Here is a 57,671-nt window from a genome sequence, read left to right on the forward strand (position 1 = left end):
TACAGGGCGCGGCACGGCGTACTCAATACGCACTTGAACGGTGAGGCGATGCTGCGCCATGGCCCGGATGCCGCACAGTTGTTCGGTGATCTCATGGCCTCGTCGCCCCCGCTCTGGCAGGCTAGCTACCACACCTTGACCGGCACTCTGGAAGGCGGGCTGCGTCTCTCGCCCTTGCGAATCACCCAGCAGGATCGCGAACTGGTGTTCGATGGCGGCCGGCTCCATGTCAGCGGTGAGCAGGGCGACTGGCGTCTCCGAGCGCATCTCGATGCCTGGCGGTTGACCGACGGGGTCGCCAGCCTGTCCATCGGTCCCTCCACGCTGAACAGCCATTACGCCTATACCGAAGATGCCCATGCCTTCACCCAGGAGGACCGGCTTCAGGTCGAATCGATGGCCTGGCGCCAGCCTGAGTTGAGCCTGGATGCCAGCAATCTCAGGGTCACCAATCGCACGGCCCTGGATGAGCGGGAGCTGAGGATGCAGCTCGATATCGACCTGGGCGAGGTACAGACGGCCGGCCAGGTGCTGCTCACCGGCGAGCTGGCACTCGAGCTGTCGCGCCTGAATGCCGATGCCCTCCGGGCCAGCATGTCGCGGCTACGAGAGCTGGCGGCCAGTGGTCATCATCAACTCGATCGTCGCGAGCTGTTGGCACAGCTCGAGCCGCACATGCTTCAGGTCCTGCAGGATTCGCCACGCCTCGACCTGCTGAACCTCCAGTTGGATAGCCCCATGATGGGGCTGTCGGCACACGTCGATGGCTCGCTGTTCTTCGACGGGCGCCGTCTCGACGAGCTGAGACTGGTCGACATCGACGACCCCGACATGCGGGAGCGTTGGCGGCGTCGGCTCGACGGCGATTTCACCTGGTACGACCTGCCTACCGTGGCGGCCCTGTGGCTTGGCTTGCCACTGGACACCCGCACCCTGGAAGTCGACGTGGGGCGAGGACAGGTGCGCGTCAACAGCCGCTCCTTGCCTCAGCTGTGGCGCTGAACCAGTTCGGCCTATTGTGCTTGCCCGTTTCGCTTCCCTGCCTGTCTTTGCTCCCGTCACGATTTCACGCCACCTTGAACACGACACATTCAACACGCCACCTGGAAATAGTGGGTCAATGACTTGAAGTTGCCCGGTTGCGCCCGCATTCCTCAGGTCAGACTCCGGCACCCAGCTTCAGGAAGAGGTTTCGATGAGCGACTACGATCAGGATGAGCAGAATTGGCAACAATCGATGCGTGACGACTCGGACGAAGCGTGGACGGGCTCCGATGGTGAAGCGGAAGAGACCCTGAACAATGCCATGGTCCCGGCAAGCGAATACCTGCCCGAGCGTATCTACTTGCTGCCGATTCACAACCGGCCCTTCTTTCCTGCGCAGGTTCAGCCGCTGGTGATCAACCGCGAGCGCTGGGAGGACACGATGCGTCGGGTGGGCAATACGCCCCACCACACCCTGGGGGTTGCCTTCGTCGGCGATACCGGCATCGACGACCTGAGCCATGAGACGTTTCCCGAGTACGGCACGGCGGTCAAGGTTCACAAACTGCAGGGAGAGGACCAGCAGCTCCAGTTCATTGCCCAGGGCCTCAGGCGCTTTCATATCCAGCGCTGGCTATCGAAGAAGCCGCCCTACCTGGTCGAGGTGAGCTACCCGCGGGAACCTGTCGACTCCGATGAGGACGAGACCCGCGCCTATGCCATGGCGATCATCAACGGCATCAAGGAACTGCTGCCGATCAACCCGCTCTACGGCGAGGAGCTCAAGCACTACCTCAACCGCTTCAGCCCCCACGAGCCCGGGCCGCTGACCGACTTCGCCGCGGCCATCACTTCGGCACGGGGAAGCGAGCTGCAGAAGGTGCTGGAAACCCTGCCGGTTCAAGCGCGCATGGAGAAGGTGCTGCCGCTGCTGCGCAAGGAGATCGACGTTGCCCAGCTGCAGACGGAGATCAGCGAGCAGGTCAACGCCCAGATGCAGGAGCGGCAGCGGGAGTTCTTCCTGCGCGAGCAGCTCAAGGTCATCCAGCGCGAGCTGGGTATCTCCAAGGACGATCGCGAGAACGACGTCGATACCTTCCGTGACCGCCTCGAGAGCCTGGTGGTGCCGCCCAAGGTGCTGACCCGCATCGAGGAGGAACTCGACAAGCTCTCGGTGCTGGAGACCGGCTCGCCGGAATACGGCACCACGCGCAACTATCTCGACTGGCTGACATCGATGCCCTGGGGAGTGCGCAGCGCCGACCAGATGGACCTCGCTCACGCCCGCGGGATACTGGATCGTGATCATGACGGGCTCAAGGACGTCAAGGAACGCATCATCGAGTTTCTCGCCGAGGGTACCTTCAAGGGCGATGTGGGTGGGTCGATCCTGCTGCTGGTGGGCCCCCCGGGGGTAGGCAAGACCTCGGTCGGGCGCTCCATCGCCGAGGCCCTGGGGCGTCAGTTCTATCGTTTCTCGGTGGGCGGCATGCGTGATGAAGCCGAGATCAAGGGCCACCGGCGCACCTACATCGGCGCCATGCCGGGCAAGCTGGTGCAGGCGCTCAAGGAGGTCGAGGTCGAAAACCCGGTGATCATGCTCGACGAAATCGACAAGATGGGGCAGTCATTCCAGGGCGACCCGGCGTCGGCGCTGCTCGAGGTGCTCGACCCCGAACAGAATGTCGACTTCCTTGACCACTATCTGGACGTGCGGCTCGATCTCTCCAAGGTGCTCTTCGTCTGTACCGCCAACACCCTGGATTCGATACCGGGGCCGCTGCTCGACCGCATGGAACAGATTCGGCTGTCGGGCTACATCGCCGAAGAGAAGGTGGCCATCGCCAGGAACCACCTCTGGCCCAAGCTGCTCAAGCGCGACCGGATCCCGAAGAAGCGTATCAACCTGACGGATGCCGCGCTGAAGCAGGTGATCGAGGGCTACGCCCGGGAAGCCGGTGTACGCCAGCTGGAGAAACAGCTGCACAGCATTGTGCGCAAGGCCGCAGTCAGGCTGCTGGAGGGCGACCAGGCGTCAGTGAAGGTGTCGGTCAAGAACCTGGAGGAGTACCTCGGCGCGCCGCTGTTCCGCCAGGAGCAGGTGCTCAAGGGGGAGGGCGTGGTCACCGGCCTGGCCTGGACCTCCATGGGCGGGGCGACTCTGCCGATCGAGGCGGGCAAGGTCCACTCCCTGACCCGGGGCTTCAAGCTTACCGGCAAGCTGGGCGAAGTGATGCAGGAGTCGGCCAATATCGCCTACAGCTATGCTCTTGGACACCTGGCGGAGTATGGCGCCGACGCGGACTTCTTCGACTCCGCCTTCGTCCACCTGCATGTGCCCGAGGGCGCGACGCCCAAGGATGGTCCCTCGGCCGGGGTGACCATGACCACGGCACTGCTCTCTCTCGCTCGTCACCAGTCCATCGACCGGCCCCTGGCGATGACCGGCGAACTGACCCTGACCGGGCAGGTACTGCCGGTGGGTGGTATCCGCGAGAAGATCATCGCGGCTCGCCGCAGCAAGATCTTCGAAGTGATCCTGCCAGAGGCCAATCGCCGTGACTATGCCGAGTTGCCTGACTATCTCAAGGAGGGGGTCACGGTGCATTTCGCCAGGCGTTACCAGGACGTGGCCAAGGCCGCCTTCGGCTAGCCGGCTAGCCTCTCGTGGGCGAACCTCTCGTTGGCGAACCCAGGGAAACGCTGGCGCCGCCATCGATGATCAGGGTGTCGCCGGTGATGAAGGTGTTGGCCGGCGAGGCGAGGAAGGCGGCGGCGTGCGCGACCTCCTCGGCCACGGCAACGCGGCCGAGCGGGGTGCTGGCCTGCCACAGGCGGCGGGATTCCGAGTCGGCGCTCTGCATGCCGGTGGCGACGGGGCCCGGCGCCACCGCGTTGACCAGTATGCCGTGGGAGCCCAGCTCCACCGCCAGTGCCCGAGTCAGCGCAAGGATCGCACCCTTGCTCATGGCATAGGTGGAGCGTTCGGCGGTGGTGCGCAGGCCATGGGCCGAGGCGACGTTGACGATACGCCCACCCCCGCTGGCCATCATCAGCCGGCTAGCCGCCTGGAGTGCCTGGAAGGCGCCGGTGACGTTGACCGCCATCATCGTGTTCAGATCCTCACCCGAGACCTCGACAAAGCGGCCGCGGCGAATCACGCCAGCCGCGTTGATGCAGGCATCGAGCCCCTTGCCATGTCGCTCGATCTCCGCAAAGGCCTGGGCGATGCTGCCGGGGTCGGCCAGGTCGCAGGCCACGAATGACGCACGCTCGCCCCAGGTTGCCAGGGTGTTCACGACTCTCTCCTGGCGCTCATCCCTATCGAGCAGGAAGACACGGTCCCCAGCCTCGAGCATTGCCTTACAGATGGCAGCGCCGATTCCACCGGCTGCGCCGATTACCGCCACAATACGCATACTCTTTTCCTCGATGGCCAGATTCGGGTGGTCAGGGCTGAAAAAATCGGCATTATAGTTCTTTGCGGGACGTTCTTTGATAACAACCGACATCGCTCAGCGATGCTGGACACCTCCAAGGGAGACATACATGCGTCAGTTCACTCCTTCTTTCACTCGCACCCTGTTGGCTTCCGCCACTGCCGTCCTGATGGGCGCCGCGGCCTTCTCCGCCCAGGCCGAAACCCGAGTGACCTATAAATCCGCTTCAGCCGGCACCGCCTACTACCAGATGGGGGTGGAGCTCTCGGAAGCGATTCGCAAGGGTACCGACGGCGACATCCAGCTCACGCTGGAAGAGAGCCAGGGCTCGGTGCAGAACGTGATGGAAGTGATGGCCCGCCAGGGCAACTACGTCTTTACCACGCCTCCCGGCCTCGTGGAGAGCGCCATGGCCGGTGAGGGGCCCTTCGCCGAGCGACAGAGTCCTCGTTTCCAGGAGATTCGTGGCCTGTTCCCGATCCCGGCGATCACCATGCACTTCGTTGCGGCCGGTGGCGAGGGTGTCATCGGGCTCGAGGATCTGGAAGACAAGCATATCCTGATCGGGCGCGGCACTTTCGGTGCCCGGGAGGCCGAGCGTTATCTCGAGCTGTTCGACATGATGGACAAGGTGCGCGTGGCCAGCGCCGAGATCGGCAGCGGCCCCGATGCGCTGAAGAACGGGCAGATCGATGCCTTCGTCACGGCGAGTTCCTTTCCCACTCCCAACGTGATCGAAACCGCCGCGAGCATGTCGATCAGCCTGGTCAGCCTGACCGACGAGCAGATCGAGCAGACCGGCGCGGCACGCCAGACCATTCCGGCCGGCACCTACACCGGCGTGGATCAGGACGTCGAGACCACCTCGCTGCCCGTCATTGCCTATACCACCACCGGTATGGACGACGACACCGCCTACACCCTGACCAAGACCTTCTGGGAGCGTCGGGATGCCATGGCGGAAGAGACGGCCTGGTGGGGCAGTATCACCCACGACATGGTCGGTAACATCGCCGGGTCGCTTCACCCGGGCGCGGTGCGCTACTACGATGAGGCTGGCATCGAAATTCCCGACGAACTGCGCTAGGCCCTGTCCGAAAACTGGCTGCACTTGGCCATACGGCGTTAAAAATCGGCTCAAAGTACTCATTTACACCCCGTAAACTCCGTCTTTTCGCCGATTTTTGCCTTGCGACCCACAGGGATGTGGGAAGTGCGTTGGCCCGTAGGGAACGGGCCTAGCCCTGGCCTTCGTTCGCCGACTTTTCAGACAATGCCTAACTCCCTGTTGGGGCCAGTGCTCCTGGCCTGGCCCTGATTGAAAGGCACCATCTCTATGTCGACATTTTCCTCTTCTCCGGCGGCCGGCGAGGCCGCCGGGGGTATTCGGTGGGGGGTTCACCCGGCCTGGGTATTTCTGGGCGGCCTCACGGTGGTCTTTCACCTGGGCCTGATCTTCTACGGCCTCACACCGGCACTCGTCAGCCGGCCGATTCACATGGCGCTGGCGTTGCCGTGGGTTTTGATCTTCGCCGCTCGTACACCGCTCCAGCGCTGGAGCGGCTGGGCCCTGACCCTGCTGGGTATCGCCGCCTGCGGCTATATCGCCTTCAGCGAGGAGGCGCTATCGCAGCAGTACGGCTTCATCGATACCCACCTGCAGATGGTCATCGGCGTCTTTCTCATCGGGCTGGCACTGGAGGCAGCCCGTCGCGCAATCGGCTGGCCGCTACCCCTGGTGGCGGTGGCGGCGCTGCTATATGCGATATTCGGTACCCACATCCCCGGGCAGTTTGGGCATCAGGGGCTGCCGATGCAGAGCTTGGTCGGCACCCTGACCATCGCCGAAGGCGGTCTCTGGGGCTCGCTCACGGGGATCAGCGTCGGGGTGGTGGCGATCTTCGTCATCTTCGGCGCGGTGCTCAATGCCGGTGAGGCGGGGCAGGGCTTCATGAACATGGCCAGTGCCTTCGCCGGTCGGTTGACCGGCGGGGCTGCCAAGGTATCGGTGATCTCCTCTGCCCTGATGGGGTCGATCTCCGGCTCCGCCTCGGCCAACGTCGCCTCTACCGGGGCGATCACCATTCCCACCATGGTGCGCCTGGGATATCCGCGTGCCCTGGCCGGTGGCGTGGAGGCGGTGGCCTCGTCGGGCGGACAGATCATGCCGCCATTGATGGGGGCGGGGGCCTTCGTCATGGTCGAACTCACCGGTACCCCCTATACCCAGATCATGGCTGCGGCGATGCTGCCGGCGATTCTCTATTTCGCTACCGTCTGGGTGGGCATCAACGCCTATGCCACGCGGCATGACCTGAGCCCCATGGCCGAAAGCGACAGGCCCAGCGGCAAGGAGGTGCTGATCACCTCACTGTTCTTCGCCGTGCCCTTCGTCATACTGCTCGAGCGCATCTTCCTCGGCGGCTTTACGCCCCAGTATGCGGCGAGCCTGGCCATCTTTGCCGGCATGCTGCTGCTGTTCTTCGACGTGACGCTCAGCTTCTCGCTGCGCGGCTTCGCCTCGCGAATGGCCGATGCCATGGTCACCGCGGGGCGTCAGGTCGCGGTTATCGGCTCGATCATCATCTGTGCCTCGCTGGTGATCGGCGTGCTGTCCATGACCGGGCTGGGTGTGAAGATCACCTCGGGTATTCTCTCCCTTTCCAACGAGATGCTGTGGCCGGCGCTGCTGCTCACCGCGCTCGCCTGCCTGGTGCTGGGCATGGAGGTGCCGACCACGGCCGCCTACGTGATCTGCGTTTCGGTGGCCGGGCCGGCGCTGACCGCCCTGGGGCTCGAGCCGTTGCTGGCGCACCTGTTCGTGTTCTGGTTCGCGCTGCTCTCGACCATTACGCCGCCGGTCTGCGGCGGGGTCTTCATCGCCGCCGGCATGGTGGGGGAGAATTGGCTCAAGGTAGCGATGAAGGCCATGGCGCTGGGCATCGGGCTCTATATCATCCCCCTGGCCATGGTCGCCAATCCGGATATCATCCGCCTCGCCTTCGACCCCTTCGCGGCGGTATTCGACGCGGTGAAGATCGCCATCGGCCTGGGCGGCATCTCCTATGGCGTCATCGCCCGCCGCGCCCTCTGGCTGCGGGTGCTGCTGGTCGTGGTGGGGGCGCTGGTGATCTTTGCGGTTTAGGCGACACCCCGGCATGGCAGGACAAGTCAGCTGTTGGAGCGCTCGGTTCGGCGCTCCGACTCTGCATCGCGACTGGCACCGCAGGCGCCCTGGCGAATCGCGGCGGTGGAAAAAACAGCTGTTGGAGCGCTGCTTTGCATCGCGACTGGCGCCGGCAGGCGCCTCGGCGGAGGCCGCAACGGCAGTAGTTATCGCCGGCATTGGCAACACCGCGGTCGCGAACTAAAGCTGCTCCTACAATTGTGTGGTTTGCGCCGGTGGGCGCCGCAGGCGCCCTGGCGGAGGCTGGAACGTCAGTGGTTATCGGAGAGTATGGAGGAGGAGACAGATGATCTTTGCCACGCTGGGGCCTGAGGGCAATAACCACGTACTGGTTTTGCGCCGCTATCTCGATGCGCGCGGTCCCGCCGATGCCGAGGTGAGGCTGTTCGATGATTTTCCGGCGGCGTTCGCCGCACTGGTGGCGGGTGAGGTGGACCTGGTATTGCAGTGCACGGCGCACTTCAGCCACGCCGATTGCGTCGGCCGTTACATGCATCGCGCCTTTCCAGTGGACGTCTTCGTCGCTGGAAGTCACCCACTGGCACTGCTGGCACGGTGTGATATTGCCGAGCCTCGCCGAGTGGCACGCCAGCCGGCTACCCGCTACTACACCGACCTCTCTTCCTTTGACGAAGAGATCGATGCGCCCACCACCGTGGCGGTGGCCGAGGGGCTGGTGGAGGGGCGTTTCGAGGCGGGCATCTGTGCCCGGCGGGCCCTGGAACAGCATCCCGACAAGCTGCGCCTGATCGAGGAGTTGGGCCCGGCGCTGGACGTCTGGGTACTCTACGGCACCCAACCGCTTCCCGACGGCAGCTCGCTGTCAGTCTAGCCGCCACGCCCCGTGCGTGACAGAATCTGGGCTGACCCGAAAACCGAGACCGTCAACCGCCGCCATGGCGACCCAAGACGGCACGAACGATATAGCGCCTCCGGCGCTTAAAGAGGACACCATGCCCGAATACCGCTCCCGTACCACCACCGCCGGTCGCAACATGGCCGGCGCCCGCGCCCTGTGGCGTGCCACCGGCATGAAGGACGAGGATTTCCACAAGCCGATCATCGCCGTGGCCAACTCCTTCACCCAGTTCGTGCCGGGGCACGTGCATCTGAAGGACATGGGCCAGCTGGTGGCCCGGGAGATCGAGAAGGCGGGTGGCGTCGCCAAGGAGTTCAATACCATCGCGGTGGACGACGGCATCGCCATGGGCCACGACGGCATGCTCTATTCGCTGCCGAGCCGCGACATCATCGCCGACAGCGTCGAGTACATGGTCAACGCCCACTGCGCCGACGCCCTGGTGTGCATTTCCAACTGCGACAAGATCACTCCCGGCATGCTGATGGCCGCCATGCGCCTCAATATTCCGGTGATCTTCGTATCCGGCGGCCCCATGGAGGCGGGCAAGACCAAGCTGCTCGACCATGGCATCGACCTGATCGATGCGATGATCTATGCCGCCGACGACAGCTACAGCGACGAGGATATCGCCGAGATCGAGCGTAGCGCCTGTCCCACCTGCGGCAGCTGCTCCGGCATGTTCACCGCCAACTCCATGAACTGCCTGATGGAAGCGTTGGGCCTGGCGCTGCCGGGCAACGGTACGGTGCTGGCGACCCACAGCGACCGGCGTCGCCTTTTCGAGGAGGCGGGGCACCGCATCGTCGACCTGGCCAAGCGCTACTACGAGGGCAACGAGTCGCACTTGTTGCCCCGGGCCATCGGCTCCAAGGCGGCCTTCAGGAATGCCATGACCCTGGATATCGCCATGGGCGGTTCCACCAACACCATCCTGCACCTGCTGGCCGCCGCCCAGGAGGGCGAGATCGACTTCACCATGGCCGACATCGACCGGCTGTCGCGGGAGGTGCCGCAGCTGTGCAAGCTGGCACCCAACACCCAGCAATACCATATCGAGGACTGCCATCGCGCCGGTGGCATCATGGCGATCCTCGGTGAGCTGGAGCGTGCCGGGGTGCTGGATACCCGGGTGCCCACCGTCTACGGCGATACCCTCAGGGACGCTCTGGACGAGTGGGACATCATGCGCTCGCCGAGCCCTGAGGTGGTCGAATTCTACAAGGCAGGCCCCGGTGGCATCCCCACCCAGACCGCCTTCTCCCAGAGCGCCCGTTGGCCGAGTCTGGATGGCGATCGCGCCACCGGCTGTATCCGCGACCTGGAGCACGCCTTTTCCCGGGAGGGCGGCCTGGCCGTGCTGTTCGGCAACATCGCCGTGGATGGCTGCGTGGTGAAGACCGCCGGTGTCGACGACTCGATCCTGGTGTTCGAGGGTCCGGCCCACGTGGTCGAGTCCCAGGATCAGGCGGTGGAGCATGTCCTCGAGGGCAAGGTGAAAGCGGGGGAGGTGGTGGTGATCCGCTACGAGGGCCCCAAGGGTGGCCCCGGTATGCAGGAGATGCTCTATCCGACCTCCTACCTGAAGTCCAAGGGGCTGGGCAAGGCGTGTGCGTTGCTCACCGACGGCCGCTTCTCCGGCGGTACCTCGGGGCTTTCCATCGGCCACGCTTCTCCCGAAGCCGCGGCTGGCGGTGCCATCGGCCTGGTGCGTTCCGGCGACATCATTCGCATCGATATTCCCAATCGTTCGATCGACGTCAAGCTCTCCGACGCTGAATTGGCGGTACGGCGTGAAGCGGAAGAGGCGCGCGGCAGTCAGGCCTGGAAGCCGAGCATCCAGCGCACCCGCAAGGTTTCGGCGGCGCTCAAGGCGTACGCGCTGCTGGCCACGTCTGCCGACAAGGGTGCGGTGCGGGACCTTGCCAAGCTCGACTGATTCTCGACCGTTCCGTGCGCCGGGGCCATTCCCGGCGTACCGATGCCATCAAGCGAGACGTTCATGATGAAGCAGACCTACGGTGTTGGCCTCATCGGTTTCGGCACCGCCGGCCGTGTCTTTCATGCACCGCTGATACAGGCCGCGCCCGGGCTCGAGCTGTTGGCTGTGGTCAGCAGTGCGCCGGAGCGGGTGCGTGAAACCCTGCCCGAGGTGGAAGTGCTGCCCAAGTCGGCGGCGCTCTTTGCACGTGGCGATATCGACCTGGTGGTGATTGCCACCCCCAACGAAACCCACTATCCGCTGGGCAAGGCGGCGCTGGTGGCCGGCAAGCACCTGGTCATCGACAAGCCCTTCACCGTATCGGTGCCGGAGGCGCGGCTGCTGAAGGTCGAAGCCGACAAGCAAGAGCGGATGGTCAGCGTCTTCCACAACCGTCGCTGGGATAGCGACTTCCTCACCCTTCAGGCGCTGCTGGCATCGGGTCGACTGGGACGTCCGGTGTCGCTGGAGCTACGTTTCGACCGCTACCGTCCCCTGGTCGCCGATCGCTGGCGCGAGCAGCAAAAGCCCGGCAGCGGTATCTGGTTCGACCTCGGCGCCCATCTGCTCGATCAGGCCAACATGCTGTTCGGCATGCCGCGAGCCATTCTGCTGGACCTCAAGGCTGCAAGGGATGGCGCCGAGGTGGACGACGATTTCCTGGCACTGCTCGACTACGGTGACCTGCGGGTGACGCTGAAGGCCAGCTCACTGGTGGCCGAGTCGACGCCGCAGCTGGCCTTGCACGGCACCCAGGGCAGCTTCGTCAAGTACGGCCGCGACCCGCAGGAGAACTGGCTGCGTGCGGGCCATGTGCCGACGCCCTTCTGGGGTATCGACGAGCGACCGGGTCGCCTGACCCTGAACGAGGGGGAGGGTGAAGACGTTTCGCTGGTGGGCCAGGAGCATCCCGGAATGCCTGGCAACTACCCGGCCTACTATGCCGCCGTTGCCGATGCGCTCGCTGAGCGAGTGCCGCCGCCGGTAACGGTGGATGAGGCACTGGACGTCATGTACCTGTTGGAGGCCGGAATGGATAGCCATCGCCAGGAGCGCTGGATACGCCTCAAGGAGGGCAACGGTATTCCGCGCTATCTGAACGGATAGGCCGAACGGCTAGAGCGAACGGACCGCGCATCGGCGCCGGCCGCCAGCTCAGCGTCACCAGGTCAGTGAGGTGTCTTCCCGACGGCGCTGGCGGAGGGTGTCGCGGGCGATGAAAAGGGCCGCGATGGCCCGCGCCTCATGGAAATCCTCGCGTAACAACAGGGCGGGTAGTTCCTCCAGGGCATGGGTCTCGACCACGAGCTGTTCCGGCTCGTCACCGGGCAGCCGTTTCGGGTAGAGCTCGGTGGCCAGCATCACCTGCATGCGGTGGCGCATGTAGTTAGGCGCCAGCGACAGCTCCACCAGCGGCTCGATATGCTGGGCCCCGAAGCCGCATTCCTCCATCAGCTCGCGGTTGGCGGCGGTGACGAGATCCTCCCCCGGATCGACCAGGCCCTTCGGCAGGGTGAGCACATAGTCCTCGAAGCCGGCCGCATACTCGCGGATCAGCAGCACATGATCGGGGTCGGGCATGGCGATGATCATGACCGCGCCGTGATCGCTGCCGGTCAGCCGCTCAAAGGTGCGCTCGGCCCCGTTGGCAAAACGAAGTTCCAGCGACTCGATGTGAAACAGACGGCTTCTGGCCACCGACTGGCGTGACAGGACCTGGGGTTTCTGCAGATAGAATGTCTCGGACATGAGAGCTCCGTTGCGAACAGGTGAGCCGACGGCGGACTGTCCTTGCAGGCCAGGCATGCGCCGAGGGGATCGATTGAGTACAATATCACGCCTTCCACCGTACCGACGCCACCGGGAGTCGCCATGATCGACTGGCGCGCCATCGATACCGTTCTGCTGGATATGGACGGCACCCTGCTAGACCTCCATTTCGACAGCCACTTCTGGCTGGAGCATCTGCCCAGGCGCTATGTGGAGCTGCACCGGCTGGATGAAGCGACCCAGGAAGTCCTGCGGGCGCGCATCATTCGTGAAAAGGGCACGCTCAACTGGTATAGCCTGGCCTACTGGAGTCGCGAGCTGGGGGTGGACATCGTCGCGCTCAAGCGCGAGATCCAGCACCTCATCGGCCTGCGCAGCGATGCCCTGGATTTCCTCGAGTGGCTCAAGCAGGCTCACCCCCGCGTCGTGCTGGCGACCAATGCCGACCGCGAGAGCCTGGAACTGAAGTTGCCGATCACTGGTCTCGAGAACTACCTGGACGCCATCGTCTCCTCGGCGGACCTGGGCGTGCCCAAGGAAGCCCAGGAATTCTGGTTCGCGCTGCAGGAGGTCGAGCCCTTCGATCCCGCCCGAACCCTGTTTATCGATGACAATCCGGAGGTGCTGGAGAGCGCGCGGGAGTATGGCATTCGCCACCTGCTGGGGATCAAGCAGCCCGACAGCACCCGGCCGGAGAAGGAGCTGGAGGAGTTTATCGCCCTGGATCGCTTCGCCGCCATCCTGCCGGAAACGCTGCCGCCCGAAGTCCGTGCTGACAAGTCCCCGGAAGGAAAGGAAGGATAGGGAGGAAGGAATGGAGACTGTACGACTCGACAAGTGGCTGTGGGCCGCGCGCTTCTTCAAGACCCGTGCCCTGGCCAAGAAGGCCATCGAAGGTGGCAAGGTCCACTACAACGGTGCCCGGGCCAAGACCAGCAAGAGCGTCGAGGTCGGGGCGCTGGTTCGCGTGCCCCAGGGGTGGGATTACTGGGAAGTGGAGGTCGTGGCGCTTTCGGATCAGCGTCGAGGCGCTTCCGAGGCACGTGAGCTCTATCGCGAAACGCCCGAGAGCGAAGCACGACGCCTGCGCGAAGCCGAGGGCCGACGCCTCACCAACCAGGCCATGCAGCATCCTCTGCGCCGGCCCGACAAGAAGCAGCGTCGGGACATCCACCGCTTTCAGCGTCAGCACGACGACTAACCGAACCCCTTTACGAGACCGTACGCCATGAGCGATCAGATTCAGCGTTTTCTCTTCGAGCGCACCAATGTGCGCGGTGAGATCGTCACCCTCGAGCGCGCCTATGGGGATGTGCTCGACCGACACGGCTACCCGCCGGCGATCAACCGGCTGCTGGGTGAGTTGCTGTCAGCCGTTGCCCTGCTCACCGATACCGTCAAGCTCGACGGTATCCTCAGCGTCGAGGTGCGTGGCCAGGGAGCGCTGTCGTTGCTGATGGCCGAGTCCAACCCCGGCGGCGAGCTGCGCGCCATTGCGCGCCTGGCCGAGGGCACCGACCTGCCCGATGACGACCAGAGCTTTCGCGACCTGGTGGGCGATGGCCATATCGTGATCACCCTGGACCCGAAGGAGGGCAATCGTTACCAGGGTATCGTGGCGCTGGAGCACGACAGCCTGGCCGAATGCCTGGAAGCCTATTTCTCCCAGTCCGAACAGCTGCCCACCTTCCTCCGGCTGACGTCGGACGGAACACGTACCGGTGGGCTGCTGCTGCAACGCCTGCCCGACGATTCAATGAACCAGGATGACGATGCCTGGGAGCGAAGCGTGCATCTGGCGCGGACCCTGCGCAGCGACGAGCTTCTGGAGCTCGATCAGCGGGAGGTGCTGTATCGCCTCTACCATGAAGAGACAGTACGCGTCTTCGAACCCAAGCCGTTGCGCTTCGGCTGTACCTGCTCCCGCGCGCGGATTGGCGAGGCGCTGCTGAGCCTCGGCGAGAAGGAGCTGCGCGAGGTATTGGCTGAGCAGGGCGAGATCGAGACTCAGTGTCACTTCTGCCATACCCACTACCGCTTCGGCGAAGCCGAGGTGGAAGCGCTGTTGGCGGCGCCGGATGGGGATGCGCGCACGCTGCACTGAACCCCTTCACAGAAGCTCTTTACAGGAAGACTGCACCGAGAGGGTCGTTGTCGTGTCTTCTGTCTGCCTGCCGTCGACTACAAGGCAGTCTTGTGGCTCATGCTGCATGGCACAAATGCGATGTGGTTCAACCTGCTGCGATATGGCATTGATGTAGTAGTAAAACTACAAGAACTTCGGCCAACGGCAGCGTTTCCCGGCGGCTTCCTTTTTGCCATAATAGCGCCCGCCTTAAGGCCGATCGGCTCGACACAAGACGGGATACATCCGCACGGACGATCGGAAACCTCATTGCAGAGGGCGTTATGGACGCCTGGCCCACGAGAGAGAACCGGCCGCAAGGCCCAGGAAATGACATGACCACATCCCAAGCCGCTCCTCAAGCACACGTCAATCTCAGCAGCGCCGAACTCATCGAACGGTCAGTGGCGCGTGGTGAAGGCCGACTGTCTGCCAACGGTGCCCTGGTGGTGAACACCGGTGAGCGCACCGGCCGTTCCCCCAAGGACCGCTTCATCGTCGATGAGCCTTCGACCAGTTCCCAGATCGACTGGGGCAGCGTCAACCGTCCCTTCCCGGTCGAGCAGTTCGATGCGCTTTGGGAGCGCGTCGAGGCGTACCTGAGCAGTGGCGAGCGCTTCGTGTCCGAGCTGCATGTGGGCAGTGATCCGACCCATTACCTGCCGGTGCGCGTGACCACCGAAACGGCCTGGCACAATCTCTTCGGTCGTACCATGTTCGTGCGTCCGGAAGTCTACAACCCGTCCATCAAGGACGAGTGGACCATCCTCAACGCGCCGTATTTCGAGTGTGACCCCAATCGTGATGGCACCAACTCCGATGGCTGCGTGATCCTCAACTTCGCCCAGAAGAAGGTACTGATCGCCGGCATGCGCTATGCCGGCGAGATGAAGAAGGCGATGTTCTCGGTTCAGAACTTCCTGCTGCCGGCTTCCGATGTACTGCCTATGCACTGCTCGGCCAACGTCGGCGAGGATGGCGAGACCACCCTGTTCTTCGGCCTCTCGGGTACCGGCAAGACCACGCTCTCGGCGGACCCGGCACGCTACCTGATCGGCGACGACGAGCATGGCTGGGGCCCGGGCACGGTGTTTAACATCGAAGGCGGCTGCTATGCCAAGTGCATCGACCTCTCCGAGAAGAACGAGCCGGTCATCTGGGATGCCATCAAGTTCGGCACCGTGCTGGAGAACGTCGTGCTCGACGATCGGCGCGAGCCCGACTACACCGACGACAGCCTGACCCAGAACTCCCGCGCCGCCTATCCGCTGGAGCATGTGGACAAGCGCGTGCCGGAGAACCGTGCCGGCGAGCCCAACGCCATCATCTTCCTGACCTGTGATATGAGCGGCGTTCTGCCCCCGGTGTCGGTGCTCTCCAAGGAAGCCGCGGCCTATCATTTCCTCTCCGGCTATACCGCCAAGGTTGGCTCCACCGAGATGGGCTCCTCCGCCGGTCTCGAGGCCACCTTCTCCACCTGCTTCGGTGCGCCTTTCTTCCCGCGTCCGGCGCGAAAATACGCGGATCTGCTGATCAAGCGCGTCGAGGCCAAGGATGCTCAGGTCTATCTGGTCAACACTGGCTGGACCGGCGGTGCCTATGGCGAAGGCGGTTCGCGTTTCTCGATTCCGACAACCCGTGCCATCATCAGCGCGATCCAGTCCGGCGTGCTGCGCGAGATCGAGACCAAGCGCATCGAAGGGCTCAACCTGGACGTGCCGGTGTCGGTGCCGGGCGTCGACTCGCGTCTGCTCGACCCGCGCGAGACCTGGGAAGACTCAGCCGCCTATGATCGCAACCTGCGCGACCTGGCAGCCAAGTTCGTCGACAACTTCAAGAAGTTCGACGGCGTCAGCGAAGCCATCGTCAAGGCCGGACCCAGCCTGACCTGAGGCGAACCCGCCGAGGTTACAGTGGTCTGAACGGGGAAGGACAATCGTCCTTCCCCGTTTCGTTGTGCGTTCCGCCTGGTGGCAAGTGCCATGCAGTCAGGGCAATGCAGTAACGAGCGATATCAACGAGGAGAGAGGTCATGAAACGACGTCATTTTCTGGGTCTGGTCGGTGCCACCGGGGCCGTGGGGCTGCTGCCGGGAGTCGCCTGGGGCTTTCCTCGCCTGAATCTCGAACCCGCATCGGGGCTCGAGCGGTTGGAGCTCTCCAGCGACGAGTGGCGCGAGCGCCTCACGCCCGAGCAGTACGACATCCTGCGTGACCATGGCACCGAGCCCCCCTGGTCAAGCCCGCTGGACGAAGAGTGGCGCGAAGGGGAGTATCACTGCGCCGGCTGCGACCTGCTGCTGTTCACCAGCGCCATGAAATACGACTCCGGCACCGGCTGGCCGAGCTTCTTCGAGCACGTCGAAGGCCACCTGCTGAGCCAGCTCGACTTCAGCATGATCTGGCCGCGGACCGAATATCACTGCGCCCGCTGCCATGGCCACCAGGGCCACGTCTTCAGCGACGGACCCGAGCCCACCGGCCTGCGCTGGTGCAACAACGGCCTGGCGTTGACGTTTGTCCCCGCTACAGCCTGAACCCTTCGATGATGTACTGGGCCAGGCCCTCCACCACCGGAGAGCCGGTATCCGATGATCGCAGCAGCACGATGGAGGCGTCGGGCAGGGAGGGAAAGCCGTCCGCTTCGTCGAGGATGCGCAAGTTCGGCGTAACCAGGCTCTTCATCCACGCCGACACGGCAAGACCCGCCCCGACAACCGCCTGAAGCGTGGCCAGGCTTGGGCTGCTGTAGGCGATACGATAGGAGAGGCCGGCCCGGGTCAGGGCGTTGCAGGCGTGACGCCGGCAGAAACAGGGCTCTTCGAACAGCGCCAATGGCAGGGGTGACTGCCGGTGCGTTGCATGCGACTCGGCCACCACCCATACCGTTTCATCCTGCAGCAGGATCTCGCCGATCTCATGCCCCACCTCGCGGGTCACGATACTCAGGTCGAGCTGGCCCTTCTGGCGATTGATCAGTTCGGAGGAAGGGGCGCACTGCACCTCGACATCCACCAGTGGCCAGGTATGGGAGAAGGACTTCAGGATACCCGGCAGGAAACGCATCACATAGTCGTCGGGCACGCCGAGCCTCACCTTCCCGACCATATCCGGCTGGCGCAGCATGGTGAGCGCTTCGCCATGCAGGTCGAGAATGCGTCGCGCATACCCGAGCAGCGTCGCTCCCTCGCTGGTCAGCAGCATCTGGCGCCCCTGCCGTTCGAACAGCTGGCGCTGTAACACGTCCTCCTCAAGCCGCTTGATCTGCATGCTCACGGCGGATTGCGTTCGATTCACCGCCTGGGCGGCGCGGGTGAAGCCACCGTGGTCGACGATGGCGACAAAGGTGCGCAGTAGTTCATGATCGATGGTCTGGAGCATACGGATTACTCATCGCTTTTTTATCAATGTATTTGATGTCATGCATCAGAAGTATTCGTTGGATTGATTTTAGCTGCTCCTCGACACTTCCTCCACACCCAGGCTTCACACACCAGGAGGAGGTCGCCATGTCCACGCAATCGATCTGCGCGTCGCCTGCACCCAGCAACAACTGCACAAACCGTCCGGTCGAGCAGGCTATCGCTACGACCCACCAACGGTTGCGGTTTATCGTACGACTGTGGCACTGGGCGCGCCGCATAGACCGGCTCGCCCAGCTTCGTCGTGAGCGCAATCAGCTGCATGAGCTCAGCGATGAACTGCTGCGGGATATCGGCCTGACGCGCCACGAGGCCAACCGTGAGAGTCGTCGCCACTTCTGGGACGATATCGGCTGGCGGCGCTGACGTTGGCTGCGGCGAGCGCGTGGCGTTTATGGTAACTTGGCGCGATCTTTTGCTGTTGCTACATCAAGGATGTCATGGACGCCACGACCCGAATCATTTCACGCCTCGCCGAAGAGCTCGCCGTTCGACCGCAGCAGGTATCAGCCACGGTTGAGCTGCTCGACGGCGGGGCCACCGTGCCCTTCATTTCGCGCTATCGCAAGGAGGTCACCGGTGGCCTCGATGACACCCAGCTGCGCCAGCTCGACGAGCGCCTGCGCTACCTGCGCGAACTCGAGGAGCGACGCGGCACCGTGCTCGCCGCCATCGAGGAACAGGGCAAGCTGACCGATGCACTGTCGGCGCAGATCCAGGCGGCCGACACCAAGCAGCGCCTGGAAGACCTCTACCTGCCGTACAAGAAGAAGCGCCGGACCAAGGCGCAGATCGCCCGTGAGGCGGGCCTCGAGCCGCTGGCCGATGCCCTGTTCACCGACCCGACCCTGGATCCGGAGACCGAAGCCGGCCGCTATCTGCGTCCTGCCGAGGGCGATACCCCCGCCGTGGAGGATGCCAAGGCGGCACTGGATGGGGCCAGGCAGATCCTGATGGAGCGCTTCGCCGAGGACCCCGAACTGGTCGGGCTACTGCGCGAGCGCCTGTGGAGCGAGGGCGAGCTCAGCGCCAGGGTGCTGGAGGGAAAGGAGCGCGAGGGCGCCAAGTTTTCCGACTACTTCGAGCATGACGAGAAGCTGGCCAAGGTGCCGTCGCATCGGGCGCTGGCGATGTTCCGTGGCCGTAACGAAGGGGTGCTGACCCTGGCGATTCGACTGCCCGGTGAAGACGAGGCGCCGATTCACCCCGCCCAGGTCGCCATCGCTCGCCACTTCAAGATTCGTGACGAGGGCCGTGCCGCCGACAAATGGCTCGCCGACGTGGTTCGCTGGACCTGGCGGGTCAAGCTCTATACCCACCTGGAGACCGAGCTGATGGGGCGGCTGCGCGAGAGCGCCGAGCTCGCCGCCATCGGTGTCTTTGCCGCCAATCTCAAGGACCTGTTGCTGGCCGCGCCGGCCGGGCAGAAGGCAACGCTCGCCATCGACCCCGGCCTGCGCACCGGCTGCAAGGTGGCCGTGGTGGACGCCACGGGCCAGTTCCTCGAGCACGCCACCATCTATCCCCATGCGCCCCGCAACGCCTGGGACGCCTCCCTGGCCGAGCTGGCCAGGTTGGTGGAACGCCACGATGTGGCGCTGATTGCGGTGGGCAACGGCACCGCCAGTCGCGAGACCGACCGGCTCGCCGCCGACCTGGTCAAGCTGTGCGCGTCACGCCAGGGGCCGGGCAAGCGTGCGCTGGCCAAGGTGATGGTCAGTGAGGCCGGTGCCTCGGTCTACTCTGCTTCGGAGTACGCGTCCCGGGAACTGCCTGACCTCGACGTCACCATCCGCGGCGCGGTCTCCATTGCCCGGCGCCTGCAGGACCCGCTGGCCGAGCTGGTCAAGATCGAGCCCAAGGCGATCGGCGTGGGGCAATACCAGCACGATGTCTCCCAGCTGCAGCTCTCCCGCAGCCTGGAAACCGTGATCGAGGACTGCGTGAATGCCGTCGGGGTCGACCTCAATACGGCATCGAGTGCGCTGTTGTCCCGTGTCGCCGGCCTCAACCCGGCTCTGGCCGAGAATATCGTCGCCCAACGCAACGCCGAGGGCGCCTTCGTCAGCCGCAGACAGCTGCTCGACGTGGGCAGGCTGGGCCCCAAGACCTTCGAGCAGTGCGCGGGTTTCCTGCGCATCATGAACGGCGACAATCCGCTCGATGCCAGTGCGGTCCACCCCGAGGCCTACCCGCTCGTGGAGCGCATCGCCAAGCGCAGTGGCCGGGAGCTGTCCAGCCTGATCGGCGACAGCGCCACCCTCAAGGCGGTCAAGCCCGCCGAATTCGCCGACGAGCGTTTCGGTGTGCCTACCATCAGCGATATCCTCAAGGAACTCGACAAGCCCGGCCGTGATCCGCGGCCCGAGTTCAAGGCCGCCGAGTTCCGCGAAGGGGTGGAAACGCTCAAGGACCTGGAGCCGAGCATGATCCTGGAGGGTACCGTGACCAACGTGACCCACTTCGGCGCCTTCGTCGATATCGGCGTGCATCAAGACGGGCTGGTGCACATCTCGGCCCTGTCGAACACGTTCGTCGATGACCCGCGCACCGTGGTCAAGGCCGGGGATATCGTCAAGGTCAAGGTGATGAGCGTGGACCTTGAGCGTGCCCGCATCGCCCTTACCATGCGCCTGGATGACCAGCCGGGTGAGGAGGCCGGTGGCAAGCCGAGGCGCGGTGGTGGTCGCGAGCGCCAGGGGCAGGATCAGGGCAAGCCGGCGCGCAGGAATGGCGGCGCCGGGCAGAGCCAGCCGGCCACCCCGGTGGGGGCCCTGGGTGCTGCGCTGCTCAAGGCAAAGAAGGGCAAGTCTTGAACCCTGCCCCCCTGACGCCATACTGTCGTCAACAACTGTTAGCCCATTGTCGGCCGCTTTCGGCGGCCGGTACGCTTCGACCGGGGAACCTGCATCAGGCTTCCGAGACATGGGGTCAATGCCTTGTCTGATTCATACACTGCCATCGTTTCACACCTTTCCGCTCTCGCTGCCCAGGGTCGCTTCGGTCGCCTGCTTCGGGGCATCGAGAAGGAGGGATTGCGCGTCGATGCCCAGGGCGGCATCGCCGACACACCGCATCCCCGGGCGCTGGGCTCCAAGTTGACCCACCCCTATATCACCACCGACTACTCCGAAGCGCTGCTGGAGTACATTACCCCGGTGTACTGCCGCCCGGGCGATGCCATGGCCTTCCTGGCCGACCTGCACCGCTTCAGCTATCGCCACCTGGGCGATGAGCTGATCTGGCCGGCCAGCATGCCGTCGCGCCTCGATGGCAACGACAGCGTGACCATCGCCGATTATGGCAGCTCCAATGTGGGCACCATGAAGCACGTCTACCGCAAGGGGCTGGATGTGCGCTACGGCCGGATCATGCAGTCGATAGCCGGCATTCACTACAATGTGTCGTTGCCCAACGAGCTGTGGGAGGTGCTGCGTGAGCGGGATGGTGCAGCCGACACCCCCATGAACGACTATCGTTCCAGTCGCTATTTCGGCCTGATTCGCAATTTCCGTCGTCACAGCTGGCTGCTGCTCTACCTGTTCGGTGCCTCGCCGGCACTGGATCGCAGCTTCCTCCCCGACGGCAGGATTCCCGACAAGCTGCAGGCCCACGGCCGCGACACCCTGATCTCGCCCCATGCCACCAGCCTGCGCATGTCGGACCTGGGCTACCAGAACAAGGTACAGGCGCAGCTGAAGATCTGCTTCAACTCGCTGTCGAACTATGTCGGCACCCTGCGCCACGCCATTTCCACGCCCTGGCCCGCCTATGCGGCCATGGGCGTAGAGGAAAACGGCAACTGGCAACAGCTCAATGCCAATATCCTGCAGATCGAGAACGAGTACTACAGCGACATTCGCCCCAAGCGGGTGACTCGCCAGAACGAGACCCCCAGCCAGGCGCTGGAGGCGCGCGGCGTGGAGTACATCGAGGTGCGCTGTCTCGATCTCGACCCTTCGCTTGCCCTGGGCATCGACGAACCCCGGCTACGCTTCCTCGACACATTCCTGATGTGGTGCCTGCTCTCCGAGAGTCCCTGGATTCCCGACGAGGAGTGCGACCGGCTCGACGACAACCGCCAGCGTGTGGTGGAGCGCGGGCGTGACCCCGAGCTGCGCCTGGAGCACGATGGCCAGCTTCGCTCGGTGGCCGACTGGGGCGGGGAGATCTGCTCGGAGATGGAGCAGGTGGCCGAGCTGCTCGACCAGCTCGAGGAGGGCTCGCCTCACCGCGACGCCCTGGCATCGCAGGTTCCGAGCCTCGCCGACCCCTCCCGGACACCCTCCGGCAAGCTGTTGAGCCGGCTTGAGGAGAGCGGCGGGGAGTTCATCGAGCTTGTTCTCGCCATGGCCCAGGAGCAGGCCGCACAGCTACGGGCCGAGCCCATGGATCCGGCCCGCGAGGCGCTGTTCGATCAGCTGGTGGAGACTTCCCATCAACAGCAGGGCGAGATCGAGGCCGCCGATGTCGAGGACTTCGATGCGTTTCTCGGCCACTACTTCGACAATGCGCGGGAGCCCCGCGCCGCTGTGGCAGAAAGCCGGGGAGAAACCTCATGACCTCCACATTGCATCGGCTGAGCGTGCGCCACTGGAGCCTGGCCGGCCTGGCCTTCTGCGCCTTGATGATGCTGGTAGCGCTGGGGCTCGAGCACATCGCCGGCCTGGAGCCCTGTCCGCTCTGTATCTTCCAGCGTGTGGCGGTGTTGGCGGCGGCGGCGGTCTTCCTTGTCGCTGCCATTCACAACCCCCGTGGCCGGGTGGGCGCCGTCCTGTATAGCGGGCTGTCGTTGGCCGCGGTGATCGGCGGCATCGTGGTGGCCTGGCGCCATCTCTGGCTGCAATCGCTGCCGCCGGACCAGGTGCCGAGCTGCGGCCCCGGGCTCGACTACATGATGGATGTCCTGCCGCTACGCGATGTGATGGCCAGGGTCTTCTCGGGCTCCGGCGAGTGCGCCGAGATCGACTTCCTGCTCATGGGGATCTCGCTGCCCGGCTGGACGCTGATCGGTTTCGTGGTGCTGGCGCTGGCTCCGCTGGGCATGGTGCTGTCGGCGTTCCGGGAGCGGCACGCCGCCCTGGCATGAAGCAGATCCACCAAGGGAAGCGCAGACATTTGTGCAGCGTTTCCCAAGAACAACGATAAATACAGGAGCCGTACATGCTCTATCGGGCGTTTTCCACCCAGGAGGAGATCGACCGCGAGTATGACCCCTCGCGGGGCCGTGACCCGCTGGCGATGCCGACGCTGCTGGAAGCGTGGCGCGAGAGAAGCGAGGCCTCCCGTGCGCGCTACCGAGTGTCACAGGACGTGGCCTTCGGCCCGACCCTTGCCGAGCGCATGGATGTCTTCCATGCCCATGGCGATTCTCAGGCTGACAGTCCCCCACCGGTGCACCTCTTCATTCACGGTGGCTACTGGCGCTCGCTGAGCCACAAGGAGTTCGGCTTTATCGTCGACGGCCTGGTGGAGGCCGGCATCACCGTGGCAGTGGTCAACTATGCGCTCTGTCCCGCCGTGCCGTTCAGCGAACTGGTGCGTCAGAGCCGGGCGGCTGTGGCCTGGATACATCGTTGCGGCGAATCGCTGGGCGTCGACCCGCACCAGCTGAGCGTTTCCGGCCACTCCGCCGGCGGCCACCTCTGCGCCATGTTGCTGGCCACCGACTGGGAAGGTGACTACGGCCTGCCCAATGACCTGATCCGTGGCGTGCTGGCGATCAGCGGTCTCTATGACCTGCGCCCCTTCCCCTGGTCATGGCTGCAGCCCAAGCTCCAGCTCACCGGGCGCGACGTCGCCGACTACAGCCCGCTGTTCCAGCCCTGCCGGGCGCCGGCCAGGGTCTCCCTGGTGGCCGGTGGCAAGGAGTCCGGCGAGTTCGAGCGGCAGATGCTGGCCCATGCCGAGCATCTGCGTGACCAGGGCATCGAGGTGAGTGCCGATACCCTGGAAACTGACGACCACTTCTCCATTCTCGATCACTACCGCCCCGGTGGGCACTTCGTCGAGTGGATCACAAGCTGCCATCGCTGATTTCAGGGGCCGAGCCCAGTGAGGGAGAGCCCGCGCAGGAGCAAAGTGGCATGAGGGAGTCATCTCCAAGACTAAGAAAAGGCATTCAGCGGTCATGGCCAAAGGGGACAACCGGAGTAAGCCCGTCGGTGCGCATCTGTTCGCGTACTTCCACAGGGGAAGGAGGGGGGAATACGACGCCACGCTCGGTCATCATATTTCGAAGGTTAGTAAAGCTGTCACGCATAGGGCCTGGCTTTAGCTCATTAACGCGATTATGGACCCGCCAGGCTGTAGTCACTCCGCTTTCAGAGCGGAAGTTGGGGTCAGCCCCCTGTTCCAGTAAATATATTGCGATTTCTGGCTTTGTTCCTAATGTGCTTTCATCAAAAGCGCTTGATTTTTTCCCTCTTTGGCTTGTCGCATCAATATGGGCGCCATGTTTGATTAATAGTTTAACATGGTTCAGAGTGCCGCTTATTACAGACTTTCCTAGTAAGGGGATGCCATCCTCTTCCCCATCATTGGGTGAGAGTCCACCATCCAGCATGGCTTCCAGATAAAACGTATCTTCACTCATTAGCGCGGCCCCCAGTGGAGTGCGTGCCGGCATGCCGTTCATTTCATCGTCGCTGGGGTGGACGCCCAGCTCCACCAGGGTGCGAATGGCATCGGTATTCTTCTGCATCATGGCAAACCACATCAGCGTCATCTGCTGCCTGCCCTGGGCATTGAGATCGACGTCCTCGGCGCCCCGGCGTAGCGCCGCCATGTCGTTATTTTCGATGGCCCGAGCCAGCTCGAGTTGCGGGCCGGTAAAGATATCCACGGCGGAATAGTTGCGTGACATGCTGAGCCCCTTGGATGGTTGGCAGCCGCTGACAAGCAGGGCCGCCAGCAACAGGATGATAATGGCGAAGTTGACTTGAGCGTATCGTGGCCTGGTGGTGTGCATGGTGATGGTGGCTCCTGGCTATTGACCCTTGGTTAGCGGCAGTGCCGGTCGGTGGCATCGGCAATGATGCGCTGGTCCATCGCCTTCTGAGCTTCCAGCCCCTCGATGACCTGGACCATGCTGTGCCGCTCGATGGGATTCGTCCCTCGCCCGGGTAGCCGGTAGGGAGCTCCCACCGCATCCGGCATCAGCATGGCCAGCGCGTTGCTGCCCAGCGCGCCGAAGGCCGCGCCTTTCCATCCGCCCAACAATGAGCCGATGCCGGCCCCGGCCAGGGTCGAGCCCCAGTCATGCTCCTGCAGGCTGGTCAGGAGTTCGCCATTGATACGGAAGGCCTGGATATTCTCGGTAGCGGGCCTATGCAGCGTGCCGCCATAGCGTTCCACCGTCTTGGGATGCAGCCCGGAGGCATTGAAGGTCGTGGCAGGCAGGCCACTGGTGCGAGAGGCAGCTGAAGCCAGGCCACCACCTAGTGAATGCCCTGTGAAATGTATATCAGCGCCAGAATCCTTGATTCTCCTGCCAATATTTACGGCTCTTTCATAAAAATCTGAGTGTGTATTTAGGCCTTGGGCTAAGTTGTTTTGGATATCTTCGAGATCAGAAAAATTGGTTCCTTTGAAGCTGAGCGTAGGTGTGAAATTTCCACCAAAAATTTTCGGTTCCGATATGTAAATCCCTGCGCCAAAATTGCTCTCATCGGGTGTTAATAACTCCGCTGATTTTATTCCCGCTCGCTGGATGAGTTCCTCATCCTGACTGATATCCGTCCACCCCGTTGGCGCAGGCCGGTCAGGATGATAGACATGCTGCGATAGGCGGGCATGCTCCACCGCCATGTTGTTGCGTTCGAATCGCTCGGTTGTCGCCAGCAAATGGGCGCGCTCGTCATTGGCCGGCATGGCTTCCGTCTTTTGCCTGGCTGCCGAAATCTGCTCCTGGCGACACCGCCAGCGGGCCGCCTTCTGCCGCGTCTCCTCCTCCGGATCGATAGCTGGCTCTTCCACTTGCGCTTCCATGGCGTCGTCATCCATGGCATCGGGCTCCGGCATGATGCTGGTAGCGGCCACGGTGGCAAAGGTGGCCGCCATGAAGTCGCCGGCGTCCGTGGGTTGGCCGCTTGCCGTGAGCGTCACGTCGTTACTTGTTTCGACAGCGGCCTGCCCCGGCAGCAACGCCGCCGTCGCGGCCTGTTCTCTTCCCGAGCCGGGGCTGCCACCGGAGTTGATCTTCACCTGGGCACCGACGATGGTGATGCCGCTGGGGTCGAGCTTGATAAAGCTGCCGCCGGCCTTGAGGGTGATTTCGGCGCCGGACTCGATAACCGCCTTGCTGCCTGCCTTGTAGTGGATCTCCTGGCCCGCTTCCATGAGCCGGGCACGACCGATCTTCTCGTGGCGGTTGGCGCCGACGATCAGGTGGTCGTCGCCGTGGACCTGGACGTGGCGTTGGCCGCGCACGGTCAGATGGTCGTCGTGGTGGATCTCACTGATTCGGTTATGGTTCACCGTGAGGAAGCTGTCGTTGCCGATCTCCTCGGTGCGGTCGTGGTTGGTCAGCAGCTCCAGGTCCTTCTGGGCGTGCAGCCAGATCTGTTCCCGCTCGGCTTCGTCCTCGAAGCGCAGTTCGTTGAAGCCGTCGCCCTTGTGGCTCTGGGTGCGCAGCACGGTGCGGGTCTTGTGCTCGGGCAGGGCGTAGGGCGGGGTGTTCACCGCATGGTAGGTGCGCCCGGTGATCAGCGGCTGATCCGGATCGCCTTCGAGGAAGGAGACGATCACCTCGTGCCCGATCCTGGGTATGGCGATGCTGCCGTAGCCGCCACCGGCCCAGCCCTGGCTCACTCTCAGCCAGGCACTCGCCGTTTCATCAGGGGCCGCGTAGCGGTCCCAGGGGAACTGCACCTTGACCCGGCCGTGCTCGTCGCAGTGGATCTCCTCGCCCTCGGGGCCAACCACGAAGGCGACCTGGGGGCCGTCGACGCGGGGCTTGGGGTCGGGCTCGGGGCGCCAGGCGGTGTCGGCGGGGGTGAGCAGCAGTTCGTTGTGGTAGCGGGTGCTGTCGTTGCCGCCGATGCCCTGGCGGTCGCTGGCGGTCACGCCCACGGCGTCCTCCTGCAGCGCCTGGGGCTGCCTGCCATGATGCACCACCGAGACCACCTGCCAGTCGCGGTTGAGGCGCTCGGCGTCGTGGTCGGTGAGGGTAAAGCGGTTGCCGGGGGCGAGCTCGGGCAGGTCGCTCTCGGCCTCGGCGGTCAGCGCATCGTGGCGCAGGTGTTCCAGGCGGATGCGGGTGAAGGCCTCGCCGGAGGCGTCGGCCTTGTAGCGGCCGGGGTAGTCGTAATGTTCGGCCTCCAGGCCATCCGCGACCTGTTCATGCAGCTGCGCCTGATGTAACTGTGAATAGGCTGGCCGCTTGAACGAGTAGTCCTTCAAGGTCGCCGAGGCGGGGCGGACCCGGGACACCTGCTTGAGCTTGCGCACATGGCGCAGCGGCGGCGTGCCGCCGGCGCGGCCGTGATAGGTGCGGCTGCCCAGGCTGGCCAGCACCTGGGGGGCGTCGGCGAAGACCAGGCGGTGGACGCCGCCAGGACTGTCTTCGCCTGTTTCGAAGAACTCGTGAAAGTAGAACAACCCCTCCTCGGCGGCCAGGCGCTGGATAAAGGCCAGGTCGGTCTCGCGGTACTGCACGCAGTATTCGCGCTCCGCGGGTTCGCGGGTGGCGGCGAAGGCCACGTCGGTGATGCCGCGCTCGTCGCACAGGGTGTTGATGATGGTCAGCGGCGAGACGTTCTGGAAGATGCGCGAGTTGTGGCGCAGCGACAGACGCCACAGTGCCGGCTGGAGGGTCAGCGAATAGAAGGTGCGGCGGTGCCCGCGGTCGCCGCGGCCGAAGGTGGTGACGATGCCGTGGACCCGGCGCAGGACCTCGCCGTCCTGCCAGATCGTCAGGGTTGCGTCGCGATCGAGATGGTCGGCGGGATCAAGCTCGGGGTCGCGGCTGACGAGGTTGACCGCCAGATGGAAGGGCCGGGAGAGCGCCTCGGTCAGCGTGAAGTCGACCACGGTGACATCGTTGGCCCCGGGTAGGGTGAGGGTAAATTGCAGACCGGTCGCGTTAGCCATGTGCCGTTCCCTGACAGATAAGCGTGACGGAGAGGAATCAATGCAGATTACCGGTCGCTAGGGAATGCTCAAGGCGGGGATGGGTGGAGACGCAAATCGCCGATACAAATTTAAGAAATGTCTTACAAAAAGCGGGAATTCCGTTGCGCCCCGGCAGTGCCGGGGCGACTCGTGCTCGGGGCGGTCGCAGGTTCAATCGGCGGGCAGCACCGCAGTCGCTTCGATCTCGACCCTGGCGCGGTCCTCGATCAGATCGGCGACCTGGACCATGGTCATGGCGGGGAAGTGCTTGCCCATGACTTCACGGTAGGCCGCACCCACCTCCTTGAGCCTGGCCAGGTACTCCCGCTTGTCGGTAACGTACCAGGTGAGACGTACCACGTGCTGCGGGCCGGCTCCCGCCTCCTGCAGTACGCTGACGATATTGGCCAATGCTTGGTGGATCTGGTCAACGAAGTCGTCGCTCTCGAAGACCTGGTCGCCGTTCCATCCGATCTGGCCACCGACGAAGATGGTGTGGCCGGTCGCCACGATGCCGTTGGCATAGCCCACGGCGGCCTTCCAGTTCGTCGGGTGGAGCTGCTGGTGTACGGGGGCATCATTCATCGGATAATCCTTCTGGGCAGTCGATGACAAAGTGGCGACGCATGGCGTCTGGCCAGGGCAGGGGGCGGCCACTGTCCAGGTCGATGAGGACCAGGGTGGAGTCGCAGGTGAGTCGTGGCTGGTCGCCGCAGCGGGCGGTCATGCGCAGTGCCAGGCTGGTGCGACCGACGCTGCGCACGGTCAGCTCGAAGCGGAGGGTCTCTCCCAGCCGGCTTGGGGCGTGAAAGTCCGTCGCCAGGCTCGCGGTGGGCACACCGGTCCGTGACGCGACATGGAGCTCGCTGAAGTCGTGTCCGACCACCTCGGCGAACCAGTCCTCGACCACGGAATTGAGCAATTCGAAATAGCGCGGGTAGAAGACGATACCCGCCGGGTCGCAGTGCTGGAAACGCACCTTGCGCAGGGTGGTGAATGGCATCGGCTCGTCTCCTCAGACACCCAGGTAGCGGTCGCGGATAGCGTCATCCAGGGCATCCGGCTGGCCGGTCCAGGCGGTGCGGCCCTTCTCGAGGATGACGCAGCTGTCGGCCAGCGGCAGCAGCTCGGAGAGCGACTTGTCGACGATCACCGTCGACTGCCCTTCCTGCTTCAGCCGTCGTATGGCCGACCAGATCTCCTTGCGTATCACCGGGGCGAGCCCCTCGGTGGCTTCGTCCAGCACCAGCAGTCGCGGGTTGGTCATCAGGGCCCGGCCGATGGCCAGCATCTGCTGCTCGCCGCCCGAGAGAGTGTTGGCCATTTGATGGCGTCGCTCGGAAAGCCGTGGAAAGAGTGCTTCGACACGCTCGAGGCTCCAGTGGCCCGAACACGCCGTGACTACCAGATTCTCACGTACCGAAAGGTTGGGAAAGCAGCGGCGCCCCTCGGGGACCAGGCCCAGCCCGGCCTGGGCGATGCGGTAGGCGGGCAGCCGCCGCAGATCCCGGGACTCGAACTCGATGCTGCCGCTGCGGGCCGGGGTAAGGCCGAAGATGGAGCGGATGGTGGTGGTCTTGCCCATGCCATTGCGACCCATCAGGGCGACCAGCTCGCCGGCCTTGACGGAGAGATTGACGCCGAACAGGGCCTGGGAGGGGCCGTAGAAAGTGTGGATATCGGTGACGGTAAGCATCTCAGTCTCCCAGGTAGGCTTCGCGCACGTCAGGGTTGTGGCGGATCTCGGCGCTGTCGCCCCGGGCGATCACGCTGCCGGCGACCAGTACCGAAATACGATCGGCAAGCCGGAACACCGCGTCCATGTCGTGCTCGATCAGCAGGATCGGCACCTCCTGCTTGAGTGTCTCCAGCAGGTCGGTGAGGTGTGCGGTGCCCTCCGGCCCCAGGCCGGCCATGGGCTCGTCGAGCAGCAGGGCGCGGGGCTTGAGTGCCAGGGCGCAGGCGACTTCCACCTGGCGACGTTCGCCATGGGAAAGCTCGGAGACCGGGGTATCGGCGCGATGGCTGAGCTGCATGCGCTCCAGGGCCTCCCGTGCCGGTGCCAGCAGGCTTTCGTCGCGGTGCACCGGCTTCCAGAAACGAAAGCTGTGGCCCTGTAGCGCCTGGACCGCGATCATCACGTTGCGCAGCACCGAAAGGGGCTCGGCCAGGGACGAGACCTGGAAGCTGCGACCCAGGCCCAGGCGAGCCCGCTGGGCGACGCTCAGTGCGGTGATCTCCTGGCCCGCCAGATGGACGCTGCCGGCATCGGGTTTCAGGTTGCCGGCGATCTGTCCGATCAGGGTCGACTTGCCGGCGCCGTTGGGGCCGATCAGTGCGTGGATCTCGCCCCGTTTCAGCTCCAGGGAGACGTCACGTGTGGCCTGCAGTGCCCCGAAGTGCTTCTGCAGATGGTTGAGTGTCAGCACCACGTCAGACATGTCGTTCCCTCCCGGCCAGCCAGCCCATCACACCGTGCTTGGCAAACAGCACGACCAGCAGCAGCACCAGGCCGAGGAACAGCTTCCAGTACTCGGTCATGCCGCCCAGCAGGGTCTCCATCATCACGAACAGGATGGCGCCGGCCAGCGGACCATAGAGCCGGCCCACGCCGCCGAGTATCACGATTACCATCAGTTCGCCGGACATGTGCCAGCTCAGCATGGTCGGGCTGATGAAGCCGTTGAGATCGGCATAGAGCGCGCCGGCAAGGCCGGTGATCATCGCCGATATGACGAAGGCCACCAGGCGAATGGGATAGGGAGAGACGCCCGCGGTAGCCAGCCGGGTGTCGTTGAGGCGCGCCATGGTCAGGGCGGCACCGAAGCGCGACTTCATCATCCGCGAGGTGATCGCCATGGCCAGCAGCAGGCCGGAGAAGGCGATAAGGAAGAAGGTCCACGGCTGGCCGGTATCGACCAGGGGCAGGCTGTTGCGAATATAGATCGGCAGGCCGTCCTCGCCACCGTAGGTGGGCCAGGAGTTGGCGAAGTAGTACATCATCTGGGCGAAGGCGAGGGTGATCATGATGAAGTAGACCCCCGTGGTGCGCAGCGAGATCGCCCCGATGGCCAGTGCCAGCAGGCCACACAGCAGGATCGTGGCCAGCCAGATCACAAGCATGCTGTCGCTGCCCGGGATCGCCATGGGCCAGCTCATGACCGGGCTGAAGTCGAAGGCGTGGTAGGCGCTGATGCCGGCGATATAGCCGCCCAGGCCGAAATAGGCGGCATGGCCGAAGCTCACCATGCCACCGTAGCCGATGGCCAGGTTCAGGCCCACGGCGGCCATGGCGATCAAGGTGATCCGCGAGGCCAGGTTGACGTAGTAGATGTGGCCCAGCAGGTGAGCCGCCAGCGGTGCCAGGAACAGCAGGGCCAGCAAGCCGATCTGTACCAGCCCCTTGCGGTCGAACCATGCGTTCGGCAGGGCCGGCAGGCCGGGCAGGGCAGTGGTTTCACTCTTGAGTTTATCCATGGGCGGCAAACAACCCCTTCGGCTTGAACGCGAGAATGAGGGCCATGAGGATGTAGACCAGCATGGCGGCCACGGCGGAGCCTACCCCGGCGGCTTCGGCCGGGCTCATGAAGTGGCGGAAGAAGCCCGGCAGGAAAACGCGCCCCATGGTATCCACCACCCCGACCAGGATGGCGCCGAACAGGGCGCCCTTGATCGAGCCGATGCCACCGATGACGATCACCACGAAGGCCAGTATCAGCACCGGCTCGCCCATACCCACCTGGACTGACTGCAGGGCGCCGACCATGGCGCCGGCCAGGCCGGCCAGCGCCGCGCCCATGGCGAAGATCAGGGTGTAGAGCCGCGCGATATTGACGCCCAGCGCGCCGATCATCTCGCGGTCGCTCTCGCCGGCGCGGATACGCATCCCGAGGCGAGTGCGTGAAATCAACAGGTAGAGCCCGATGGCCACCAGTACCCCGACAGCGATGATCACCAGCCGGTAGAGCGGGTAGCGGGCGCCGCCGGGCAGGGTGACGAAGCCGGTCAGCATCTCCGGCGGGCTGAGCCATAGCGGCGATGAGCCGAACAGCCAGCGGGTGCCCTCGGAAAAGATCAGGATCAGCGCGAAGGTGGCCAATACCTGGTCGAGGTGGGGGCGGTGATAGAGACGGCGAATGACCAGCAGCTCCACGAGCGCACCGACGGCGGCGGCGGCCACTATCCCGGCACTGAGTCCCACCAGGAAGGAGCCGGTGGCAGCGGTGACCGATGCCGTGGCATAGGCACCGACCATGTAGAAGGAGCCGTGGGCCAGGTTGATCAGGCCCATGACGCCGAACACCAGGGTCAGGCCGCTGGCCATGAGAAACAGCATGGTACCCAGCTGAAGGCCGTTGAGCAGCTGCTCGAGAAACAGGGTGGCGGTCACGTCATGCATCCCGTGTCAGAAGGTGACGGAAAGCCGGGCCGCGTGGGCCCGGCGCCTGTGGCTTACATCTGGCAGTCGACGGCGTAGACGTCCTGGATGTCCTCGATGGCCAGGCCGACGAGGCGATTGGTGGGCTGGCCATTCTCGCCCTCGACCACTTCGCGCACGTAGACGTCCTGTATCGGGTGGTGGTTGTCGCCGAAGCGGAACTTGCCGCGCACCGAGGCGAAGTCGGCTTCGCGCAGGGCCTCGCGGAAGGCATCCTGGTCGCTCGGATGCGCCTTCTCGAGCGCGCTGAGGATCAGGTTGGCGCTGTCGAAGCCCTGGGAGGCGTAGAGCGTCGGGGTGCGGTCATAGGCCTCGCGGAAGCTGTCGACGAAGGCGCGGTTGGCATCATTGTCCAGGTCGTAGGCCCACTGCGACGTGTTCATGGTGCCGATGGCGGCGCTGCCCACCGCCTGGATGATGATCTCGTCGAAGGAGAAGGCGGCACCGAACAGCGGCAGCTCGACGCCGGAGTTCTCGTACTGCTTCATGAACGAGATGCCCATCCCGCCGGGCAGGAAGAAGAACAGGCTGTCGGCGTCGCTGGCGCGGATCTGGGCGATTTCGGCGGCGTAGTCGGTCTGGCCCATCTGGGTATAGATCTCGTCGACCACCTCGCCTTCGTAGCGATGCTTGAAGCCGGCCAGGGCATCGGTGCCCGCCGGGTAGTTGGGCGCCATCAGGATCGGCCGCTCGAAGCCCTCTTCCTTCATGTAGGCGCCCATGGCCTCATGCAGGTTGTCGTTCTGCCAGGCGACGTTGAAGTAGTTCTCGTGGCACTGGCGTCCGGCGAGGGCGGAGGGGCCTGCATTGGGCGAGATGTAGAAGGTGCCCTGGCGCACGGCGGCGGGTACCACCGCCATGGCCAGGTTGGACCAGATGATACCGGTCAGGATGTCGACGTTGTCGCGCTGCATGAACTCGTCGGAGAGGCTTCTGGCCAGGTCGGGGCGATTGGCGTCGTCCTGGATCAGGACCTCGATATCGTCGCGACCCGACTGCTCGATGGCGAGCATGAAGCCGTCCCGGACATCGACGCCCAGATGGGAACCGCCGCCGGACAGGGTGGTGATCATGCCGATCTTGACGTCGTCGGCCTGGGCCGCCGTCAGGGCGGAAGTCATCAGCAGGCCGAGGCCGAGGCTGGCAATTGTCTTCATGGGGATCATTCCTCTATGCGGTTATTGCTTGTTGTTGGTTCACTGCGCTCTGATTCGCTGCGTCCTTCGTTGCTCCTCGTCGAGGGGCGTGCTAGCCGTCACTCGGATAGTGCTCCTGTCGTAGCCGGAAGCGCTGTATCTTGCCGGTGGCCGTCTTGGGCAGTTCCTCGACGAAACGGATCGAACGGGGGTACTTGTAGGGTGCAATGGTCTGCTTGACGAAATCCTGCAGGCGTTGCACGCAAGTCTCGTCCGGCTCGATCTCGGAAGACAGTACCACGAAGGCTTCGACGATCTGCCCACGCTCCCCATTCGGTGCGCCGATCACGGCACACTCCTGCACGCTGTCGTGAGCCAGCAACGCCGCCTCGACTTCGGGGCCGGCGATGTTGTAGCCGGCAGAGACGATCATGTCATCGTTACGGGCCGCGAAGTGGAAATAACCCGCCTCGTCCTGATAGAAGGCATCGCCGGTAATGTTCCAGCCATCCCGAACATAACCTTGCTGACGGCTATCGGCCAGGTAGCGGCAGCCGGTGGGGCCGCGAACCGCCAGCCGGCCCACCTCACCCCGGGGCAGTTCGTTCATCGCTTCGTCGACGACCTTGGCCTGGTAGCCGGTGACCGGACGCCCGGTACAGCCGGGGCGGTGATCGTCGAGACGATTGGAAATGAAGATATGCAGCAGTTCCGTGGCGCCGATGCCGTCGAGAATCGGCGTGCCGGTCTTGTCGATCCAGTCGTGGTAGATCGGCGGTGGCAGGGTCTCGCCGGCCGATACCGCCATCCTCAGGCTCGCCAGTTCACGTCCGCTCTCCGGCGAGGCGAGCATGGTGCGGTAGGCGGTGGGCGCGGTGAACACCACCGTGGCGCGATGTTCGCGGATGATATCGAGCATGTTGGGTGGCGAGGCGCGTTCCAGCAGTACCGCCGTGGCGCCGAAGCGCAGCGGAAAGATCGCCAGGCCGCCCAGGCCGAAGGTGAAAGCCAGCGGTGGCGAGCCGACGAAGACGTCGTCCGGCGTCACCTGAAGCACTTCCCTGGCGTAGCCGTCGGCGATGATCAGCAGGTCGCGATGAAAGTGCATGGTGGCTTTGGGCTTGCCGGTGGTGCCCGAGGTGAAGCCGAGCAGCGCCACGTCGTCGGCGGCGGTGGCCACCGCCTGGAAGTCGGTGGGCTTGTCCAGCGCCAGGCGGTCGAGTTCGGCGTCGTGATTGGCGGTGCCGTCGAAGGCGACGACACGCTGGAGGAAGGCGCTCTCCGCCTCACACTGTTTCAGTTCGTCCAGCAGGCGACTGTCGCACAGGGCCAGCGACACCTGGGCCTTGTCGACGATCTGGCTCAGCTCGCCGGCACGCAGCATCGGCATGGTATTGACCACCACGGCGCCGGCCTTGGTGGCGGCCAGCCAGCAGGCCACCATGGCCGGGTTGTTGGCCGAGCGGATCAGCACCCGGTTACCCGGGCGCAGGCCGAGGTCCTCCACCAGGGCGTGTGCCAGCCGATTGGTCCACTCGGCAAGCTCGCGGTAGGTGCGCTGTCGGCCGTTGCCGATCAGGGCGACACGGTCGCCGTGCCCCTGCTCGACCAGTCGATCGCAGAGTTCCACCCCCGCATTGAGGCGGTCGGGGTAGTCGAAGCCGTCGAGCAACAGTGCCGGATACTGTTCCGCCGGCGGCAGGTTGTCCCGGGCGAAGGTATCGGCGTGGGCCGATGGTGTCAGCATGACCATTCTCCGTACATCGTGTTGTTATTGTTCGGCGCCGGTCAGTGGCGTCGACAGGGGATACGGTATTTGGCAATTCGTCGTCGTTGTTATCGTGCTTTCCGGGTGCCCTCGGTGGCGGAATGATCGGCTAGGGCGCAGCGCGCGATGATGATCTTCTGGACATCCGAGGCGCCCTCGTAGATGCGCAGGGCGCGGATCTCGCGGTAGAGGCTCTCGACGATATGGCCTTTGCGCACGCCATCGCCGCCATGCAGCTGAACCGCCTTGTCGATCACCGCCTGGGCGCGGTCGGTGGCGTAGAGCTTGGCCATGGCGGCCTCGCGGGTGACCCGCTCGGCGCCCATGTCCTTGGTCCAGGCGGCGCGATAGACCAGCAGTGCCGCCGCATCCACGTCCAGCGCCATCTCGGCCAGGTGCCCCTGCACCATCTGCAGGTCGGCCAGGCTGGCGCCGAACAGTTCGCGGTTTCCGGCGCGGGTCAGCGATTCATCCAGCGCTCGACGCGCAAAGCCCAGGGCAGCGGCGCCCACCGTGGAGCGGAACACGTCGAGTACCGCCATGGCGATGCGAAAGCCCTGGCCGGGCTGGCCGATCATGTCGCTCGCCGGCAGGCGCATGTCGTTGAAGCCGAGCCGTGCCAGCGGATGTGGCGAAATCGTCTCCAGCCGCTCGCGTATCTCGAGCCCAGGGGTGTCGGCCGGCACCAGGAAGCAGGAGAGCCCCTTGGCGCCCGGGCCTTCGCCGGTGCGGGCGAACAGGGTGTAGACGTCGGCGATGCCCCCGTTGGAGATCCAGGTCTTCTCGCCGTTGATGCGGTAGCTGTCGCCGTCACGTTCGGCCGTGGTGTCGAGCTGGGCCACGTCGGAGCCGGAGCGCGGCTCGGTCAGGGCGAAGGCGGCCAGCGCCTCGCCGCGGCGGGTCCTCTCCAGCCACTCTTTCTGTTCGTCGTTGCCGAACAGGCTGATCGCACCGGTGCCGAGCCCCTGCATGGCGAAGGCGAAGTCGGCCAGGCCGTCGTAACGGGCCAGGGTCTCGCGAATCAGGCAGAGGCTGCGCACGTCGATGGCGTCACCGGCGGTGCCCTCGAGAAAGCCGGCCTGGCCAAGGTCGCGCACCAGCTGTTTGCAGGTGGCGTCGACGTCGGCGTGGTCCCGGGGCAGCTCGTTTCGGCACCAGGCTTCCAGCCCCTCGGCCAGGTCGCGGTGGCGCGGCTCGAAGAAGGGCCAGTGAAGAAAGCTCGTGTCGCTCATCAATCCCCCTCGAAGGCCGGCTTCTGTTTGGCGGCGAAGGCGCGATAGGCGCGTTCGAAGTCGCGGGTCTGCATGCAGATCGCCTGGGCCTGGGCCTCGGATTCGATGGCCTGGTCGAGGCTCATCGACCACTCCTGGTTGAGCTGGGTCTTGGTGATGCCGTGGGCGAAGGTCGGCCCCTGGGCCAGGCGGGTGGCGTAGGCGATGGCTTGGGCCTCCAGTGCCTCAGGCTCCACCAGGCGATTGTAGAAGCCCCATTGATGGCCCTCCTCGGCGCTCATGCTCCTCCCGCTGTAGAGCAGGTCGGCGGCGCGCCCCTGGCCGATGATACGTGGCAGCATGGCGCAGGCGCCCATGTCGCAGCCGGCCAGGCCCACTCGGGTGAAGAGGAAGGCGGTACTGGCCCGGGGCGTGGCGAAGCGGATGTCCGAGGCCATGGCAATGATCGCCCCGGCACCGACGCAGATGCCATCGACGGCGGCGATGACCGGCTTGGTACAGTGAATCATCGCCTTGACCAGATCGCCGGTCATGCGGGTAAAAGCCAGCAGCTCCTTCATGTCGCTATCGACCAGCGGGGCGATGATCTCGTGCACATCGCCGCCGGAGCAGAAGTTGTCGCCGTTGGCGGCGAATACCACCGCCTTGACGTCCTCGGCATAGACCAGGTCGCGGAAGGTGTCGCGCAGCTCGGCGTAGCTGTCGAAGGTGAGCGGATTCTTGCGCTCGGGGCGATTGAGGCGAATGACGGCGACCTCGCCCTCCATGCGCCAAAGGAAGTGCTGCGGCGTCAGGTCCGCCAGTTTCATTGTCTTTCTCCCGTATCGGCCGGCAAGCTGTGCAGCAGCTCGCCGATATGGTGTGCGTCGTCTTCGGTGACGCCGTCGAGCAGGGCATTGACCCAGCCTTCATGGGCCTTGGCCATCTCGCTGAAGGTGGCACGTCCGGTTGCGGTGAGCCGCACCAGGGTGGCGCGGCGATCGCCTTCGATGGCGATACGCTCGACCAGGCCATCCTCGACCAAGCGCTCGACGATGCCGGTGACGTTGCCGTTGGAGACACGCAGCCGCTTGGAGAGCTCGTTCATCTTCAGCCCGTCCGAGTCGCGGAAGAGCGCGGCCATTACGTCGAAGCGGGGGAGGGTGGAGTCGAACGCCACGCGGAGCTTCTCGCGCAGCTCGGCCTCGACCTGGCGGGTCACCCGCAGCATGCGTAGCCATAGTCGCAGGCGCTCCTTGCTCAGGGACTCCTTGCCAAGGGAGTCTCCGGCAGGCGTTGCGGGCTCGAGCGGCTGGCATTCGGTGCTCATGCCTCACCTCCCGAGATTGAGATCGCCTGACCGGTAATGGCACCGCTATGGGGGCCGCAGAGCCATAGCGCCGTGGCCGTGACCTCCGCAGGCTGGATCAGCCGCCCCGTGGGATTGGTCGATTGAAAGTGAGTTCGCGCCTGCTCGGGGCTCTGGCCAGTCGTGTCGACCACCTTGGCGATGCTGGCTTCCAGTAGCGGGGTATCGGTGAAGCCGGGGCACAGCGCATTGACGGTGATGTCGCGACTTGCGGTTTCCCGGGCCAGGGCGCGTACCAGGCCCACCACGCCATGCTTGGCGGCGCAGTAGGGCGCCACATAGGCGTAGCCCTTGAGCCCGGCGGTGGAGGCCACGGCGATCAACCGCCCGCCGTCATTCAAGTGTTTCAGCCCTTCGCGCAGGGTCAGGAAGACCCCGGTGAGATTGACCTCGAGCATGCGCTGCCACTGGGCCAACGAGGTGCGTGAGAGCGGTGCGCTGTCGGCGGCGCCGGCGTTGGCGATGACGATATCGACCTCGCCCAGGCGCTCGAAGAGCGCGATCATGTCGGCTCCTCTGGTCACGTCGGCCACGGCAGTGGAGATGTTCGGGTGCCCTTCGGCCACGGCCTCTAGGGCAGGGCCTCGCCGTCCTGTGATGGTCACTGCGGCGCCGGCCTCGGCGAAGGCCAGCGCCATGTCGGCGCCGATGCCGCTGCCGCCGCCGGTGATGACCACGCGCTTGCCCTGCATTTTGCCCTCGCTCATGTCTGCGTTCATGTCGTCGCTCATGTCCAGCCCTCGCCGCGTTCGGCCAGGCGCTGCAGCTGATCGCGGCCGGGGCCATAGGGTTGCGGCCAGTCGCACTGGCTGTCGCCAAGGCCCGCCGCGGCGTGCAGCGTCCAGTAGGGGTCGGCCAGGTGCGGCCGGGCCAGGCAGACCAGGTCGGCGCGGCCCGCCATCAGGATCGAGTTGACGTGGTCGGCCTGATAGATGTTGCCTACCGCCATGGTGGCGATGCCGGTCTCGTTGCGGATGCGATCGGAGAACGGGGTCTGGAACATGCGGCCGTAGACCGGCCGGGCCCGGGTCGAGGTCTGCCCGGCGGAGACGTCGACGATGTCCACCTCTGTGGCTTGCAGCAGGCGGGCGATCGCCACCGCCTCATCGGGGGTGACGCCCTCGTCGCCGACCCAGTCGTTGGCCGAGATGCGTACCGACAGCGGCTTGTGGGCCGGCCACGCCTGGCGCACCGCGCGGATCACCTCCATCGGGTAGCGCATGCGATTTTCCAGCGAGCCGCCGTACTCGTCCTCGCGACGGTTGGTCAGTGGCGTGATGAACGACGACAGCAGGTAGCCGTGGGCGGCATGCACCTCGATCATGTCGAAGCCGGCGCGATCGGCCATCGTTGCTGCGGCGACGAATTCCTCGCGTATGCGGTCCATGTCGGCGCGGTCCATGGCCTTGGGTACCTGGTTGCGCTCTGACCAGGGCACGGCGGAGGCCGCCAGGATCGGCCAGTTGCCCTCGGCCAGCGGCGCGTCCATCTCCTGCCAGCCGAGCTGGGTGGAACCCTTGGGGCCGGAGTGGCCGATCTGGGCGCACAGCTTCGCCGGTGTCTCGGCGTGGACGAAGTCGCACAGTTGCTTCCAGGCCACCTCGTGTTCGGGGGCGTAGAAACCCGGGCAGCCCGGGGTGATACGCCCCTCGGGCGAGACGCAGGTCATCTCGATGTAGACCAGGCCGGCACCGCCCTTGGCACGCTCGGCGTAGTGCACGAAGTGCCAGTCGGTGGGGCGGCCGTCCACCGCCTTGTACTGGGCCATGGGCGAGACCACGATGCGGTTGGCGAGGGTCATGCCGCGCAGCGTGAAGGGGGCGAACATCGGCGCCCGGTCGCTTTCCGGATTGCCCGCCTGCCGTTGGAACCAGCGCTCGGCGCTCTCCAGCCACGCGGGGTCGCGCAGGCGCAGGTTCTCGTGGCTGATGCGCTGGGAGCGAGTCAGCAGCGAGTAGTTGAACTGCACCGGATCCAGGTCCAGGTAGCGCTCCACCTGCTCGAACCACTCGGTGGAGTTGCGCGCCGCCGACTGCAGGCGCAGCACCTCGGTGCGGCGCTCCTCCTCATAACGGGAGAAGGCACTGGCCATGTCGGGCTCGCTGTGCAGGTACGCCGCCAGGGCGATGGCGCTCTCCAATGCCAGCTTGGTGCCGGAACCGATGGAGAAATGCGCGGTGGCCGCGGCATCGCCCATCAGCACCACGTTGTCGACGCTCCAGCGCTCGCACAGCACCCGGGGGAAGTTGATCCATGCCGAGCCGCGAATGTGGTGGGCGTTGGTCATCAGTGCGTGGCCGCCCAGATGCCGGGCGAAGATCCGCTCGCAGACGGCGATGGACTCCTGCTGGCTCATTTCGCCGAAGCCGAAGGCCTGCCAGGTGGCTTCGCTGCACTCGACGATGAAGGTCGCGGTATCGGCGTCGAACTGGTAGGCATGGGCCCACACCCAGCCGTGTTCGGTCTTCTCGAAGATGAAGGTGAAGGCGTCGTTGAAGGTCTGGTGGGTGCCCAGCCAGACGAACTTGCAGGCGCGCACGTCGATGTCGGGCTGGAAGTGCGAGGCATAGTGCTGGCGGGTGCGCGAATTGAGTCCATCGGCGGCCAGCACCAGGTCGAACTCGCGGCTCAGTTCATCGATGCGCGCCTCGGGAATGTCGCTTTCGAAGCGCAGCTCGATGCCGAGCTCCCGGGCGCGCTGCTGCAGCAACACCAGCAGTTTATGACGACCGATGCCGCAGAAGCCGTGGCCAGTGGAGACGGTCTTCACGCCATCGTGGATCACGGCGATATCGTCCCAGTAGGCGAAGTGCTCGCGGATGCGCGCCGCACTGACGGTGTCGTTGGCAGCCAGGTTGTCCAGGGTCTCGTCGGAGAGCACCACGCCCCAGCCGAAGGTGTCGTCGGGGCGATTGCGCTCGAGCACCACGATCTCGTGGCTGGGATCGTGCAATTTCATGCTGATGGCGAAGTAGAGGCCGGCGGGGCCGCCGCCGAGGCAGGCTATCCTCATGGGCTGTGATCTTCCGCTGATTGTCGTTGTTTGTCTTGAGGCTAGGACGTCTACAGAAATAGTTCAAGTATGAAATTTCATGTTTGAAGTTTTTTGCTTGAATCATGTCTTGCCGGATTCTGGCCGACCCAGGATTGACAGCGAGCGTGGCACGGGTGAGTCTGTCCTTTCGGGTCGAAATGGCCTCGGCTTCACAAGGGAAGGAGGCGGACATGCTGGAAGATTGCAAGAGTGCTCGGGAGCGCTGGGGTGGCGTACACCAGCTGATCGATCGCTGGCTCGACGAGCGGCGCGAGCTTCTGGTGAGCTTCATCGAGCTCAAGGAGGCCTGCGATACCGAGATCGAGGCCGTGAGCAAGACACAGATCGATCGCTTCAGCGAGCTGCTGATGGACTACATCAGTGCCGGCCACTTCGAGATCTATCCGCAGCTGCGCGAGGAAGCCCTGGCCTTCGAGGATCAAGCGGCATTGGGGATCGCCGCACAGCTACTCGAACGCCTGGAAATGTCCACCGAGCTGGTGCTCGCCTTCGATGCCGACTACTCCACGCCTGTTCGCTGCCAGCACTTCCTCCCACGGCTTCCCGCCTGGCTCGACCGTCTGGCCAAGGGCTTGACCGAACGCTTCGCCCTGGAAGATCAGCTGATTTCACGGCTGCATGCCGCCCACACGCCCCAGGCCGCCTCGCAGGCTGAATAGGTACTTCCGATCGGGTCGGCATACGTTTTCAGGAAGAATTTTGGGATGCGCCCTGGGCCATAGACTGCCCGGGGCGTTTTTCATGGTTGCCCGTCAGGTTCTCCAGGGTCGTCAGGATTCAAGTCGGCTTTTGCGGCGTGCGTTGTCCTGTTGCGCCGGCTCTGCCCCAGCATCAGCATGCAGGGGGTGAGCAGCAGCGTCAGCCCGGTGGCGAATATCAGGCCCCCGGCGATGGCGCTGGAGAGCTGGGTCCACCACTGGGTCGAAGGTGCGCCGAACCCCAGGCTCGGGGCGAACAGGTTGACGTTTACCCCCAGCACCATGGGCATCAGCCCGAGCACCGTGGTAACGGCGGTGAGCAGCACCGGGCGCAGACGAAGTCCACCCGCTTCCAGGGCTGCCTCGACGGGGGCAAGCCCTTCCCCGCGCAGCTGGTTGTAGGTGTCGATCAGCACGATATTGTTGTTCACCACGATGCCCGCCAGGGCGATGATCCCCATGCCGACCATGACGATGCCAAAGGGCTGCCCGTTGATGAGCAGGCCCATCAGTACGCCGGCCGTCGAGAACACGATGGCCGACAGTACCAGCGCAGCCTGGTAGAGGCTGTTGAACTGGGTCACGAGGATGAGGGCCATCAGCCCGATCGCCACCAGGAAGGCGGTAATCAGAAAGCGGCTGGCCTCCTCCTGCTCTTCCTGTTCGCCGGCCACGTTGACCTGCACGCTGTCGGGCAGGGCGGAGAGGTCAACCGCCTCCATCAGTGCCCGTAACCGCTCGTCTGGCTGATAGCCGTCCTCCACGTCCGCTTCCAGGGTAACGGCCCTGCGCCCATCGATCCGGTGAAGGGTGCCCACCTTGGGCGACGGTTCCAGGCTGGCGAAGTGCGAGACGGGAATCTGGCCTCGCAGGGTATTCAGCGTCAGTCTATCCAGCTGGTCCAGGGTGCGTGAGGCGTGGGGCAGGCGGACCCGGATATCGACTTCATCCGGGGCGTGTGCCGGTCGATAGCTGGCGACCTGCAGGCCGGTAGTGATGAGCTGCACGGCGCTGCCGACGGCCGCCACGTCGGTGCCCAGGCGGGCGGCGGCCTCGCGGTCGACGTTCAGGCGCCATTCGATGCCGGGCAGGCTGCGATTGTCCTCGACGTCGCGAAAGCCTCCCAGACCTTCCATTGCGCTGCGGATGTGGGTCACGGCGGCATCGCCATCGGCGGGCTCCTCGGCGCTGATCTCGAGCACGATGGGCTTGCCGGCACCGGGCCCTTCTTCCTGCTCGCGAAACTCCAGGACGACGCCGGGCAGGTCTGCCGTGCGCTCGGCCATCTCGTCCATTACCAGGCGGGCGGGACGGCGCTGATGCCAGTCGATCAACTGGAACTGCACCACGCCGATCACGTCGTTGCCGATCTGTTCGTCGGGAATGCCGTAGGAGCGAGCATAGAGCGCCTGCACCTCGCTCATGCCCGCCAGGCGAGCCTCCACGCGGCGCACGATGGCATCTTTCTCCCAGGTGGAAAAATCCCCCCGGGAGCGGATCACCACCTGGGCATTGTCGGGTTCGACGGCGGGGAAGAATTCCACGCCGTGATTGAAGCGGCCATAGCCGGTGAAGATCAGCGCCATCAGCAGCAGGGCAATCACCAGTGTCATGCCGGGCCAGGCGAGCAGCCGGGCCAGTACGGCACGGTAGAGGTGTCCACCGGCGGTGATCAGTTCGTCGCCATGGCTGGGCCGGGCCGTGCGTGCGCTGAACAAGCCTCCCAGGGTGGGCAGGAAGATAAGCGCCATGGCGAGGGAAGCGAGCAGGCAGAGTATCACCGTGGCCGGCAGATATTTCATGAACTCACCCACCACGCCCGGCCAGAACAGCAGCGGCATGAAGACGGCAAGGGTGGTGGCGGTGGCGGCTATCACCGGCCAGCTCATGCGTGAGGCGGCGTTGACCCAGGCGTCGCGGGGAAGCTGCCCCTCGCGCAGGTTGCGGTCGGCCAGTTCGCTGACCACGATGGCCCCGTCCACCAGCATGCCGGCGACCAGGATCAAGGCAAACAGCACCACGATGTTGAGGGTGTAGCCGATTGCCCAGATCAGCAGGATGCCGGTGAGGAAGGCGCCGGGAATGGTCAGCCCCACCATCAGCGCCGAGCGCAGCCCCATGGCGGCGAGGATGACCACCAGGACCAGCACGACGGCGGTTAACACGTTGTTGAGCAGTTCCGAGAGCATCTGCTCGACGGTGTCGGACTGGTCCATGATGGTCGTGATGGCGAGTTCGTCGGGCAGCAGCGGTGCGGCGTCAGCCAGTACCTCGCGCACGCTGGCGATGGTGGCAATCAGGTTGGCACCGGCGCGCTTGGAGATTTCAAGGACCAGGGCAGGCTCGTCGTCGATACGTGCGAATCCTTCGGGATCCTTGAAGGAGGGGTAGATCCAGGCGACATCCGCGAAGGTCACGACCCGGTCGCCGTCGACCTTGACCGGCATGCCCATGACGTCTTCCAGCGATGCGATTACCCCCGGTACCTTGATCGGGGCGCGCCCGGCGCCGGTGTCCAGGCTGCCTGCCGCCACCAGCCGGTTGTTGCGGCTGATCAGGCTGAAGAGATCATCGAAGTCGACGCCGTAGCTGTCGAGCACCAGGGGGTCGAGCACGATCTCCAGCATCTCCTCGCGCTCGCCGCCGATATCCACCTCGAGAACCTCGGGAATGCCCTCCATGGCATCCTGCAGGCGGCGTGCGATGGCGAGGCGCTGGACTTCTTCCAGGGGGCCGGACATGCCCAGGGTCAGGACCGGGAAGAGCCCCACGTTGACTTCGAAGACCCGGGGTTCATCGGCCTCATCGGGCAGTTCGGCGTTGGCGATATCGACCTTTTCGCGGACGTCGGCCAGCGCCTGGCGAGGGTCGAAGCCGGCATCGAACTCCAGGGTCACGGCGGCGTGGCCTTCGCTGGACTGGGCGGTCATCTTGCTGACCCCCTCGATGGTGCGCAGCTCCTGCTCCATGGGGCGAACCAACAGTCGTTCGCCGTCCTCCGGACTGACCCCCTCCAGGGAAAGTGAGACGTAGATGATGGGGATCGCGATATCGGGATTGGCTTCCTTGGGCACCGCCTGCCAGGCAGCGGCCCCGGCCAACAGCAGTGCAGCCAATATCAGCAGGGTGGTCCGCGATCGTTCCAGCGCGGCTTCGATCAGGGTACGCATGGTCAGGGGGTCTCCCGTGCCGCCTCGTCCTGCTCGGAAGGCACCGCCGTGACACCTTCGCCCTCCGTGACGAACCCGCCGCCCAGGGTGATCAGGCGTACCGTATCGGGTAGGCCGGTAACGCGCACCTCCCGGGTGTCGGTCTCCACCAGGCTGACGCGAGTGGTCACGACCCTGTCGTCATCGTCCAGATGCTTCACGCGCAGCCGGCCCTCCTCGTCCAGCTCGAGCAGTGCGGGAGAGAAGCGGTGCACGTCGCGCTCCGGCAGGGTGAGGGTCAGGCTGGCGCTGGCACCAGCGATGCGACGACGCTCCGGATTGTCGAGGCTCGCCTCGATATAGTAGGAGCGGGTGGCCTCGTCGGCACGGCTGGCCACATGGGTCAGCTCGCCGGGTAGGGTGGTGCCGTCCAGCAGGTGCACCTCCACGGGCAGGCCGGGTTCGAGGGTCAGGGCGTCGCGCTGGGAAACCCAGGCGCTGGCGATGAGCTGGCGGTCGTCGATCAGCCGACCGTAGGTTTCGCCAGCCTGCAGCACGTCGCCGAGCTCCACGTCCAACCGGTCGAGTACGCCACTGAAGGGGGCGGCAGGGCGCGTCTCGTCCAGGGCGTGGCGCAGTTCGGCCACGTCGGCTGCAGCCACGCTGACGCTGCTCTGCAGCCTCAGGTACTCGGGCCGGGAGATCAGTTCGCGCCGACGCAGGTCCTCGGCACCACTCAGTTCGGCACGGGCCAGGGTGAGCTGGTCTTCGGCCCTGGCCAGCTGTGCCTCCAGGGCATCTGTCGACAGGACCAGCAGAGTCTCCCCCGCTTCCACGCTGGAACCCAGGGAGGCCGGCAGCCCCGAGACTCGCCCGGCCTGGCGGCTGCGGAGTTCCACCTCCCGGGCAGCAACCAATTGGCCCTGGGCGACCAAGTGCGGTGCGTGGGGCGCCGCCTGGCTGAGACGGTACTCGACACGGGGTGGGGTCTCTTCCTTGGCCGGGTCGGCCGGTGGCGCCGACGTCTGGAAGCGCTGCATGTCGCCGAATGCCAACCACAGCAACAGCACCAGCAGCAGGGCGGTGGCCAGCAGATAGGAAAGCGGAGGACGTCTGGGCATGCGACCTTCCATGGTTTGGCGTGAGCGGCGAGTGCGCATTGCGGCAGCCTGGCGCAAGGAGTGCTAGATGAATCGCCTCAATCTACTGCAAAAACCACTCTTTGGGCCAATTTCATTCAATCTGTTTCGTTATAGAACCCGGTAATACCCCTCAAGGCGCCTATTTTTTGCAATCATTCATCGAAATGGAAGCCTTCCACAGCGAACGGTTCGCTATTATTTACGAGACGGCCAGCCGATCGCCTAGCCGGAGGTCGGATTGAGTTTTGTGCACTGCAGGCATAACATTCACCGCGTTCCGAATCCGAGCCAGGGCGGCAGTCATGCCGACCGGCTCATCCTCACGGCGACCAATCCGAAGGAGCAATGATGAAAGATCCCGTACGTATTGCCATTACCGGCGGCGCTGGCCAGATCAGCTACTCCCTTATCTTCCGTATCGCGGCTGGCGACATGCTGGGCCCGGATCAGCCCGTCATTCTCCAGCTGCTCGAGATCGCACCGGCCATGGATGCCCTGAACGGCGTGGTGATGGAAGTGAACGATTGCGCCTTCCCGCTGGTGCAGGACATCGTCGCCACCGACGATCCCAATGTCGCATTCAAGGATGCCGACTTCGCCCTGCTGGTCGGTGCCCGTCCGCGCGGCCCGGGCATGGAGCGCAAGGACCTGCTCGAAGCCAACGCGGCGATCTTCTCCGTACAGGGCAAGGCGCTGAACGACAACGCCAGCCGCAATGTGCGTGTCCTGGTGGTGGGTAATCCCGCCAACACCAACGCCCTGATCGCCTCCTGCAACGCGCCGGACCTCAGCCCGCGCCAGTTCACCGCCATGACGCGTCTGGACCACAACCGGGCCCTGACCCAGCTGGCCCAGAAGACCGGCAAGCGCGTCACCGATGTCGAGAACATGATCATCTGGGGCAACCACAGCGCAACTCAGTACCCGGACCTGGCCCACTGCAAGGTGGACGGCAAGGCCGCTTTCGACCTGGTCGAGCGCGACTGGTACGAGAACACCTTCATCCCCGACGTGCAGCAGCGCGGCGCGGCGATCATCAAGGCGCGCGGTGCCTCTTCCGCAGCTTCTGCCGCTTCCTCCGCCATCGACCACATGCGCGACTGGGCGCTGGGTGCCGACGGCGTGGTTAGCATGGCGATTCCCTCCGATGGCAGCTATGGCATCGAGAAGGGCATCATCTACTCCTATCCGGTGCGCTGCCAGAACGGCGACTACGAGATCGTCCAGGGTCTCGAGGTCGACGACTTCAGCCGTGGCCGCATGAAGGCGACCGAAGACGAGCTGCGTGAAGAGCGCGCCGCCGTCGAGCACCTGCTGGGCTGATCGCTTAGATAGCCGCATGACAACGCCCCGACGAGATGTCTCGTCGGGGCGTTTTTTGTTGGTGTTGGGCTGCACCGCCGGGAGGCCTTCGGCCTCCAGTCGCCGAGGCGTCGGACCGGAGCTAAAGCTACCTCCAACAGCGATGTTGCACTGTTGGTGGAAAGAGTCGCTGTTGGAGCGCTCGGTTCGGCGTTCCGACTCCGCATCGCGACTGGCGCCTGCAGGCGCCTCGGCGGAGGCTGCAACGTTGGTGGTTATCGCCAGCGCTGGGTGGCACCGCCGGGAGGCCTTCAGCCTCCAGTCGTGAGCTGAAGCTTCCTCCAACAGCGGTGTAGCACCGTCGGTGGAAAGAGTCGCTGTTGGAGCGCTCGGTTCGGCGCTCCGACTTTGCATCGCGACTGGCGCCGGCAGGCGCCTCGGCGGAGGTCGCAACGTCAGTGGTTATCGCCAGCGCTGGGCAACACCGCGGTCGCGAGCTAAAGCTACCTCCGACAGGGTGGTAATTGCCTGCTATGGCAGGAAAAATCAGCTGTTGGAGCGCTCGGTTCGGCGCTCCGACTTTGCATCGCGACTGGCGTCGGAAGGCGCCCCGGTGAAGGCCACCGTCAATGCGAGCGAACGTCAATCCCGCAGGCTGATGATCCGCCAGCCTTTCTGCTCGGCGACTTCGCGCAGGGTGTCGTCCGGGTCGACGGCAACCGGGTGGTCGACAAGCTCCAGTAGTGGCAGGTCGTTGTGAGAATCGCTGTAGAACCAGGAGCCGTCCAGGGTCAGGTCCTTGTCGGCCAGCCACTCCTCCAGTCGTTTCACCTTGCCTTCTCTATAGCTGGGCGTGCCGCTCACCTTACCGGTATAGCGCCCGTCGACCACCTCCGGTTCCACGGCGATCAAATGATCGATCCCCAGGCGTTCGGCAATGGGGCCGGTGATAAAGCGGTTGGTGGCGGTGACGATCAGCAGGGTGTCGCCCCGGGTGCGATGCCGGGCGACCAGTTCCTCGCCCTTGGCCAGGATGTGCGGCTCGATCTTGCTGGCCATGAACTGCTGGTGCCAGGCGGCGAGCTGTTCTGGGCTATTGTTCACCAGTGGTTGCAGTGCCACCGCGAGAAACGCATGGATATCCAGCGTTCCGGCGTCATAGTCGGCCATGAAGCGATCATTGGCTTCCCGGTAGGCTTCCGGGTCCACGGCGCCCTGTTCCAGCAGGAACTCGCCCCAGGCATGGTCGCTGTCGATGGACAGCAGGGTGTTGTCCAGGTCGAAGATGGCCAGACTCACGGCTTACCTCTTTTGCTTGTTGAATGTAACGCAGCGGTGGATAAAGGGCTGCTTTCGGTAAAAGCCCGCGATTATGGCAGACATTTGACGTCGGTGCTAAGCCACGAATGGCGGCGCTTTCCTCTCCCTGTGTGCTTGTCTCGGTAGGGGGTGCCGCTTTGTTGTATTGATGCGCTTCACGGCATTGTGGAAGAATGGCTATCAATGATGAATTCACAAGGTGACGTCCGTGATCGACGCTGACGGCTTTCGCCCCAATGTTGGCATCATCATCGCCAACGGCCAGGGGCAGCTGCTCTGGGCGCGTCGGGTAGGACAGAATGCGTGGCAGTTTCCCCAGGGAGGCATCAAGGCAACCGAAACACCGCAACAGGCCCTCTATCGCGAGCTGGAAGAGGAAATCGGCCTGACTGCCGATGACGTCGAACTGCTTGCCTGCACCCGGGGATGGCTGCGCTATCGCCTGCCGCGACGCATGGTTCGCATGCATTCCAGGCCGGTCTGTATCGGCCAGAAACAGAAATGGTTCCTGCTGCGAATACGCTGCCAGGAAAGCCGTATTTGCATGGATCGCTCGGTGAAGCCCGAGTTCGATGGCTGGCGCTGGGTCAGCTATTGGTATCCATTGGGCCAGGTGGTGCCCTTCAAGCGTGAGGTCTACCGCCGTGCCTTGAGGGAGCTGTCGCCCCGGGCTCAGCGGCTGGCGCTGGAGGGGCGCTGATGCATAAGAGGCGTCAAGCCGGGGTCGGCCTGGTCGCTTCGATGGTGTCGATGGCACTTTTTCGCATCGATTTCCTCAGCTAGGCGGGAGATGAGAACAATGGAAAGCAAGACGCCGATGCTCGAGGTTCTGCGACGGGTCATCCAGGAAGTGAACGGGGCACGCAACCTGGATGCAGCCCTGGCCACCATGGTGCGTCGTATTCGAAAGGCCATGCACACCGATGTGTGCTCCTTTTACCTCTACGACCCTGACATCGAAGAGCTGGTTTTGATGGAGACCATCGGTCTCCACAGCCGCGCCGTGGGGCGGGTCAGCCTGCGCGTGGGGGAAGGCCTGGTGGGGCTGGTGGCGGAGCGGGAGGAGCCGCTCAATCTCGAGGATGCACCGGCGCACCCCCGTTTCCGCTACTTCGAAGCGACCGGCGAGGAGCGCTATTCGAGCTTCCTCGGGGTGCCCATCATCCATCAGCGCCGCATGCTTGGCGTGTTGGTGGTACAGCAGAGCGAAAAGCGCCGCTACGATGAGGAAGACGAAGCCTTTCTCATCACCATGGGTGCGCAGCTGGCCGGCGTGCTGGCCCATGCCCTGGCCACCGGCAGCCTGACACGGCCGAGCCTGCCGGGTGGGCAGGCACTGTTCACCGGGGTTGCTGCATCGCCAGGCATGGCCATCGGCGAGGTCGTGGTCATCGCCCCGCCGGCGGACCTGAACAGCGTGCCGGACCTGGTGCCTACCGATGTCGAGCACGAGATAAGCCGCCTCCGCGTGGCTATCGGGCGTGTCCGTGAGGAGATCAAGGCCGCGGGGGAACGCCTGGCCAATCGGATTTCTGCCCAGGAACTGGCACTGTTCGAAGTCTATCAGCAGATGCTCAGCGAGGCGGCTCTCTCCCAGGAGGTCGAGAAGCGCATTCGCGAAGGGCAGTGGGCGCCGGGTGCGTTGGCTGATGTGGTGCGCCGACACGTCCAGTACCTGGAGCGTGTCGACGACGACTATCTCAGAGAGCGCGCGGCTGATGTGCGCGATCTGGGGCGCCGCGTACTCGCCCATCTCCAGGAAGAGACGCCTCAGATTCCCGATACCTTTCCCGAGAGCACCATCCTGGTGGGCGACGAAATCAGCGTTGCCACGCTGGGTGAGGTGCCGCGGGAGCGTCTCACCGGGCTGGTTTCCGTGCGTGGCTCCAGCACCTCTCACGTTGCCATTATTGCCCGGGCCATGGGCATTCCCACCGTACTCGGCATGGTCGACCTTCCCCTGCCGCGCCTCTCCGGTGCCAGGGTGGTGCTGGATGGGCATCGCGGTCGCTTATTCGTGCGCCCTTCGGAAGAGCTGGAAAGCCGCTACCGCAGCCTGATTGCCGAGGAAGAAGCGCTGACCGAGGTGCTGGAGCACGAGCAGGACCTGCCCAGCGAGACCCCCGATGGCCATCTCATGCCTCTGATGGTCAATACCGGTCTGGCCATCGATATGGCGGTATCGCTGAAGAAGCGGATCAGCGGTGTCGGCCTGTATCGCACGGAAGTGCCGTTCATGATTGCCGAACGCTTTCCCGGCGAGCAGGAGCAGGCCCGGCTCTATCGCGATCAACTGGAAAGCTTCTCGCCGCTGCCGGTGGTCATGCGCACCCTCGATATCGGTGGTGACAAGGACCTGCCCTACTTCCCTATCGAGGAGGCCAACCCCTTCCTAGGCTGGCGCGGCATCCGTGTGACCCTCGACCATCCCGAAGTGCTCATGGTGCAGTTGCGCGCGATGCTGCGCGCCTCCTGCGGGCTCGACAACCTGCAGGTACTGCTGCCGATGGTGACCAATGTCGTCGAGGTCGACGACGCCCTGAAGCTGCTGGACCGGGCCATTCGCGAGCTGGGCGAGGAGGGGGTATCGGCGAAGCGCCCGCTGGTCGGGGTGATGCTGGAGGTGCCGGCAACGCTCTATCAGCTTGATGCCCTGGCGGAGCGCGCCGACTTCTTCTCGGTGGGAAGCAACGACCTGACCCAATATCTGCTGGCCGTGGATCGCAACAACCCCAGAGTCGCCGACCTCTACGATGCCTGCCATCCGGCGGTGCTGTCAGCCATGTCCCGGCTGGCGGAGGAGTCAGGCAGACTCAGAAAGCCGATCTCGGTGTGTGGCGAGCTGGCCGGCGACCCGGCGGGCGCACTGCTGCTGATGGGGATGGGTTTCGACGCGCTATCGATGAACGCCCCCAGCCTGCCTCGTGTCCGCGCGGCCATTCGCCGAGTTTCGTTGAAAGCGGCACAAGACCTGGTGCAGGAGACCCTGGCCCTGAATACCCCTGGAGCGGTGCGGAGCCACCTCTTTGCGCGGCTCAACGAATGGCAGCTGGCGCATCTGCTGCCACCAAGGGACTAAAAACGCCCCATGTGCCTGATTGCCTTTGACTATCGCCCGGGCAGCCGTTTTCCTCTGCGACTGGTTGCCAATCGCGACGAGTTCTATCAGCGTCCTTCGGCGCCCCTGGGTGCTTGGGCGGAGGCGCCGGATATCATCGGTGGACGCGACCTGGAGGCAGGCGGCAGCTGGCTGGCGGTGCACCGACGCGGCCGCTTCGCTGCCGTCACCAACGTGCGTGACCCCGCACTCAAGGTTGCCGCCGATGCCCCCAGTCGTGGCCATCTGGTGCGCGAGTCGCTGGAGTGCGCCGATCTCGCCGATTGGCTGCGGACACTCGCCGACGGAGACGGCTGGCGCTATGCCGGCTTCAATCTGTTGGCCGGCGAGATGGGCCGGCTCTGGCATCTGCATCGCGGGCGTGATCGACTGATACTCGACGAGGTATCGCCCGGCGTCCATGGGCTCTCAAATGCCGGGCTGAATACGCCCTGGCCCAAGCTGATCAAGGCGCGCCAAGGGGTGGTCGAGGCACTGCGCCGCAACCGGTGGCCCGACGACGCCCTGTCGGCCATGGCCGATGAGGAACGCGCCCATGACGACCAGTTGCCCGATACCGGTATCAGCCTGGAGCTCGAGCGCCTGCTCTCGGCCCCCTTCATCATTGGCGAGCAGTATGGCACCCGGGCCATGAGCTGGCTGGAGTGGGACGCCGAGTGTGCCTCCATTCGTATAGGGGAGCGCCGCTTCGGTCCCGGCGGCACCTTTCACGGTGAAGATGAGGAGTGCGTGGCGCTTGCGCGCTAGCGGGCCACCAGGAATGTGCCGTCATGACACCCGTAGCCGGTCGGCGTACACTTGAATGATCAATGCGTTACCACAGGGATGAGAATGCCCCCCGCTACCCACAAGGATCGCCTCTGGTCGCATCTTGTCTGGCCGCTGCTCTGGCCACTTCTGCTGGCACAGCTGCTGTTGGTGCTGCTCTGTCTGGCGGTCGGGCTCTTTCTCTGGCTGGCCACACCCGACCCCACCTCCTGGGCGGCGTCCGGCTGGCTGCTGTTGACGCTGCTGGCCGGTACCACACTGACCACGGCAGCCTTCCTGCTGCAGTTGCGTCACCGACTGCGTGAGTGCGAAGCCCGGATGGAGGATGGGCTGCAGCGCATGGAGCGGCTGCTGCTCGAGGCTGACCAGATTCTGCCGAGCTGGCTCGTTTCTCCGGCACTTCCCGTGGCTTTCAGTGACTCGCCACCCTCGCGAGTGGAGAAGCTCCAGGCCCGCGTGGCACAGTTGCATGCTCGCTTGAGTCAGGCGCCCGACCTGGCAGGCATGCTGATGTCGGTGTCGCGTCCGGCGCTGCTGCTCTATCAGGAACGCATTGTCGGCGCGAACCTGGCCATGGAACAGTTGCTTGGGGAGCGCGCCGAGGTGCTCGAGGGTGAGAGTTCCGAAAGTCGGTTACGCAGTGCATCTGAGAGTGACGACAAGCCCAGCGAAGTGCAGGTGCTCGATGCTGAAAATCGCTGGCGGCAGCTGGAGGTGGAGCGCTTCGAGGCCCGGGACTATCGGTTGCTGCTTTTCGGCGACCGCCATGATCGATTGCCGCAGCTCGGGGGACTGGTTGCCGCCCGCGAGCGGGCTCGGGAAGACTCGCGGCTCAAGTCCCGCTATCTGACCCTGCTCCAGCGTGAGCTGGAGCCGCTGTTGTCCGATCTTGCTGATGAAATGAAATGCGCCGACTGTGACCCCGTGCCAGGTAATTTCCCCGAGCTGCGCGAGCGCCTGGCAGATGTCGCCCTGCTGGTGAAGAGCCTTGCCGGTGACGGTATCGGCCAGGAATCATCCGATGGTTTGCTGGTGTCCGCCCCGGCTCTGCCGTTGCGTATCCTCATCGTCGATGACGGGCCGGTCAACCGAATGCTCGCCAGTCAGGTGCTGGAAGGGCAGGGGTTCGAGGTCAACTGCGTTGCCAGCGGCCAGGAAGCGCTGGAGCAACGGCAGGGGCAGCCCTACGACCTGGTGCTGATGGATATTTACATGCCGGACATGGACGGCATTGAAGCGACTCGGCGATGGCGTGAACTGGAGGCTAGCGATCCGGAGGGCTCTCGCAGCGTGCTGGTTGCCCTTACCGCCAATGCCAACGAGGAGGACCGGCGTCGCTTCCGCGAGGCCGGCATGGACGACTACCTGGCAAAGCCCTATGGCCCCCGAGCCTTGGTCGACCTGCTGCGCTACTGGCGTCCCGACGCGTTCGGGGAAGCCGCTACCCCATGATTCTGGACACATCTGCTTTGAGGTAACGGTTGTGAACTACCCCGACATCGATCCGGTTGCCATCTCGCTGGGTCCTTTTCAGGTCCACTGGTATGGCCTGATGTACGTGATCGGCTTTGTCGGCGCATGGTGGCTGGGGCGCCTGCGAGCCGAGCGCGTCGGCCTGACCCGGGACGACGTCGGCGACCTTCTCTTCTATGCCGCTATCGGCGTGGTGGTCGGCGGTCGCCTTGGCTATGCCCTGTTCTATGGCATGGGCCAATGGCTGGCCGATCCGCTGTGGGTGTTTCGCCTGTGGGATGGCGGCATGAGCTTCCATGGTGGGCTGATCGGGGTACTGCTGGCGGCACTCTGGTTTGCGCGCAGGAAGCGAATGGCCTTCTTCACGCTGACCGACTTCTTCGCCCCCATGGTACCCATCGGTCTGGGGGCAGGGCGGATCGGCAACTTCATCAATCGCGAACTGCCGGGGCGGGTCACCGAGCTGCCCTGGGGCATGCCGTTTCCCGGCATGGGCCCTCAGCCGCGCCACCCCACGGCCCTCTACGAGGCCATTCTGGAAGGGGCTGTCCTGTTCGCGGTATTGTGGTGGGTCTCTGCGCTGCCGCAGCGCCGAGGCCTGGTTTCGGGGCTGTTCCTGCTGCTCTACGGCATGTTCCGTTTCCTGGTCGAGCTCTTCCGCCTGCCGGATTCCCATATCGGCTATCTCGCCTTCGACTGGTTCACCATGGGCATGCTGTTGACGCTGCCGATGATTGCCTTCGGCATCGTGTTGATCGTCTGGTCGCGCCACCAGCCGGTGGACCAGGTGTCACGAAGTGATACTCGGCCGGAATAGGACGCGAGCCTGTGAGAAAGGTAGACTCTCGGCCTATCGATTATTCCATGCAAAAACCCCATGCAGAGTTCGCCAACGATGCCTGACGACACTATCCAGCCTGCGCTCGAGCAAACGCCACTCGAGCAGCCCCCGCTCGAAAAACCCTATCTGGACCTGATGCGGTTGGTGCTCGAACAGGGTGTGGAGCGCGACGATCGCACCGGAGTGGGCACCCGCTCGGTTTTCGGTCACCAGATGCGCTTCGACCTGTCGCGTGGCTTTCCCCTGGTGACCACCAAGAAGCTGCACCTGCGCTCGATCATCCACGAGCTGCTGTGGTTCCTGCGTGGCGACACCAACATCGCCTATCTGCAGGAGAATGGAGTGCGTATCTGGGATGAGTGGGCAGACGAGAACGGTGATCTGGGCCCGGTCTATGGCTATCAATGGCGTAGCTGGCCCGACCCGCGTGGCGGCCATGTCGACCAGATCGTCACGCTGCTCGACCAGATTCGCACCAACCCCGGCTCACGGCGACTGATCGTGTCGGCCTGGAACCCGGCGCTGGTCGACGAGATGGCGCTGCCGCCCTGTCACTGCCTGTTCCAGTTTCATGTGGCGAATGGACGTCTCTCCTGCCAGCTCTATCAGCGCAGCGCCGACATCTTTCTGGGAGTGCCCTTCAATATCGCCAGCTACGCGCTGCTGACGCAGATGATCGCTCAGGTCACGGGGCTGGAGCCCGGTGACTTCGTCCATACCCTGGGCGACGCTCATCTTTATCGCAATCACCTCGAGCAGGCCGAACTGCAGCTTTCGCGTACGCCGCGGGCGGCACCGCGGCTGGCGCTGGCACCGGGCGTCGACGACCTGTTCGACTTCCGCTTCGAGCATATCGCCATCGAAGGCTATGACCCCCATCCCCATATCAAGGCCGAGGTGGCGGTATGAATGATGAGACGCTGGTGCCGGTGGCGATGATCGCTGCGCTCTCCCGCAACCGGGTGATAGGCGTGGAGAACAAGCTGCCGTGGTACCTGCCGGAGGACCTCAAGTTCTTCAAGCGAATGACCCAGGCCAAGCCCCTGGTCATGGGGCGCAAGACCTTCGAGTCGATCGGGCGGCCCTTGCCCGGGCGGCTCAATATCGTGGTCACCCGGGACGAAACCTTCCGCCACGATGGCGTGCGGGTTTGCCACGACCTCGAGTCGGCGCTGTTCCTGGCCGACCAGCAGGCGACCATCGATGGCTGCGAGGAGATCATGGTGATGGGCGGCGGCGAAATCTATGTCCAGGCGCTACCCTTTGCCAGCCGGCTCTACCTCACCGAAGTGGATGTCGAAGTGGAGGGGGATGCCCGCTTTCCCGAGTTGGATGACGGACAGTGGGAGGAGGTGCAGCGTGTGCCCGGCCAGCCCGCCGAAGGCCAGCCCGCCTACAGTTTCGTGGAGTACCACCGCCGCTGACGAGGGTCGCCAGCCGGCGACATTTGTCAGCGCCCGGCTTCTGGCACAAACTTGCTGGAGGCCTTGCCACTAGCCTCAGCTGTCTACCGACCAGCACGTCGATGATGACCCTGCCTGTAGATAGCCTGTCCGAGCCTGCCTGGAGGATACCGGTTTGATCGATGAGCGTTCACTCCGCCTGCTGAATGACCTGGAAGTCTGCGCCGACACCGTCCTTGGCGAGCTGCACGGTTGTCGCGAACGAATCCGCGAGCTGCAGGACCGGGTGGCCGAACTCGAGGCGGGACGCCGGGAACTGGAAGCGGCGCATGTTGAGATCGAGGCGGCGCGCCTGGAACTTGAAGAGGAGAATCGCGAACTCGACGAGCAGAACCGAGAACTGGAAGAGGACAACGCCCGGCTGCGAGAACGGCTGCGCAAGGGCGAGCCCGCACCCACGTTCCCGGGTACGTCGCGTCGCGCCCAGGGGCTTGCCGCGCTGATTGGTCACCGGCCGCGCGATGAAGCCCCGGCCGAGCAGGATAGCCCAAAGCATCAGCGTGAACCCGGTCAGCCAAGCGGCCTGGCTGCTTCGCAGGGCGACGATCGGCAACGGCCAGATCAGCCAGTCGAACGGAACGTGCCGGCGCAGGTTGGAAAAGAGGCTGGAATCGAGGGTGAAGCAGAAGGTGGAAAAGAGAGTCGAAAAGAGGGTGGAAAAGCGGGCGAAGAAGTTAAAGAAGGCAATGAGGTAGAGCAGGGCGAGCGGCAGGCGTCACTGCCCATCGAACAGGCGCCCTCTGCCGAGGTGCTGCTGGCCGAGTGGTACCAGCGCTATCCGGATACCTTCTTCAAGGGCCACACTCGACCGTTGAAAGTGGGCATTCACCAGGATCTCGCCGCCCGGGAGCCCTGGCCCGAGAAGCTGGTGCGTCGCGCCCTGGCGGGGTACGTCAACCTGCCGCGCTACCTGAAGGCGGTGCGTGAAGGGGCCCAGCGCATCGACCTGGCCGGCCGGGCGGATGGCAGCGTCGATGCCCAGGCCGCCGAACACGCCCACCGCAAGCTCGAACGGCTTCAGGACGAACGTCGCCAGCGGGGCCAGTCCACAGGGCCCGGTCGTCGCCGTGTCGAGAAGAGCGCCAAAGGCAATCGAGCAAAAAAAACCAATCGTGCCAGGGCCGACACACCTGGCTCTCATCCTTCTGCGCAGGAAACACCACCCTCCGCCCAAGCCGATCCGGAAGCGCGTATGGAGGAGAAGCTCTCGGCCCTGCTGGCCAAGCACAACGGCCAGCGCCATGAGCCCTGACGCACAGGGTTGACGGCTTGCCCTTGCCAGCCTTGTATCAGCGGGGCATCATGTGCAGGCTCATCGCTGCCAGGCAACTGTTTCGACAGGCCTGCGGCTGCGGTCCACGGGCGGGAAGCGCGCGGACTGCAATTTCAGGAGAAAGTTCCGAGGTGGAGGTAGGCCGCGAAGGAAAACAGTGTTTTTTCTTATTGCGTTCCCTCATTTCCCGGTATAGAGTTCTACCTGCGAGCATTGGACTATAACAAGGCTTCGCTGCGGTCATGTCCGGCCCTGGCCTCTTCCTGA

At 64.5% G+C, this 57,671-nt stretch carries 48 protein-coding genes and 1 pseudogene (1 of these 49 only partly in view); 27 read left to right on the forward strand and 22 right to left on the reverse strand.

The genetic code is table 11. The features are described from left to right. Both DU505_RS01615 and lon read left to right on the forward strand, forming a co-directional pair. A protein-coding gene (locus DU505_RS01615) for a DUF945 family protein (RefSeq protein WP_114477240.1) crosses the window boundary here: on the forward strand, positions 1-1,002 show its 3' portion. It extends 237 nt beyond the left edge of the window; the window shows 1,002 of its 1,239 coding nt (coding positions 238-1,239); its start codon lies off the left edge, out of view; it ends in the stop codon at positions 1,000-1,002. Positions 1,003-1,195: 193 nt separating this feature from the next. Next, on the forward strand, positions 1,196-3,637 hold the full coding sequence (lon, locus tag DU505_RS01620) for an endopeptidase La (RefSeq protein WP_114477241.1): 2,442 nt from the start codon (positions 1,196-1,198) through the stop codon (positions 3,635-3,637). Positions 3,638-3,641: 4 nt separating this feature from the next. Here the strand turns inward: lon and DU505_RS01625 are convergent, their stop codons facing one another. After that, a complete protein-coding gene (locus DU505_RS01625) occupies positions 3,642-4,403 on the reverse strand; it encodes an SDR family NAD(P)-dependent oxidoreductase (protein WP_181872698.1) in 762 nt (253 codons plus the stop codon). Between the two features lie 130 nt (positions 4,404-4,533). Here DU505_RS01625 and DU505_RS01630 point away from each other — a divergent pair, with 130 nt between their 5' ends. The 5 genes from DU505_RS01630 (at position 4,534) to DU505_RS01650 (ending at position 11,558) form a co-directional block, all read left to right on the forward strand. Then, complete coding sequence (locus DU505_RS01630) at positions 4,534-5,511, forward strand: TAXI family TRAP transporter solute-binding subunit (protein ID WP_114477243.1); 978 nt, start codon at positions 4,534-4,536, stop codon at positions 5,509-5,511. Between the two features lie 249 nt (positions 5,512-5,760). After that, on the forward strand, positions 5,761-7,569 hold the full coding sequence (locus tag DU505_RS01635; protein WP_114477244.1) for a TRAP transporter permease: 1,809 nt from the start codon (positions 5,761-5,763) through the stop codon (positions 7,567-7,569). A 328-nt stretch (positions 7,570-7,897) separates the two neighbouring features. Beyond that, positions 7,898-8,443, forward strand: a complete 546-nt coding sequence (locus DU505_RS01640; protein WP_114477245.1) for a hypothetical protein — start codon at positions 7,898-7,900, stop codon at positions 8,441-8,443. Between the two features lie 121 nt (positions 8,444-8,564). Beyond that, entirely contained in the window at positions 8,565-10,409 is a 1,845-nt protein-coding gene (ilvD, locus tag DU505_RS01645; protein WP_114477246.1) for a dihydroxy-acid dehydratase, read from the forward strand. Between the two features lie 66 nt (positions 10,410-10,475). Further along, entirely contained in the window at positions 10,476-11,558 is a 1,083-nt protein-coding gene (locus DU505_RS01650; protein ID WP_181872705.1) for an oxidoreductase, read from the forward strand. Positions 11,559-11,612: 54 nt separating this feature from the next. Here DU505_RS01650 and nudE read toward each other — a convergent pair whose 3' ends face one another. Further along, positions 11,613-12,200 carry an ADP compounds hydrolase NudE gene (gene nudE / locus DU505_RS01655; RefSeq protein ID WP_114477248.1) on the reverse strand — a complete coding sequence of 196 codons (588 nt, stop codon included), beginning with the start codon at positions 12,198-12,200 and terminating at the stop codon, positions 11,613-11,615. Positions 12,201-12,323: 123 nt separating this feature from the next. Here nudE and yrfG point away from each other — a divergent pair, with 123 nt between their 5' ends. From yrfG to msrB, 5 genes are all read left to right on the forward strand, one after another. Next, the gene (gene yrfG, locus DU505_RS01660; RefSeq protein WP_114477249.1) at positions 12,324-13,025 is read left to right on the forward strand and encodes a GMP/IMP nucleotidase; all 702 of its coding nucleotides are present in this window, start codon (positions 12,324-12,326) and stop codon (positions 13,023-13,025) included. Between the two features lie 10 nt (positions 13,026-13,035). Next, entirely contained in the window at positions 13,036-13,422 is a 387-nt protein-coding gene (gene hslR / locus DU505_RS01665) for a ribosome-associated heat shock protein Hsp15 (RefSeq protein ID WP_114477250.1), read from the forward strand. Between the two features lie 27 nt (positions 13,423-13,449). Beyond that, on the forward strand, positions 13,450-14,325 hold the full coding sequence (gene hslO / locus DU505_RS01670; protein ID WP_114477251.1) for an Hsp33 family molecular chaperone HslO: 876 nt from the start codon (positions 13,450-13,452) through the stop codon (positions 14,323-14,325). A gap of 356 nt (positions 14,326-14,681) precedes the next feature. Next, positions 14,682-16,238 carry a phosphoenolpyruvate carboxykinase gene (locus DU505_RS01675; protein WP_114477252.1) on the forward strand — a complete coding sequence of 519 codons (1,557 nt, stop codon included), beginning with the start codon at positions 14,682-14,684 and terminating at the stop codon, positions 16,236-16,238. Between the two features lie 140 nt (positions 16,239-16,378). Next, complete coding sequence (gene msrB / locus DU505_RS01680) at positions 16,379-16,882, forward strand: peptide-methionine (R)-S-oxide reductase MsrB (RefSeq protein WP_114477253.1); 504 nt, start codon at positions 16,379-16,381, stop codon at positions 16,880-16,882. On the opposite strand, the gene DU505_RS01685 is transcribed toward msrB, so the two are convergent. Continuing rightward, entirely contained in the window at positions 16,872-17,726 is an 855-nt protein-coding gene (locus DU505_RS01685; RefSeq protein ID WP_114477254.1) for a LysR substrate-binding domain-containing protein, read from the reverse strand. The two genes, msrB and DU505_RS01685, sit on opposite strands and share 11 nt — an antisense overlap. 128 nt (positions 17,727-17,854) lie before the next feature. On the opposite strand from DU505_RS01685, the gene DU505_RS01690 reads away from it, so the two are divergent. The 5 genes from DU505_RS01690 (at position 17,855) to DU505_RS01710 (ending at position 23,803) form a co-directional block, all read left to right on the forward strand. Further along, positions 17,855-18,133 carry a DUF1127 domain-containing protein gene (locus DU505_RS01690; protein ID WP_114477255.1) on the forward strand — a complete coding sequence of 93 codons (279 nt, stop codon included), beginning with the start codon at positions 17,855-17,857 and terminating at the stop codon, positions 18,131-18,133. A gap of 74 nt (positions 18,134-18,207) precedes the next feature. After that, a complete protein-coding gene (locus DU505_RS01695) occupies positions 18,208-20,583 on the forward strand; it encodes a Tex family protein (protein WP_114477256.1) in 2,376 nt (791 codons plus the stop codon). A gap of 123 nt (positions 20,584-20,706) precedes the next feature. Then, positions 20,707-22,329 (forward strand): glutamate--cysteine ligase, encoded by a 1,623-nt coding sequence (gene gshA, locus DU505_RS01700; RefSeq protein ID WP_114477257.1) that lies wholly within the window; start codon positions 20,707-20,709, stop codon positions 22,327-22,329. Next, positions 22,326-22,856, forward strand: a complete 531-nt coding sequence (locus DU505_RS01705; RefSeq protein WP_114477258.1) for a disulfide bond formation protein B — start codon at positions 22,326-22,328, stop codon at positions 22,854-22,856. Before gshA ends, DU505_RS01705 begins: the two co-directional genes overlap by 4 nt. A 74-nt stretch (positions 22,857-22,930) precedes the next feature. Beyond that, entirely contained in the window at positions 22,931-23,803 is an 873-nt protein-coding gene (locus DU505_RS01710) for an alpha/beta hydrolase (RefSeq protein WP_114477259.1), read from the forward strand. An 85-nt stretch (positions 23,804-23,888) separates the two neighbouring features. Here DU505_RS01710 and DU505_RS01715 read toward each other — a convergent pair whose 3' ends face one another. The 16 genes and pseudogenes from DU505_RS01715 to DU505_RS01785 all read right to left on the reverse strand — a co-directional run bounded on the left by DU505_RS01715 (position 23,889) and on the right by DU505_RS01785 (position 40,815). Continuing rightward, positions 23,889-24,737, reverse strand: coding sequence for an ankyrin repeat domain-containing protein (locus tag DU505_RS01715; protein ID WP_114477260.1), 849 nt, complete (start codon positions 24,735-24,737; stop codon positions 23,889-23,891). Between the two features lie 32 nt (positions 24,738-24,769). After that, on the reverse strand, positions 24,770-25,828 hold the full coding sequence (locus DU505_RS23165; protein WP_479688572.1) for a Tle-like phospholipase domain-containing protein: 1,059 nt from the start codon (positions 25,826-25,828) through the stop codon (positions 24,770-24,772). 54 nt (positions 25,829-25,882) lie between these two features. Then, positions 25,883-27,859 (reverse strand): annotated as a pseudogene (locus tag DU505_RS22780) (type VI secretion system Vgr family protein); the annotation flags it as partial. A 192-nt stretch (positions 27,860-28,051) separates the two neighbouring features. Further along, positions 28,052-28,465: a RidA family protein gene (locus DU505_RS01725; protein WP_114477262.1), complete on the reverse strand. Its 414-nt coding sequence runs from the start codon at positions 28,463-28,465 to the stop codon at positions 28,052-28,054. After that, a complete protein-coding gene (locus tag DU505_RS01730) occupies positions 28,458-28,883 on the reverse strand; it encodes an acyl-CoA thioesterase (protein ID WP_114477263.1) in 426 nt (141 codons plus the stop codon). Before DU505_RS01730 ends, DU505_RS01725 begins: the two co-directional genes overlap by 8 nt. A gap of 12 nt (positions 28,884-28,895) precedes the next feature. Then, positions 28,896-29,576, reverse strand: a complete 681-nt coding sequence (locus tag DU505_RS01735) for an ABC transporter ATP-binding protein (RefSeq protein ID WP_114477264.1) — start codon at positions 29,574-29,576, stop codon at positions 28,896-28,898. A 1-nt stretch (position 29,577) separates the two neighbouring features. After that, positions 29,578-30,321, reverse strand: a complete 744-nt coding sequence (locus tag DU505_RS01740; protein ID WP_114477265.1) for an ABC transporter ATP-binding protein — start codon at positions 30,319-30,321, stop codon at positions 29,578-29,580. Then, on the reverse strand, positions 30,314-31,357 hold the full coding sequence (locus tag DU505_RS01745) for a branched-chain amino acid ABC transporter permease (protein ID WP_114477266.1): 1,044 nt from the start codon (positions 31,355-31,357) through the stop codon (positions 30,314-30,316). Before DU505_RS01745 ends, DU505_RS01740 begins: the two co-directional genes overlap by 8 nt. Next, the gene (locus tag DU505_RS01750; protein WP_422666987.1) at positions 31,350-32,279 is read right to left on the reverse strand and encodes a branched-chain amino acid ABC transporter permease; all 930 of its coding nucleotides are present in this window, start codon (positions 32,277-32,279) and stop codon (positions 31,350-31,352) included. The genes DU505_RS01745 and DU505_RS01750 overlap by 8 nt, the downstream gene beginning before the upstream one ends. Before the next feature lie 53 nt (positions 32,280-32,332). Beyond that, positions 32,333-33,475: an ABC transporter substrate-binding protein gene (locus tag DU505_RS01755; RefSeq protein ID WP_114477268.1), complete on the reverse strand. Its 1,143-nt coding sequence runs from the start codon at positions 33,473-33,475 to the stop codon at positions 32,333-32,335. Positions 33,476-33,566: 91 nt separating this feature from the next. Next, positions 33,567-35,201 carry a benzoate-CoA ligase family protein gene (locus DU505_RS01760; RefSeq protein ID WP_114477269.1) on the reverse strand — a complete coding sequence of 545 codons (1,635 nt, stop codon included), beginning with the start codon at positions 35,199-35,201 and terminating at the stop codon, positions 33,567-33,569. An 89-nt stretch (positions 35,202-35,290) separates the two neighbouring features. After that, the gene (locus DU505_RS01765) at positions 35,291-36,454 is read right to left on the reverse strand and encodes an acyl-CoA dehydrogenase family protein (RefSeq protein WP_114477270.1); all 1,164 of its coding nucleotides are present in this window, start codon (positions 36,452-36,454) and stop codon (positions 35,291-35,293) included. After that, positions 36,454-37,263, reverse strand: a complete 810-nt coding sequence (locus DU505_RS01770) for an enoyl-CoA hydratase family protein (RefSeq protein WP_114477271.1) — start codon at positions 37,261-37,263, stop codon at positions 36,454-36,456. The genes DU505_RS01765 and DU505_RS01770 overlap by 1 nt, the downstream gene beginning before the upstream one ends. Beyond that, a complete protein-coding gene (locus DU505_RS01775; RefSeq protein ID WP_114477272.1) occupies positions 37,260-37,763 on the reverse strand; it encodes a MarR family winged helix-turn-helix transcriptional regulator in 504 nt (167 codons plus the stop codon). The genes DU505_RS01770 and DU505_RS01775 overlap by 4 nt, the downstream gene beginning before the upstream one ends. Beyond that, positions 37,760-38,509, reverse strand: coding sequence for an SDR family NAD(P)-dependent oxidoreductase (locus DU505_RS01780; protein ID WP_114477456.1), 750 nt, complete (start codon positions 38,507-38,509; stop codon positions 37,760-37,762). Before DU505_RS01780 ends, DU505_RS01775 begins: the two co-directional genes overlap by 4 nt. Before the next feature lie 20 nt (positions 38,510-38,529). Continuing rightward, the gene (locus DU505_RS01785; RefSeq protein ID WP_114477273.1) at positions 38,530-40,815 is read right to left on the reverse strand and encodes a bifunctional salicylyl-CoA 5-hydroxylase/oxidoreductase; all 2,286 of its coding nucleotides are present in this window, start codon (positions 40,813-40,815) and stop codon (positions 38,530-38,532) included. Positions 40,816-41,027: 212 nt separating this feature from the next. Between DU505_RS01785 and rsd the strand changes: the two genes are divergently transcribed. After that, positions 41,028-41,516, forward strand: a complete 489-nt coding sequence (gene rsd, locus DU505_RS01790) for a sigma D regulator (RefSeq protein WP_114477274.1) — start codon at positions 41,028-41,030, stop codon at positions 41,514-41,516. A gap of 80 nt (positions 41,517-41,596) precedes the next feature. On the opposite strand, the gene DU505_RS01795 is transcribed toward rsd, so the two are convergent. Then, positions 41,597-44,725 carry an efflux RND transporter permease subunit gene (locus DU505_RS01795; RefSeq protein WP_114477275.1) on the reverse strand — a complete coding sequence of 1,043 codons (3,129 nt, stop codon included), beginning with the start codon at positions 44,723-44,725 and terminating at the stop codon, positions 41,597-41,599. Between the two features lie 2 nt (positions 44,726-44,727). Beyond that, a complete protein-coding gene (locus DU505_RS01800; protein WP_114477276.1) occupies positions 44,728-45,825 on the reverse strand; it encodes an efflux RND transporter periplasmic adaptor subunit in 1,098 nt (365 codons plus the stop codon). Positions 45,826-46,194: 369 nt separating this feature from the next. On the opposite strand from DU505_RS01800, the gene DU505_RS01805 reads away from it, so the two are divergent. After that, entirely contained in the window at positions 46,195-47,169 is a 975-nt protein-coding gene (locus DU505_RS01805) for a malate dehydrogenase (protein ID WP_114477277.1), read from the forward strand. 621 nt (positions 47,170-47,790) lie between these two features. On the opposite strand, the gene DU505_RS01810 is transcribed toward DU505_RS01805, so the two are convergent. Next, positions 47,791-48,447 (reverse strand): histidinol-phosphatase, encoded by a 657-nt coding sequence (locus DU505_RS01810; RefSeq protein ID WP_114477278.1) that lies wholly within the window; start codon positions 48,445-48,447, stop codon positions 47,791-47,793. A gap of 229 nt (positions 48,448-48,676) precedes the next feature. On the opposite strand from DU505_RS01810, the gene DU505_RS01815 reads away from it, so the two are divergent. The 8 genes from DU505_RS01815 (at position 48,677) to DU505_RS22785 (ending at position 57,383) form a co-directional block, all read left to right on the forward strand. Then, positions 48,677-49,168, forward strand: a complete 492-nt coding sequence (locus tag DU505_RS01815) for an RNA pyrophosphohydrolase (protein ID WP_114477279.1) — start codon at positions 48,677-48,679, stop codon at positions 49,166-49,168. A gap of 117 nt (positions 49,169-49,285) precedes the next feature. Then, the gene (gene ptsP, locus DU505_RS01820) at positions 49,286-51,547 is read left to right on the forward strand and encodes a phosphoenolpyruvate--protein phosphotransferase (RefSeq protein ID WP_114477457.1); all 2,262 of its coding nucleotides are present in this window, start codon (positions 49,286-49,288) and stop codon (positions 51,545-51,547) included. Between the two features lie 9 nt (positions 51,548-51,556). After that, the gene (locus DU505_RS01825) at positions 51,557-52,333 is read left to right on the forward strand and encodes an NRDE family protein (RefSeq protein ID WP_114477280.1); all 777 of its coding nucleotides are present in this window, start codon (positions 51,557-51,559) and stop codon (positions 52,331-52,333) included. Positions 52,334-52,417: 84 nt separating this feature from the next. After that, positions 52,418-53,806, forward strand: coding sequence for a response regulator (locus DU505_RS01830; protein WP_181872700.1), 1,389 nt, complete (start codon positions 52,418-52,420; stop codon positions 53,804-53,806). Positions 53,807-53,837: 31 nt separating this feature from the next. Further along, on the forward strand, positions 53,838-54,644 hold the full coding sequence (lgt, locus tag DU505_RS01835) for a prolipoprotein diacylglyceryl transferase (protein WP_245947736.1): 807 nt from the start codon (positions 53,838-53,840) through the stop codon (positions 54,642-54,644). Positions 54,645-54,722: 78 nt separating this feature from the next. Further along, entirely contained in the window at positions 54,723-55,577 is an 855-nt protein-coding gene (locus tag DU505_RS01840; RefSeq protein ID WP_114477283.1) for a thymidylate synthase, read from the forward strand. After that, the gene (locus tag DU505_RS01845) at positions 55,574-56,092 is read left to right on the forward strand and encodes a dihydrofolate reductase (RefSeq protein WP_114477284.1); all 519 of its coding nucleotides are present in this window, start codon (positions 55,574-55,576) and stop codon (positions 56,090-56,092) included. The genes DU505_RS01840 and DU505_RS01845 overlap by 4 nt, the downstream gene beginning before the upstream one ends. Before the next feature lie 154 nt (positions 56,093-56,246). After that, positions 56,247-57,383, forward strand: a complete 1,137-nt coding sequence (locus DU505_RS22785; RefSeq protein ID WP_245947737.1) for a ProQ/FINO family protein — start codon at positions 56,247-56,249, stop codon at positions 57,381-57,383. The last annotated feature ends 288 nt before the right edge of the window (positions 57,384-57,671 follow it).

Origin of the sequence: Billgrantia montanilacus, assembly GCF_003336675.1 — a bacterium.
GTDB classification, from domain to species: Bacteria; Pseudomonadota; Gammaproteobacteria; order Pseudomonadales; family Halomonadaceae; genus Halomonas; species Halomonas montanilacus.

Excerpts from the sequence above, each read along its gene's own strand:
- lon (WP_114477241.1), top strand. The coding sequence starts at position 1,196 with ATGAGCGACTACGATCAGGATGAGCAGAATTGGCAACAATCGATGCGT.
- DU505_RS01625 (WP_181872698.1), bottom strand. The coding sequence starts at position 4,403 with ATGCGTATTGTGGCGGTAATCGGCGCAGCCGGTGGAATCGGCGCTGCC.
- DU505_RS01630 (WP_114477243.1), top strand. The coding sequence starts at position 4,534 with ATGCGTCAGTTCACTCCTTCTTTCACTCGCACCCTGTTGGCTTCCGCC.
- DU505_RS01635 (WP_114477244.1), top strand. The coding sequence starts at position 5,761 with ATGTCGACATTTTCCTCTTCTCCGGCGGCCGGCGAGGCCGCCGGGGGT.
- DU505_RS01640 (WP_114477245.1), top strand. The coding sequence starts at position 7,898 with ATGATCTTTGCCACGCTGGGGCCTGAGGGCAATAACCACGTACTGGTT.
- ilvD (WP_114477246.1), top strand. The coding sequence starts at position 8,565 with ATGCCCGAATACCGCTCCCGTACCACCACCGCCGGTCGCAACATGGCC.
- DU505_RS01650 (WP_181872705.1), top strand. The coding sequence starts at position 10,476 with ATGAAGCAGACCTACGGTGTTGGCCTCATCGGTTTCGGCACCGCCGGC.
- nudE (WP_114477248.1), bottom strand. The coding sequence starts at position 12,200 with ATGTCCGAGACATTCTATCTGCAGAAACCCCAGGTCCTGTCACGCCAG.
- yrfG (WP_114477249.1), top strand. The coding sequence starts at position 12,324 with ATGATCGACTGGCGCGCCATCGATACCGTTCTGCTGGATATGGACGGC.
- hslR (WP_114477250.1), top strand. The coding sequence starts at position 13,036 with ATGGAGACTGTACGACTCGACAAGTGGCTGTGGGCCGCGCGCTTCTTC.
- hslO (WP_114477251.1), top strand. The coding sequence starts at position 13,450 with ATGAGCGATCAGATTCAGCGTTTTCTCTTCGAGCGCACCAATGTGCGC.
- DU505_RS01675 (WP_114477252.1), top strand. The coding sequence starts at position 14,682 with ATGACCACATCCCAAGCCGCTCCTCAAGCACACGTCAATCTCAGCAGC.
- msrB (WP_114477253.1), top strand. The coding sequence starts at position 16,379 with ATGAAACGACGTCATTTTCTGGGTCTGGTCGGTGCCACCGGGGCCGTG.
- DU505_RS01685 (WP_114477254.1), bottom strand. The coding sequence starts at position 17,726 with ATGCTCCAGACCATCGATCATGAACTACTGCGCACCTTTGTCGCCATC.
- DU505_RS01690 (WP_114477255.1), top strand. The coding sequence starts at position 17,855 with ATGTCCACGCAATCGATCTGCGCGTCGCCTGCACCCAGCAACAACTGC.
- DU505_RS01695 (WP_114477256.1), top strand. The coding sequence starts at position 18,208 with ATGGACGCCACGACCCGAATCATTTCACGCCTCGCCGAAGAGCTCGCC.
- DU505_RS01705 (WP_114477258.1), top strand. The coding sequence starts at position 22,326 with ATGACCTCCACATTGCATCGGCTGAGCGTGCGCCACTGGAGCCTGGCC.
- DU505_RS01710 (WP_114477259.1), top strand. The coding sequence starts at position 22,931 with ATGCTCTATCGGGCGTTTTCCACCCAGGAGGAGATCGACCGCGAGTAT.
- DU505_RS01715 (WP_114477260.1), bottom strand. The coding sequence starts at position 24,737 with ATGCACACCACCAGGCCACGATACGCTCAAGTCAACTTCGCCATTATC.
- DU505_RS23165 (WP_479688572.1), bottom strand. The coding sequence starts at position 25,828 with ATGGCGGCCACCTTTGCCACCGTGGCCGCTACCAGCATCATGCCGGAG.
- DU505_RS01725 (WP_114477262.1), bottom strand. The coding sequence starts at position 28,465 with ATGAATGATGCCCCCGTACACCAGCAGCTCCACCCGACGAACTGGAAG.
- DU505_RS01730 (WP_114477263.1), bottom strand. The coding sequence starts at position 28,883 with ATGCCATTCACCACCCTGCGCAAGGTGCGTTTCCAGCACTGCGACCCG.
- DU505_RS01735 (WP_114477264.1), bottom strand. The coding sequence starts at position 29,576 with ATGCTTACCGTCACCGATATCCACACTTTCTACGGCCCCTCCCAGGCC.
- DU505_RS01740 (WP_114477265.1), bottom strand. The coding sequence starts at position 30,321 with ATGTCTGACGTGGTGCTGACACTCAACCATCTGCAGAAGCACTTCGGG.
- DU505_RS01745 (WP_114477266.1), bottom strand. The coding sequence starts at position 31,357 with ATGGATAAACTCAAGAGTGAAACCACTGCCCTGCCCGGCCTGCCGGCC.
- DU505_RS01750 (WP_422666987.1), bottom strand. The coding sequence starts at position 32,279 with ATGCATGACGTGACCGCCACCCTGTTTCTCGAGCAGCTGCTCAACGGC.
- DU505_RS01755 (WP_114477268.1), bottom strand. The coding sequence starts at position 33,475 with ATGAAGACAATTGCCAGCCTCGGCCTCGGCCTGCTGATGACTTCCGCC.
- DU505_RS01760 (WP_114477269.1), bottom strand. The coding sequence starts at position 35,201 with ATGCTGACACCATCGGCCCACGCCGATACCTTCGCCCGGGACAACCTG.
- DU505_RS01765 (WP_114477270.1), bottom strand. The coding sequence starts at position 36,454 with ATGAGCGACACGAGCTTTCTTCACTGGCCCTTCTTCGAGCCGCGCCAC.
- DU505_RS01770 (WP_114477271.1), bottom strand. The coding sequence starts at position 37,263 with ATGAAACTGGCGGACCTGACGCCGCAGCACTTCCTTTGGCGCATGGAG.
- DU505_RS01775 (WP_114477272.1), bottom strand. The coding sequence starts at position 37,763 with ATGAGCACCGAATGCCAGCCGCTCGAGCCCGCAACGCCTGCCGGAGAC.
- DU505_RS01780 (WP_114477456.1), bottom strand. The coding sequence starts at position 38,509 with ATGAGCGAGGGCAAAATGCAGGGCAAGCGCGTGGTCATCACCGGCGGC.
- DU505_RS01785 (WP_114477273.1), bottom strand. The coding sequence starts at position 40,815 with ATGAGGATAGCCTGCCTCGGCGGCGGCCCCGCCGGCCTCTACTTCGCC.
- rsd (WP_114477274.1), top strand. The coding sequence starts at position 41,028 with ATGCTGGAAGATTGCAAGAGTGCTCGGGAGCGCTGGGGTGGCGTACAC.
- DU505_RS01795 (WP_114477275.1), bottom strand. The coding sequence starts at position 44,725 with ATGCGTACCCTGATCGAAGCCGCGCTGGAACGATCGCGGACCACCCTG.
- DU505_RS01800 (WP_114477276.1), bottom strand. The coding sequence starts at position 45,825 with ATGCCCAGACGTCCTCCGCTTTCCTATCTGCTGGCCACCGCCCTGCTG.
- DU505_RS01805 (WP_114477277.1), top strand. The coding sequence starts at position 46,195 with ATGAAAGATCCCGTACGTATTGCCATTACCGGCGGCGCTGGCCAGATC.
- ptsP (WP_114477457.1), top strand. The coding sequence starts at position 49,286 with ATGCTCGAGGTTCTGCGACGGGTCATCCAGGAAGTGAACGGGGCACGC.
- DU505_RS01825 (WP_114477280.1), top strand. The coding sequence starts at position 51,557 with ATGTGCCTGATTGCCTTTGACTATCGCCCGGGCAGCCGTTTTCCTCTG.
- DU505_RS01830 (WP_181872700.1), top strand. The coding sequence starts at position 52,418 with ATGCCCCCCGCTACCCACAAGGATCGCCTCTGGTCGCATCTTGTCTGG.
- DU505_RS01840 (WP_114477283.1), top strand. The coding sequence starts at position 54,723 with ATGCCTGACGACACTATCCAGCCTGCGCTCGAGCAAACGCCACTCGAG.
- DU505_RS01845 (WP_114477284.1), top strand. The coding sequence starts at position 55,574 with ATGAATGATGAGACGCTGGTGCCGGTGGCGATGATCGCTGCGCTCTCC.